At 73.1% G+C, this 47,567-nt stretch carries 37 protein-coding genes; 14 read left to right on the top strand and 23 right to left on the bottom strand.

Annotated elements, in window-relative coordinates; translation table 11 throughout:
- On the top strand, nt 1–1,355 hold a 1,355-nt coding region (locus AB0D45_RS24815; protein ID WP_362462747.1), incomplete at its 5' end, for a DUF5691 domain-containing protein.
- Between the two features lie 163 nt (nt 1,356–1,518).
- Here AB0D45_RS24815 and AB0D45_RS24810 read toward each other — a convergent pair.
- Nucleotides 1,519–1,923: a cobalamin B12-binding domain-containing protein gene (locus AB0D45_RS24810; protein WP_361602608.1), complete on the bottom strand. Its 405-nt coding sequence runs from the start codon at nt 1,921–1,923 to the stop codon at nt 1,519–1,521.
- Nucleotides 1,924–2,133: 210 nt separating this feature from the next.
- Between AB0D45_RS24810 and AB0D45_RS24805 the strand changes: the two genes are divergently transcribed.
- The gene (locus tag AB0D45_RS24805) at nt 2,134–2,979 is read left to right on the top strand and encodes an alpha/beta fold hydrolase (RefSeq protein ID WP_362462744.1); all 846 of its coding nucleotides are present in this window, start codon (nt 2,134–2,136) and stop codon (nt 2,977–2,979) included.
- A 303-nt stretch (nt 2,980–3,282) separates the two neighbouring features.
- Entirely contained in the window at nt 3,283–4,767 is a 1,485-nt protein-coding gene (locus AB0D45_RS24800; RefSeq protein WP_362462741.1) for a M23 family metallopeptidase, read from the top strand.
- 87 nt (nt 4,768–4,854) lie between these two features.
- Here the strand turns inward: AB0D45_RS24800 and pcrA are convergent, their stop codons facing one another.
- Nucleotides 4,855–7,332 carry a DNA helicase PcrA gene (pcrA, locus tag AB0D45_RS24795; RefSeq protein WP_362462738.1) on the bottom strand — a complete coding sequence of 826 codons (2,478 nt, stop codon included), beginning with the start codon at nt 7,330–7,332 and terminating at the stop codon, nt 4,855–4,857.
- Between the two features lie 86 nt (nt 7,333–7,418).
- On the opposite strand from pcrA, the gene AB0D45_RS24790 reads away from it, so the two are divergent.
- Complete coding sequence (locus tag AB0D45_RS24790; protein WP_362462735.1) at nt 7,419–7,775, top strand: hypothetical protein; 357 nt, start codon at nt 7,419–7,421, stop codon at nt 7,773–7,775.
- Between the two features lie 175 nt (nt 7,776–7,950).
- Nucleotides 7,951–8,997, top strand: a complete 1,047-nt coding sequence (locus AB0D45_RS24785) for an NlpC/P60 family protein (RefSeq protein WP_362462732.1) — start codon at nt 7,951–7,953, stop codon at nt 8,995–8,997.
- Between the two features lie 12 nt (nt 8,998–9,009).
- Here the strand turns inward: AB0D45_RS24785 and AB0D45_RS24780 are convergent, their stop codons facing one another.
- The 3 genes from AB0D45_RS24780 to AB0D45_RS24770 all read right to left on the bottom strand — a co-directional run bounded on the left by AB0D45_RS24780 (nt 9,010) and on the right by AB0D45_RS24770 (nt 12,244).
- Complete coding sequence (locus tag AB0D45_RS24780) at nt 9,010–10,122, bottom strand: alpha/beta hydrolase-fold protein (RefSeq protein ID WP_362462729.1); 1,113 nt, start codon at nt 10,120–10,122, stop codon at nt 9,010–9,012.
- A gap of 131 nt (nt 10,123–10,253) precedes the next feature.
- Nucleotides 10,254–10,952 (bottom strand): response regulator transcription factor, encoded by a 699-nt coding sequence (locus tag AB0D45_RS24775; RefSeq protein WP_362462726.1) that lies wholly within the window; start codon nt 10,950–10,952, stop codon nt 10,254–10,256.
- The gene (locus AB0D45_RS24770; RefSeq protein WP_361602632.1) at nt 10,949–12,244 is read right to left on the bottom strand and encodes a PspC domain-containing protein; all 1,296 of its coding nucleotides are present in this window, start codon (nt 12,242–12,244) and stop codon (nt 10,949–10,951) included. Before AB0D45_RS24770 ends, AB0D45_RS24775 begins: the two co-directional genes overlap by 4 nt.
- A gap of 131 nt (nt 12,245–12,375) precedes the next feature.
- Here AB0D45_RS24770 and AB0D45_RS24765 point away from each other — a divergent pair, with 131 nt between their 5' ends.
- A complete protein-coding gene (locus tag AB0D45_RS24765) occupies nt 12,376–13,671 on the top strand; it encodes a PspC domain-containing protein (protein ID WP_361602635.1) in 1,296 nt (431 codons plus the stop codon).
- Nucleotides 13,658–13,882 (top strand): hypothetical protein, encoded by a 225-nt coding sequence (locus AB0D45_RS24760; RefSeq protein ID WP_361602638.1) that lies wholly within the window; start codon nt 13,658–13,660, stop codon nt 13,880–13,882. The genes AB0D45_RS24765 and AB0D45_RS24760 overlap by 14 nt, the downstream gene beginning before the upstream one ends.
- Here the strand turns inward: AB0D45_RS24760 and AB0D45_RS24755 are convergent.
- From AB0D45_RS24755 to guaA, 4 genes are all read right to left on the bottom strand, one after another.
- Nucleotides 13,846–14,334: a DoxX family protein gene (locus tag AB0D45_RS24755; RefSeq protein WP_362462722.1), complete on the bottom strand. Its 489-nt coding sequence runs from the start codon at nt 14,332–14,334 to the stop codon at nt 13,846–13,848. The genes AB0D45_RS24760 and AB0D45_RS24755 overlap by 37 nt on opposite strands.
- Nucleotides 14,335–14,353: 19 nt before the next feature.
- Nucleotides 14,354–15,610: a hypothetical protein gene (locus AB0D45_RS24750; RefSeq protein ID WP_361602644.1), complete on the bottom strand. Its 1,257-nt coding sequence runs from the start codon at nt 15,608–15,610 to the stop codon at nt 14,354–14,356.
- Between the two features lie 94 nt (nt 15,611–15,704).
- Nucleotides 15,705–16,490, bottom strand: a complete 786-nt coding sequence (locus AB0D45_RS24745; protein ID WP_362462719.1) for a class II aldolase/adducin family protein — start codon at nt 16,488–16,490, stop codon at nt 15,705–15,707.
- Nucleotides 16,491–16,620: 130 nt separating this feature from the next.
- A complete protein-coding gene (guaA, locus tag AB0D45_RS24740) occupies nt 16,621–18,219 on the bottom strand; it encodes a glutamine-hydrolyzing GMP synthase (RefSeq protein WP_361602650.1) in 1,599 nt (532 codons plus the stop codon).
- 368 nt (nt 18,220–18,587) lie between these two features.
- Between guaA and AB0D45_RS24735 the strand changes: the two genes are divergently transcribed.
- Nucleotides 18,588–18,851, top strand: coding sequence for a chorismate mutase (locus tag AB0D45_RS24735; protein ID WP_361602653.1), 264 nt, complete (start codon nt 18,588–18,590; stop codon nt 18,849–18,851).
- 270 nt (nt 18,852–19,121) lie between these two features.
- On the opposite strand, the gene AB0D45_RS24730 is transcribed toward AB0D45_RS24735, so the two are convergent.
- The 7 genes from AB0D45_RS24730 to AB0D45_RS24700 form a co-directional block, all read right to left on the bottom strand.
- Nucleotides 19,122–20,747, bottom strand: coding sequence for an LPXTG cell wall anchor domain-containing protein (locus tag AB0D45_RS24730; protein ID WP_362462715.1), 1,626 nt, complete (start codon nt 20,745–20,747; stop codon nt 19,122–19,124).
- Between the two features lie 181 nt (nt 20,748–20,928).
- Nucleotides 20,929–22,749: a GMC family oxidoreductase gene (locus AB0D45_RS24725; RefSeq protein WP_362462712.1), complete on the bottom strand. Its 1,821-nt coding sequence runs from the start codon at nt 22,747–22,749 to the stop codon at nt 20,929–20,931.
- A 13-nt stretch (nt 22,750–22,762) separates the two neighbouring features.
- Complete coding sequence (locus tag AB0D45_RS24720; protein ID WP_362462709.1) at nt 22,763–24,394, bottom strand: succinic semialdehyde dehydrogenase; 1,632 nt, start codon at nt 24,392–24,394, stop codon at nt 22,763–22,765.
- 103 nt (nt 24,395–24,497) lie between these two features.
- Entirely contained in the window at nt 24,498–26,132 is a 1,635-nt protein-coding gene (locus AB0D45_RS24715; protein ID WP_362462706.1) for a serine/threonine-protein kinase, read from the bottom strand.
- A gap of 114 nt (nt 26,133–26,246) precedes the next feature.
- Nucleotides 26,247–28,913, bottom strand: coding sequence for a protein kinase (locus tag AB0D45_RS24710; RefSeq protein WP_362462703.1), 2,667 nt, complete (start codon nt 28,911–28,913; stop codon nt 26,247–26,249).
- An 88-nt stretch (nt 28,914–29,001) separates the two neighbouring features.
- On the bottom strand, nt 29,002–31,350 hold the full coding sequence (locus AB0D45_RS24705; RefSeq protein ID WP_362462700.1) for a protein kinase: 2,349 nt from the start codon (nt 31,348–31,350) through the stop codon (nt 29,002–29,004).
- A gap of 150 nt (nt 31,351–31,500) precedes the next feature.
- Nucleotides 31,501–33,207: a glycerol-3-phosphate dehydrogenase/oxidase gene (locus tag AB0D45_RS24700; RefSeq protein WP_361597833.1), complete on the bottom strand. Its 1,707-nt coding sequence runs from the start codon at nt 33,205–33,207 to the stop codon at nt 31,501–31,503.
- Between the two features lie 256 nt (nt 33,208–33,463).
- Between AB0D45_RS24700 and AB0D45_RS24695 the strand changes: the two genes are divergently transcribed.
- Both AB0D45_RS24695 and AB0D45_RS24690 read left to right on the top strand, forming a co-directional pair.
- On the top strand, nt 33,464–34,693 hold the full coding sequence (locus AB0D45_RS24695; RefSeq protein WP_361597830.1) for a nucleotide sugar dehydrogenase: 1,230 nt from the start codon (nt 33,464–33,466) through the stop codon (nt 34,691–34,693).
- A 180-nt stretch (nt 34,694–34,873) separates the two neighbouring features.
- Nucleotides 34,874–35,344, top strand: coding sequence for a hypothetical protein (locus tag AB0D45_RS24690; RefSeq protein WP_361597827.1), 471 nt, complete (start codon nt 34,874–34,876; stop codon nt 35,342–35,344).
- A 76-nt stretch (nt 35,345–35,420) separates the two neighbouring features.
- On the opposite strand, the gene AB0D45_RS24685 is transcribed toward AB0D45_RS24690, so the two are convergent.
- From AB0D45_RS24685 to AB0D45_RS24670, 4 genes are all read right to left on the bottom strand, one after another.
- Nucleotides 35,421–36,545, bottom strand: coding sequence for a GuaB3 family IMP dehydrogenase-related protein (locus AB0D45_RS24685; RefSeq protein ID WP_361597824.1), 1,125 nt, complete (start codon nt 36,543–36,545; stop codon nt 35,421–35,423).
- 135 nt (nt 36,546–36,680) lie between these two features.
- Nucleotides 36,681–38,180 carry an IMP dehydrogenase gene (gene guaB, locus AB0D45_RS24680; protein WP_361597821.1) on the bottom strand — a complete coding sequence of 500 codons (1,500 nt, stop codon included), beginning with the start codon at nt 38,178–38,180 and terminating at the stop codon, nt 36,681–36,683.
- Nucleotides 38,181–38,359: 179 nt separating this feature from the next.
- On the bottom strand, nt 38,360–38,989 hold the full coding sequence (locus AB0D45_RS24675; RefSeq protein ID WP_361597818.1) for a sigma-70 family RNA polymerase sigma factor: 630 nt from the start codon (nt 38,987–38,989) through the stop codon (nt 38,360–38,362).
- Between the two features lie 346 nt (nt 38,990–39,335).
- A complete protein-coding gene (locus AB0D45_RS24670; RefSeq protein WP_003948568.1) occupies nt 39,336–39,947 on the bottom strand; it encodes a response regulator transcription factor in 612 nt (203 codons plus the stop codon).
- Nucleotides 39,948–40,327: 380 nt separating this feature from the next.
- Here AB0D45_RS24670 and AB0D45_RS24665 point away from each other — a divergent pair, with 380 nt between their 5' ends.
- A complete protein-coding gene (locus tag AB0D45_RS24665; RefSeq protein WP_030864318.1) occupies nt 40,328–40,654 on the top strand; it encodes a WhiB family transcriptional regulator in 327 nt (108 codons plus the stop codon).
- 158 nt (nt 40,655–40,812) lie between these two features.
- On the opposite strand, the gene AB0D45_RS24660 is transcribed toward AB0D45_RS24665, so the two are convergent.
- On the bottom strand, nt 40,813–41,721 hold the full coding sequence (locus tag AB0D45_RS24660; protein WP_361597813.1) for a LysR family transcriptional regulator: 909 nt from the start codon (nt 41,719–41,721) through the stop codon (nt 40,813–40,815).
- A gap of 109 nt (nt 41,722–41,830) precedes the next feature.
- On the opposite strand from AB0D45_RS24660, the gene AB0D45_RS24655 reads away from it, so the two are divergent.
- The gene (locus AB0D45_RS24655; RefSeq protein WP_362462693.1) at nt 41,831–42,604 is read left to right on the top strand and encodes an SDR family oxidoreductase; all 774 of its coding nucleotides are present in this window, start codon (nt 41,831–41,833) and stop codon (nt 42,602–42,604) included.
- 124 nt (nt 42,605–42,728) lie between these two features.
- Nucleotides 42,729–43,418 (top strand): ester cyclase, encoded by a 690-nt coding sequence (locus AB0D45_RS24650; protein ID WP_361597807.1) that lies wholly within the window; start codon nt 42,729–42,731, stop codon nt 43,416–43,418.
- A 119-nt stretch (nt 43,419–43,537) separates the two neighbouring features.
- Here AB0D45_RS24650 and groL read toward each other — a convergent pair whose 3' ends face one another.
- Together groL and groES are read right to left on the bottom strand one after the other, a co-directional pair.
- Nucleotides 43,538–45,166 (bottom strand): chaperonin GroEL, encoded by a 1,629-nt coding sequence (groL, locus tag AB0D45_RS24645; RefSeq protein ID WP_361597804.1) that lies wholly within the window; start codon nt 45,164–45,166, stop codon nt 43,538–43,540.
- 112 nt (nt 45,167–45,278) lie between these two features.
- Nucleotides 45,279–45,587, bottom strand: a complete 309-nt coding sequence (groES, locus tag AB0D45_RS24640; protein WP_030230757.1) for a co-chaperone GroES — start codon at nt 45,585–45,587, stop codon at nt 45,279–45,281.
- Between the two features lie 465 nt (nt 45,588–46,052).
- On the opposite strand from groES, the gene AB0D45_RS24635 reads away from it, so the two are divergent.
- The gene (locus AB0D45_RS24635; RefSeq protein WP_361597801.1) at nt 46,053–47,459 is read left to right on the top strand and encodes an FtsW/RodA/SpoVE family cell cycle protein; all 1,407 of its coding nucleotides are present in this window, start codon (nt 46,053–46,055) and stop codon (nt 47,457–47,459) included.
- The last annotated feature ends 108 nt before the right edge of the window (nt 47,460–47,567 follow it).

Genomic DNA, 47,567 nt, shown 5'->3' with positions numbered 1-47,567 from the left:
GGCGGCGGCTCGCGCAGCTTCTGGCGGGCCGGACCGCGGCGGCCGGCGGCAGTGGGCGGCGCGGGGCCGCCCCGGATCTGACGGAGCTGCTCCCGCAGTGGCTGGCCGCGGCCGCGCGGCACGGGTACCGGGCGCCGTCGGCGCTGGTCCCGGCGCTGCTGGACGCGGCCCGCGCCAGGACCGACCTGCGCCCGCAGGCGCTGGCGCTGGCGGGGGCGCGGGGGCTGTGGCTGGCCCGGCTGAATCCGGAGTGGCGGTTCGCCCTGCGCGGCGCGGCGGGCGGTGCCGGGGAGCTGCCCGACCCGGCGGACGGGGAGGCGGTGGCCCGGCTCTGGGAGGAGGGGCTGTTCGCGGAGCGGGTCGCCCTGCTCGGCGCCGTACGGGCCCACGAGCCGGCGGCGGCGCCCCTGCTGCTGGCCACGACCTGGGCCACGGAGCGGGCTGAGGACCGGCTGATGTTCCTCGACTCGCTGCGGGCGGGGCTGTCCGAGGAGGACGAGCCCTTCCTGGAGGCGGCACTGGGCGACCGCAGCCGCAACGTCCGGGCGACGGCCGCCGAACTGCTGTCCGCGCTGCCCGGCTCGGCCCTGGCCGCGCGGATGGCGGAGCGGGCGCTGGCCTGCGTGGGCCCGGAGGCGGTGATGCCCCCGGCGGAGTGCGACGCGGGGATGCTGCGCGACGGGGTGGTCAAGCGGCCGCCGGCCGGGCGCGGGGAGCGGGCGTGGTGGCTCGGCCAGCTGGTGGAGGCGGCGCCGCTGTCCTGCTGGCGGGAGCGGTTCGGGGGGCTCGGTCCGGCGGAGATCGTGGCGCTGCCGGTGGCCGAGGGCTGGGCGGAGGAGATCCACGCGGCCTGGTGCCGGGCGGCGGTGCGCCAGCGCGACCCGCAGTGGGCGAAGGCCCTCCTGGGGCCGGCGTCCGCCCCGCCCGCGGCCGGTCCCGGCACGGCTTCGCTGGCCGAGCGGGCGAAGCTGCTGGAGACGCTGCCGGAGGAGGAACGGGCCGAATGGGTGGCCCGGTTCGTACGCGCCCACGGGCTCTCGGAGGCGTTCCAGCTGCTCGGCGTGTGCCTGGTGCCCTGGGCGGGGGCGCTGGGCCGGGCGGTGGTGGACGCGCTGGACGCCGCGCGCGAGGCGGGCAGCTACCCGTGGAGCTTCAGCGGGGTGATGGGCCTCGCGGAGCGGTGCCTGGACCCGGCGGAGGCGGACCGGCTGGAGGCCATGACGGCCGTCGCGCAGGACCCGCCGGAGGCCTCGCCGGGAGCCGCCGCCTACTGGGCGGAGGCCTTCCAGCGCCTGGTGGCCACCCTTCGCCTACGCGCGGCCATGCTCGCCGAACTGGCCCCGGCCGCCGCCTGATCCCCGGCTGGGGCGGGCACCGGAAGCGGCGCCGACGGCGGACAGCGCCCCGGCGCACGGGCTCGGCCCGAGCGTGCCCGGGCCCAGGCCCGGTGCGCCCGGCCCGGATGCGCCCGGCCCGGATGCGTCCGGGCCGGTGGCCCGCCGGCCCGGGAGGGAGGCGTCAGGCCTGGCGGACGTTGGCGTTGACCCAGTCCACGATGGAGGTGGTGGTGGCGCCGGGCGTGAAGATCGCGGCAACGCCCTTGGCCTTGAGGGGGGCGATGTCGTCCTCCGGGATGATCCCGCCGCCGAACACCTTGATGTCCTCCGCGTCGCGCTCCTTGAGGAGTTCGAGGACGCGGACGAACAGCGTGTTGTGCGCCCCGGAGAGGATGGAGAGGCCGATGGCGTCCGCGTCCTCCTGGATGGCGGTGTCCACGATCTGCTCGGGGGTCTGGTGGAGGCCGGTGTAGATGACCTCCATACCGGCGTCCCGCAGCGCACGCGCGATCACCTTGGCGCCGCGGTCGTGGCCGTCGAGACCCGGCTTGGCCACCACCACACGGATCGGACCGGTCACACCCATCGCACTGCCTCCCGAGTGAACGAACGTTAAGTACAGCATTGCGCACCGCACCGTTTCACGGTCAACGGGGAGGGGGAAATCACACGTGGGACGCCGTTGATTCATCACCGCCCCGTCGCCCCGCCACCGCGCCGACAGCCGCGCGGCACGGTGGCGGGGCCGCGTCGGCAGCACGGGCCCGCACCCGAGAGGTCCAGGGGGAGGCCGTCCATGGGGCTGACGATCGCACCGCTGCCCGTGCCGCGGACGGGCGCCGCCCTGCGGGCCGCGGTCCTGGAGGTGGCGGTGCTCGCCGGGCACCTCCTCCTCTACCCCACCGGGATCCTGGAGGAACGGCTCGCCGACCAGCCCGCCGGCCAGGCCGCCGCCCGGTCCGCCGGGCAGCCGCCGCCCGTCCTCCTCCTGCACGGCTTCACCGACAACCGCTCGGTCTTCGTCCTGCTGCGCCGCGCCCTCGGCGCCGGCGGCCGGCGGCGGGTGGAGACGTACAACCACTCCCCCTTCACCCGGGACCTGCGGGTGACCGCCCGCCACCTCGCCCGGCGCGTCGAGGAACTGTGCGAGCGCAGCGGCCAGGACCGGGTGGACCTCGTGGGCCACAGCCTCGGCGGGCTGGTCGCGCGGTACTACGTCCAGCGGCTCGGCGGTGACGCGCGGGTGCGGACGCTGGTCACCCTGGGCACCCCGCACGGCGGCACCCGGGTCGCCCCCTTCATGGACGCGCACCCCCTGGTCCGCCAGATGCGCCCGGACTCCGAGGTGATGACCGAGCTGCGCGCGCCCGCGCCCGGCTGCCTGACCCGGTTCGTGGCGTTCTGGAGCGAGTTCGACGCGCTGATGGCGCCCACCGGAACGGCCCGGGTCCAGCACCCCGACCTGGACGCGACGAACGTGCAGGTCACCGGGATCGGCCACCTCGCCCTCCCCGTCCATCCCGCCGTCATCACCGCTGTCCGGCGCGCCCTCGACGGCCCGGTCCGCGCAGCGGACGGCACGCCCCGCACCACGGAGGCCGCCCGCGCCACGGGAACCGAGGGCCACAGCCAGGTCGTCTGACCGGGACCAGGACCAGGACCGGAGCCGCATCAGGAGCCGCATCAGGGGCCGGAACAGGCCCCGTGGCCGGGAAGTCCTACAACACCGGTGGACCCACAGTCGAACGAATTTCGAACTCAAGGCCAAGGCTCGGTCTTTCAGCGACCGAAAGACAGCCGAATGCCCGGTTCCGCTGAGGACGAAACCCCCGGAAGATTGTCGTGACGAGTAACCGCCGGGTACAGTCACGCCACTGCTCTCCTCCGGTGAACCTTGAGTTCCCCGGCCACCCAGGCCCCCACTGCCGAGGCGAAAGAGAAGTTGGTGAACGACCGCCCGACGTCGGGCCAGTACCCCGATTCGGGGTACGACGGCCTTTCCACCACCACTTTCGCTGGTGACCAGACCTATGCGTCCTATGAAACGCAGGGCCAGGGATATCAGTACGTCACCGACTACGCCGCTTCCGGCAGTTACGGAACGTACGACGCGTACGGGGCCTACCAGTCCGCCGCCGACACCGGCGCGTACGACACCACCGCCTGGACCGCGCCGGAGAGTTACCTCTCGAGCGTCCCGGCGCAGAGCGCCCCCGCGGACACCACCGGCCAGTACGACGCGAGCGCCTGGAACGCGGCGGCCGCCGAGTACCAGCCGAACTCCTACGGCTACGACGCCACCGCGACGGAGCAGACCGGCCACTGGACCCTCCCCGGCTACGGGCAGGACACCGGCAGCTACGACGCCACCGCCTGGAACGGGGGCGCGGCCGACGGGGCCACGGCCGCCGGTTACGAAGCCACCACCGTCGTCCCCGCGTACACGGGAACCCCCGACGCCGAAGCCGACGGCTACCCGGACGCCGATCCGTACGCCGACGACGAGACCTCCGTCTTCGAGCCCGTGGCCGTCGACGCCGAGGACGAGCCCGGCTCGCCGGACGGCCTCGTGCACGACCTGCCCACGCAGGCCGTACCCGTCACCCCGGCGGCGACCACCCCCCGCGCCGGGCGCCGGGCCACCGGCAGGGGCAACGCGGCCAAGGGCGGCGGCGGCAGCGCCGCCGGCAGCCGTCGGCGCAGCCCGGCCAAGCGGTCCGCCCTGCTGACGGTGGCCGTGCCGTCCGCCTGCGTGATGGGCGTCGCGGGTGTGGCCGCCGCCTCCGTCGGCGGGCTCACCGGCGCCGACAAGCCGGCCGAGGAAACCACCACGATGGCCGCCCCCGACCCGGCCTCCGTGCGGCCGGTCGAGGCCAACAACAAGCTCGACACGCAGCTCGCGGCGCTCAGCGCCGACGCGGGCGACTTCGCCGACCGCGCGAGCCGCACGCAGGAGCGCCTCGACCTCAAGCAGCGCCAGGAAGAAGAGAAGAAGAAGCGGGCCGAGGAGGCCGCGGCCAAGGAAGCGGCCCGCCCCAAGTTCTCGGTCCCCGTCGCGCAGCGCGGCCTGAGCGCCAGCTTCGGTCAGGCCGGCGGCATGTGGATGTCGGTGCACACCGGCATCGACTTCCCCGTCTCCTACGGCACCCCGGTCATGGCCGCCACCGACGGCACCGTGCGCACCCAGTGGAACAGCGCCTACGGCAACATGGCCATAGTGACCTCCCCGGACGGCACCGAGACCTGGTACTGCCACCTCGGCAGCACCAAGATCCGGTCCGGCAAGGTCAAGGCGGGCGACGTCATCGCGTACTCCGGCAACTCCGGCAACTCCACCGGCCCGCACCTCCACTTCGAGGTACGGCCCGGCGGCGGCTCCGCGGTCGACCCCCTGTCGTGGCTGCGCAGCCACGGCCTGGACCCGACGTAGCCCCCTGAGGGGCCCTGGCCCGGGCCCCCGGCGCAGGACGCCCGAGAGGCGCAGGACCCCCGAGAGGCGCAGGACGCCCGAGAGGCCCTACAGCTTCTGCACCGGCGCGTAGCGCAGCAGCAGCCGCTTCGGCTTGGCGTCCCCGAAGTCCACGGTGGCCTGCGCCTCCGCGCCGGCCCCCTGGACCTCCATGACCGTCCCCAGCCCGAACTGGTCGTGCGTGACCCGGTCCCCGACGGACAGGGCGACGACCGGCTTGTCGGCGGCCCGGCGCGTGGCGAACCCGGACGGGCCCGACTTCGTGCGCGACGACGACAGGAACGCCTCGGGCGAGGTCCCGAAGGCGGCCTTCCCGGAGGACGAGCCGTACCCGGAACCGCGCACCGGCCCCGCCGGCTTCTGCGCGGCGCCCGTGCGCTTCCACTGGAGGTACTCGGCCGGGATCTCCTCGAGGAACCGCGACGGCGGGTTGTACGAGGGCGTCCCCCACGCGCTGCGCATGCTGGAGCGGGTCAGGTACAGCCGCTCGCGGGCCCGGGTGATGCCCACGTAGGCGAGGCGGCGCTCCTCCTCCAGCTCCTTGGTCTGGCCCAGCGCGCGCATGTGCGGGAAGACCCCGTCCTCCATGCCGGTCAGGAAGACCACCGGGAACTCCAGGCCCTTCGCGGTGTGCAGGGTCATCAGCGTGATGACGCCGCTGCCGTCGGTGTCCTCGTCCGGGATCTGGTCGGAGTCGGCGACGAGGGCGACCTGCTCCAGGAACTCGGCCAGCGTCCCCGGGTTGTTCTCCTCGCGGCCCTGCTCGAATTCCAGGGCCACGGCCGCGAGCTCCTGGAGGTTCTCGATCCGGGTCTCGTCCTGCGGGTCCGTGGAGGCCTGGAGTTCGGCGAGGTATCCGGTGCGCTCCAGCACCGCCTCCAGCACCACGGCCGGGCCGGCGCCGGAGTCGGCGATCGTGCGCAGCTCCTCCATCAGCACGTTGAACCGCTTGACGGCGTTGGTCGAGCGCGCGGCCATCCCGAAGGCCTCGTCCACGCGCCGCAGCGCCTGGGGGAAGGTGATCTTCTCGCGCAGCGCGAGGGCGTCGATCATCGCCTCGGCGCGCTCGCCGATCCCCCGCTTGGGGACGTTGAGGATCCGGCGGAGGGGGACGTTGTCCTCGGGGTTGGCCAGGACGCGCAGGTAGGCCAGGACGTCCCGGACCTCCTTGCGCTCGTAGAAGCGGACGCCGCCGACGACCTTGTAGGGCAGCCCGACGCGGATGAAGATCTCCTCGAAGACGCGCGACTGGGCGTTGGTCCGGTAGAAGATCGCGACGTCGCCGGCCTTGGCCTCGCCCGCGTCCGTGAGCCGGTCGATCTCGTCGGCGACGAACTGGGCCTCGTCGTGCTCGGTGTCCGCGACGTAGCCGGTGATCACGGCGCCCGTGCCGGCCTGGGTCCACAGGTTCTTGGCGCGGCGGTTCTCGTTGCGCTCGATGACCGCGTTGGCGGCCGACAGGATCGTCTGGGTGGAGCGGTAGTTCTGCTCCAGCAGGATCGTCGTCGCGTCCTTGTAGTCCTCCTCGAACTGGAGGATGTTGCGGATCGTCGCGCCGCGGAAGGCGTAGATCGACTGGTCGGCGTCACCCACCACGCACAGTTCGGCGGGCGGCAGGTCCGGGTAGCCGGGGCCGACCAGCTCGCGCACCAGCGTGTACTGGGCGTGGTTGGTGTCCTGGTACTCGTCGACCAGGACGTGCCGGAAGCGGCGCCGGTAGTGCTCGGCGACGTCCGGGAAGGCCTGGAGGAGGTGGACGGTGGTCATGATGATGTCGTCGAAGTCGAGCGCGTTGGCCTCGCGCAGCCGCCCCTGGTACATCGCGTACGCCTGGGCCAGCGTCTTCTCGAACCCGTCGGCGGCCTGCGCGGCGAAGGCGTCCTCGTCGATCAGCTCGTTCTTCAGGTTCGAGATCTTGGCGTTGAAGGACTTGGGCGGGAACTTCTTCGGGTCCAGGTCCAGGTCGCGGCAGACGAGCGCCATCAGGCGCTTCGAGTCGGCCGCGTCGTAGATCGAGAACGACGAGGTGAAGCCGAGCCGCTTCGACTCGCGGCGCAGGATGCGGACGCAGGCGCTGTGGAAGGTGGAGACCCACATGGCGTTCGCGCGGGGGCCGACCAGGCTCTCGACGCGTTCCTTCATCTCACCGGCGGCCTTGTTGGTGAAGGTGATCGCCAGGATCTGGCCGGGGTGGACGTTCCGCGCGGACAGCAGGTGGCCGATGCGGTGGGTGAGCACCCGGGTCTTGCCGGAGCCGGCGCCGGCCACGATGAGCAGCGGCGAGCCCGCGTGCACCACGGCCGCGGCCTGCTGCTCGTTGAGCCCGTCCAGGAGCGTCGCCGGGTCGATGACGGGGCGCGGGGCGCCGTCCCGGTAGTACGCGTCCCCGCTCATGGGCACGTCGAAGGCGCCCCCGAAGAGGTCGTCCGCGCCGGGCTCCGGCTCGGCGTGCTCCTCGGGCGGCGGCGGGACCTCGTCGGAGGGGGTGAGGTCGGCCAGGAAGCTGTCGTCAAAGAGGCTGCTCATCGCCTTCCGAGTCTAGGGGGCGGGACCGACAGCCGGTCCCGCCCCCGGAAAATCCGCGGGAAACCGGTGCCCGTACGCTCGTCGGCATGACCGTTCTCACCCACATCTTCGTCGGCCTGCACATCATCGGCATCGCCTCGCTCCTGGGCGGTTTCCTGACCCAGATGAAGGCGATGGGCGCGGGCACGGCGCGTTTCGTGCCCGCGATGCTGCACGGCGCGCTGACCATGCTCGTCACCGGTGTGCTGCTGGTGGGCTTCAGGGAGATGGGCGACGGCGCGCCCCTGAACCACGTCAAGATAGGCGTGAAGCTGGCGGTCCTGTTCGTGGTCCTGGCGCTCGTCTACGTCAAGCGCGACGAGGAGCACGTCGAGAAGGGCGTCTTCGCGACGGTCGGCGGGCTGACCGTGGCCAACATCTTCATCGCCGTCCTCTGGCACTGAACCGTCGCGTCGTCCGGCAATGATTCCTCGCCTCCTCCGGCACCGACCGGTCAGCCGAGACCAACCCCGGTCGGACACGGCCAGTTCCGATCATCTCGTCATCTGACCGTTACCTTCCGGTCTAGCGTCCTCCCCGCAAAGACCTACGGGACGAGCGGAAGGACGTGAGGCCCCCGTGGCCAGTCATCGAAAGCCCAGGCAGCGCCCGCTCTCCGGCGGCACCGTACGCACCGCCGCCACCCTCGCCCTCGCGGGCGCTGCCACCGCCACCGCCTTCGAAGGCACCTCGCACGCCGAGCCGCAGCTCACCCCCGCCCAGGTCAAGACGGAGGTCGACCGGCTCTACGGGGAGGCCGAGGCGGCGACCGAGCGCTACAACGGGGCGAAGGCCGAATCGGACGAGGCCGAGCGGGCGCTGACCGGCCTGCGCGAGGAGGCCGCCCGCAAGCAGGACCGGCTGAACACGGCCCGCAGCGCGCTCGGCGCGCTCGCCGCCTCCCAGTACCGCAGCGGCGGCCTGGGCCCGGCCCTCCAGCTGGCCATGGCCTCCGACCCGCAGGACTACCTGGACCGGGCCGGCATGCTCACCCGGGCCGGGGACCGCACCGCCGCCGAGGTGGCCTCCGTCAAGCGCGGGCTCGACGAGGTCGGGCAGCTGCGCGACCAGGCCGCCGGCCGGCTCGCGGACCTGCGCGCCCGCCGGCAGGAGCTGGCCGGGCACAAGGCCGTCATCGAGGGCAAGCTCACCACCGCCCGGCAGCTGCTCGCCCGGCTCACCGCCGAGGAGCGGGCGGCGTACGAGGCCCGGCCGGGCGCCGCCGGCGCCGCCGCCCCCGCGGCCGCCCACGGCACCCCGCCTCCCCCCGCCGACGGCTCCCGCGCCGCCCGCGCGGTGGCCTTCGCTTACGGGGCGATCGGCAAGCCGTACGTCTGGGGCGCGACGGGACCGGGCGCGTACGACTGCTCGGGCCTGACCCAGGCGGCGTGGCGCGCGGCCGGGGTGTCCCTGCCCCGCACCACCTACACCCAGATCAACGCGGGCCGGCGGGTCTCCCGGGACCAGCTCGCCCCCGGGGACCTGGTCTTCTTCTACTCCGGGGTCACCCACGTCGGCATGTACGTCGGCAACGGCCAGATGGTCCACGCCCCGCGCCCCGGCTCCACGGTCCGGCTGGCGCCCGTCGACTCCATGCCCTGGGCCGGCGCGTCCCGTCCCGCGTAGGGCCGCGCCCCGCTACGGCGTCTTGACCTGCCGGCTCAGCCACCCGAACGTCTGCGGCAGCTGCTTGGACCACGCGTCGAGGTTGTGGCCGCCGGTGACCTTCTCCGCGTGCACGGTGGTCGGGCTCTTCGCGAGCCCCTGGAGGTCCGTGCCCGACAGGTACCCGTCCTGCTCGGCGCCCGACATCCACAGCGCGACCGCCGGCGGCGCGGGCTGGGCCTGGAGCAGCGCCTTCAGGTTGTGGGTGCGGCGCAGCTCCGGGTCCTGGGCGACCAGCGAGCTGGGCTCCTGGCCGGGGTCGTTGTAGCCGGACAGGGAGACGGCCGCGCCGTAGCGGTCGGGGTGCAGGATCGCCAGCTTGGCGGCGCAGTACGCGCCGGCCGAGTACCCGGCCACGCCCCAGGTGCGGGGGTCGTCGGAGGCGCGGAAGTTGTCGGTGACCATCTTGCGGACGTCGACGCTGAACCAGCTGTCGGCGTTGACCTTGCCGGGGATGTTCGCGCAGCCGGTGTCGCCGTTGCCCAGGAGCATCGCGCGCGGGGAGACCAGGATGAAGGGCTGCACCTTGCCCTCCCTCATCAGGGGCTCCAGCACCTCGTGCGCCTTGAGCCCCTGGAACCAGGACTTGCCCGTGCCGGGGATGCCCGGGATCAGCTCGACCACCGGGAACTTCCTGTCCTTGTGGGCGGGGTCGTCGTACTGCGGCGGCAGCCACACCATGACGTCGCCCTTGACCCCGGAGATCTTGCCGTCGAGCTCGGTCTTCTTCACCCGCCCGCCGAGTCCCTCGACGGGCACGAACTCCTGGCGGACCTTCGGCTCCTGCCTGACCTGCTCGGCCTTCTTGCCGCCGAGCCCGTCCGGGCCGAGGTCGGGGGCGGCCTGCACGTACTTCCCTGTGCCCATCAGGTCGCCCCAGGAGACGTAGAAGTTCATCTCCCGGTTGAGCGCGAGGAAGACCAGGGCGACGGCGGTGGCCTGGGCGAACACCACCATCAGCCCGCGGGTGGCGACGCGTGCGGCGGCCGGGCCGCGCACCTTGCTCCACACGGCCAGCGGCAGGACGACGGCGGTCACGGTCAGGACGACCGCCGTCGCGAAGAGGGGGGTCCCGGTCAGGCTCATCACGCCACCCAAGAGTCGGGTGCGCCACCCTCCGGTTGCCCTGCCGACCTGCGGCGTGGATCACACCGGTCCGGGCCGGAGAGCACCGGACCGGGCCGGAGAGCACGCGACCGGTCCGGGCCGGGATCCCGTCAGACCAGCCGGCGGGCCGTCGCCCAGCGGGTCAGCTCGTGGCGGTTGGAGAGCTGGAGCTTCCTGAGCACCGCCGAGACGTGCGACTCGACCGTCTTGACCGAGATGAACAGCTGCTTGGCGATCTCCTTGTACGCGTACCCGCGCGCGATCAGCCGCAGCACCTCGCGCTCGCGCTGGGTGAGCCGGTCCAGGTCCTCGTCCACCGGCGGGGCGTCCGTCGAGGCGAACGCGTCCAGGACGAAGCCGGCCAGGCGGGGGGAGAACACCGCGTCCCCGTCCTGGACCCGGAAGACCGAGTCCACCAGGTCGGCGCCGGTGATGGTCTTGGTGACGTAGCCGCGGGCACCGCCGCGGATGACCCCGATGACGTCCTCGGCGGCGTCCGACACCGACAGCGCCAGGAAGCGCACCGGGTTCTCGGCGGCCGCCATCAGCGGGGCACAGCGCCGCAGCACCTCGACGCCGCCGCCGCCGGGCAGGTGCACGTCGAGGAGGACCACCTCGGGCCGGGTGGCGGTGATGACGGTGACGGCCTGGTCCACGTCGGCGGCCTCGCCGACGACCTCGACCCCGGTCCGGACGGTGTCGCCGATCTCGGCCTGGACGCCGGTGCGGAACATCCGGTGGTCGTCGACGAGCACCACCCGCGCCCTCCTGGTCTCGCCGCCGGTGGTCGCGTTGTTGTCCTCGGTCATGCTGCCTTCGCCGCCCTCTCCATCTCCAGCTCGACTACCGTGCCGCCGTCGGGCGCCGACCGCAGCACCGCGGTCCCCCCGTTGCGCTGCATCCGGCCGATGATCGATTCTCGTACGCCCATGCGGTCGTCCGGTACCGCTTCCATGTCGAAGCCCGGTCCGCGGTCCCGTACGGACACGAACACGGTCTGGCCCTCGACCTCGGCGTACACCTGGACGGCGCCGCCCTCGCCACCGTACTTGGCGGCGTTGACCATGGCTTCGCGCGCGGCCTGGACCTGGGCGCCCAGCCGCTCGTCGAGCGGGCAGTCGCCGACGACGACCACCTCGATCGGGACGCCGTGGTGGTCCTCGACGTCGGCGGCGGTCTTCTTCACGGCCTCGGCGAGCGTGGCCGGCTCCTCGGCCTCGTCCTTGCCGGTGCCCTCCGGCTTGTAGAGCCAGTTGCGCAGCTCCCGCTCCTGGGCCCGCGCGAGGCGGCGCACCTCCCCCGCGTCCTCGGCGTTGCGCTGGATCAGGGTGAGGGTGTGCAGCACCGAGTCGTGGACGTGCGCGGCGACCTCGGCGCGCTCCTGGGCGCGGATGCGCATCAGGCGCTCCTCGGAGAGGTCCTGGGTCATGCGGATCAGCCAGGGCCCGGCCAGCAGGGCTATGCCGACGAGGACGGCGAGGACGGCGGTGAGCAGGTTGCCGAGCTGGGCCGCGGAGCCGCGTACGACGATGAACACGGTCAGGCCCACCCCGACCAGCAGCACCCCGGCGAGGGCGCGGGCGGCCTGGAGGAGGCGCCGCTGGCGTCCGGCGGCTGCGCTCCAGTGGGCGCGCCGTGCGTTGTCGGCCTGGCGCCACACGAGGACGACGCCGGCGCCGACCAGCAGCGTGGGCCAGACGTAGCGGCCGCTCGCGCCGCCGACGCGCAGCTGGGAGACGAAGATGCCCACCCCGACGGCGAGCGCGATCAGCCCGGAGACCGCTCCCTTGTCGGGTTTGCGCAGCCGGCGGGTGCCGTCGCCGAGGGTCTCGAAGAAGGAGTGGTGCCCGGTCTTGCCGCCCTGGCCGAGCGGTACGAACACCCAGAACGCCGCGTAGAGCAGTACGCCGAGCCCGTCCCCGAACATGAACATGCCGAGGAAGGCGAGCCGGACCCAGAGCACGGGCAGCCCGAGGTGCCCGGCGAGACCGCGCGCGACACCGCCGAGCATCCGGCCGTCGGCGCTGCGGTAGAGCTTGCGCTGCGGGACGTCTTCCGGTTCGGCTGGGTGCGGGACGCGTGGGGCGGCGGCTACGGGCATGTCACCAAGGGTCACACGCACGGGCGCGGCCGGGCATCAGGGCGTCCCCCCAGTTCGGTAGGGGGGATATCAGGGTTGCGCCAGGGTCGGGCCCGGTGCCGGCGGCCCGCGCCGCCCGTCACCATGGACGCATGACCGACGTTCACGACGCCCCGCCCGAGGATCCGGGGGCACCCCCGCCGGCGGAGCGGCCGCTCCTGCGCCGCAGCAGGCGCGACAAGGTCCTCGCGGGCGTCTGCGGCGGCCTCGGCCGCTACTTCGACCTGGACCCGGTGGTGTTCCGGATCGTGCTCGGGGTGCTCGCCGTCACCGGCGGCGTCGGCCTGATCTTCTACGGTTTCGCGTGGCTGCTGCTCCCCCTGGAGGGCGAGGAGGACAGCGAGGGCAAGCGGCTGCTGACCGGCCGGGTCGAGGGCGCCACCCTGGCCGCCGTGTTCAGCGCCCTGGTGGGCTGCGCGCTGTTCCTGTCGATGGTGGACAACGGGGTGATGGGGGCCTTCTCCGTCCTGGTCGTCCTGGCGCTCGGCGGGGCCTCCCACTGGGCCCGGCGCCACCGCGGCACCGCCGTCCCGGAGGCGCAGGCGCCCGCCGCGCACCGGCCGGCGCCGCCCGAGACGCTGGCGCCGCCGGTGCCCGGCAGCCCCTCCTGGTGGCGGGACCCGCTGGTCAAGGACGGCACCACCGGCCCGGTCGGCTCCTCCGGCTACCTGTGGGGCCCGGACGACGGCGACCCCGGCCCGGCGGGGCCGGACACCGCTCCGGCGCAGCCCCGGGCCGGCGCGCCCGCGCGGGCGGGCGGGGGCATCGGCGGCCGGGTGTTCGTGCTGGCCCTGCTGGCGGGAGCGGCCGGCACCGCCTCCGTGTGGGAGGGCAGCACGCTCGGGCACGCCCTCCAGGTGGGCCTGGCGTCCGCGCTCGCCGTCTTCGGGCTGGGTCTGGCGGTCAGCTCCGTCAAGGGCCGCACCGGCTTCGGCACGGTCCTGCTCGGCCTGATCACCGCCGGGCTGCTCGCGGGGGCGGTCGCCCTGCCGCGCGAGATCGGCACCGACTGGCGGGACGTGGCCTGGCGCCCGGCGGCGGTGGCCGACGTCCGGCCCGCGTACCGGGCGGGGACGGGGCTGGCGACCTTGGACCTGAGCCGCCTGGACGTGCCCAGGGGCGCCACCGTGTCCGTACGGGCCTCCATCGAGGCGGGCCGGCTGAAGGTGGTCCTCCCCCGCGAGGTCACCGCGAAGACCGACCTGTCCGTCCGGCTCGGCGACATCCAGCTGCCCGGTGACGGCGGCCCGGACATACGCGTCAGGAGCGAAGGGGAGACCCGCCGGGTGACCCTGCCCCCCGCCGCCGGCACCGAGGCCGGCGGGACGATCGAGCTGCGCCTGGACGCGGGCGTGGGACAGCTGGAGGTGGCCCGTGCCTCGTCATGAGTTCCAGCCGGGACGGCTGCTGGCGGGGCTGGTCCTGACCGCCGCGGGCGTGCTCTACCTGCTCGACGCGGCCGGCGAGACGGACGTGCCGTGGTTCCTGGTGGTGCCGCTCGCTCTGGGCGGGCTGACGCTGGCCGCCCTGGTCGGGGTGGTCACGTACGCCGTGCGCCGGGATCAGCGCGACCGGACCCTCGAGTCGAACGACCAGTAGGGCGCCCCCGCGAGGACCAGCGGGGTCCAGGCCATCAGGTAGGCCAGGTCGTTGCCGTAGTAGTACGGGGTCACCGCCCAGGAGACGGTGAGCCACAGGCTGAGCGAGATCAGCAGTCCGCCGGCGGCGGCGACCCGGGTCAGCACCCCGGCGAGCACGCCGAGGCCCACGAGGAGTTCCCCGATGGCGATGGCGGCGCCGAAGCCGACGGGGGCCTTCAGGGCCAGGTCCACCAGGGCCGGGACCGCGGAGGTGTCGCGCACCCCGCGCATCAGCTCGCCGATGGAGCCGCTGCCGGTCTCGGCGAGGAAGCCGGCGGCCGTCAGTTTGTCGACGCCTGCGTAGACGAAGGTCACGCCGAGGAAGATCCTCAGCGGGAGGAGCGCGTAGCGGGTGGCCCGCTCCTTGAGCGGGGTGGTCCGCTGCCCGGATGGGGCGTCAGTTCGGGTCACGCCCCCATGTCTACCCGCTTCACTCGGCCACGTCGACGACGCAGCGGTTGGATTCCACTCCCGCGGCCGTGACGACCTGGATGTCCACGCGGCCCGGTTCCACTTCCGCGGGCACGGGGACGGTGAGCACCGAGTCGGAGGGGTTGGTGAACCCGCCGGCCACCGGGACCAGCGGCACGTGCACGTGGACCGCCCCGATCCGCACCACCAGCCGGGCGAGCATCTCCGGCGTCTGCGCCCCGGGCGGCACGAAGCCGACGCCCCGGATCTCGATGTCGTCGCCGGGCCGGACGGCCGCGTCCAGGTCCCCCGGCTCGCGCCTGCGGACCACCGACAGCACGAGCGGGCGGCTCCCCTCCGCGTACTTCGCCGCGAGGTACACGGCCGCCGACAGCGCCACCAGCATGGCCAGCGCCCACGGGAGCTGGGGCAGCCGGTCGGGGAACCGGGCCAGCGACACCGCCGCGTAGGCGAGCACCACGGTGGAGACGAGCACGTACTGCGCGTCGGGGAAACTGCCGCGGCCGTCGTCGTCCGTCAGCAGGTCCACCCCGCGCGGCCGGTCCGCCGGCAGCTTCTGCAGCCGCTGCCGCATGATCCGTACGGAGACCACCCGGCGCACCAGCACCGCCACCGCCGAGGTCAGCGCGACCACCGCCAGCAGCGGCAGCGCCCGGCCCAGCGCGAACCCCTGGTACAGGGCCTGGCGCTCGGGGCCGGGCGAGGAGGCGGCCAGCCGCAGCGCGGGCAGCAGCGCCGCGAACGCGGTCAGCACCAGCCAGGCGCTCGGCACCGCCTTCGAGGTGGACAGCCGGTTGTCCTCCCCCACGATCGGGGCCAGCAGGCCGCCGCGCACCGACTGGGCCCGGGCGGCGGCCGTGAGCAGCCCGGCCAGCACCAGCGCGGCCAGCAGCCCGGCGGTGCGGGCGGTGGACCAGCCGGTGCCGACCGCGGTGCCGACCTGCACCAGCAGCAGGACCCCGGCGGCGATCCACAGGGCGAGCACGGCCCGCCGCGAGAACAGGTACAGCCAGGAGTTGCCGGCCTCCCGGCCCCGGTCGGCGACCGTGCGGGCGGACAGGGCCAGCTCGTCGGACACCCACTGGCGGGAGGCGCCGAGGGAGTGGGCGACCGCGGCCGGCACCCCCTGCCCGGCGGCGAACTCGTCCCGTCTCTCGAGGAAGGCGGCGACCGCTCTGCGGTGCCCCTCCCGTGCGCAGTCGTCGCAGGCGCAGACGGCGGTATGGGAACTCCGGGACATCTCTTGGACAGCCACGTGCGTGCCGCCTCTCTGAACTACGGTGCGATGCCAGCGAATTGTGCACCACTGCGGCAGTGCTCCGGATTGCGCACGATGTCAGAGCAGGTGATTAACGGTTCATGATGTTGACGCCACCGTCCGCGACCGTCTGCCACAGCGGCTGGTAGCTCACCCACGCGGCGAGATCACCGCCGAACCGCTCGCGCGTGGCCACGGCTGCGCGGTGGCCGACGGTCACCGGCTTCCCGGCCGTCCGGGCGATCAGCTGCACCTGCGCGGCCCGCTCCGCGGCGATGAACCACCAGACGGCCGCGTCGACCGAGCCGCCGACCGTCAGCAGTCCCTGGTTGCGCAGGATCAGCGCCTTGTACGGGCCGACGGCGCGGGCGATCCGGGCGGGGTCCGCCGCGCCGTCCCCGGGGTACTCGTCCAGCAGCGCGTGGTCCTCGTAGAAGGCGCAGGCCTCCTGCGTGACCGGGGCCAACAGCTCGCCGAGGCAGGCCAGCGCCCTGCCGTACGGGGCCTGCGTACGGACCACCGCGACCGCCTCGGGCCGGGCCCGGTGCACGGCGGCGTGCACCGCGAAGGCCAGCTCGTTGACCCGCCGCGCGCCCTCCAGCACCCGCCCGTCGCCGTCGGCCAGCAGCAGGTCCCCCGGGCGCAGCCCCGCGAAGGCCCGGCCGAAGGGGTTCACCCAGTAGCAGTCCTCGTACTCGGGATCCCGTGCGGTGACGTGCCCCGAGACCCCGTCCTCGTACCCGAGGCGCCCCAGCAGCCGCAGCGCCCCGGCGAGCCGCTCCTTGCGGTACGCGCGCTCCTCGGCCGGGTCGGCGTGGACGGGCGGCATCTCGAAGGCCAGCCGGTCCACCGGCACGGGTACGGGCTGATCCGGCATGCGCCCTCCTCAGGCTCCTGCGGCGTGCGCGGCGCAAGGTACCGGCGCGGCCGTCAAGTGGCCAGGGGAAAGGCGGAAGCCGCCGCCCCCACGGAGGGGGGCGGCGGCTTCCGTCAGGCAGCGGTGGGGACTACTCCCACTCGATGGTGCCCGGGGGCTTGCTCGTGCAGTCCAGCACCACGCGGTTCACGTCCGGCACCTCGTTGGTGATCCGGGTGGAGATCCGCGCGAGCACCTCGTACGGCATGCGCGTCCAGTCCGCGGTCATCGCGTCCTCCGAGGAGACGGGGCGCAGCACGATGGGGTGGCCGTAGGTGCGGCCGTCGCCCTGCACGCCCACGCTGCGGACGTCCGCGAGCAGCACGACCGGGCACTGCCAGATCTCCCGGTCGAGGCCAGCGGCGGTGAGCTCGTGGCGGGCGATGGCGTCGGCCTCGCGCAGCAGGTCCAGCCGCTCCTTGGTGACCTCGCCGACGATGCGGATGCCCAGGCCGGGGCCGGGGAAGGGCTGGCGCTGGACGATCTCCTCGGGCAGGCCGAGCTCCTGGCCGACCATCCGGACCTCGTCCTTGAACAGCTGGCGCAGCGGCTCGATCAGCTCGAACTCGATGTCCTCGGGCAGGCCGCCCACGTTGTGGTGGGACTTGATGTTGGCGGTGCCGGTGCCGCCGCCGGACTCGACGACGTCCGGGTACAGGGTGCCCTGGACCAGGAACGCCACGTCCGGGCCGCCCTCGGCCTCGGCGATGATCTCCGCCTGGGCCTGCTCGAAGACGCGGATGAACTCGCGGCCGATGATCTTGCGCTTGGTCTCCGGGTCGGAGACGCCGGCCAGCGCGTTCAGGAAGCGCTCCTGGGCGTCGACGACCTTCAGCTGGACGCCGGTGGCCGCGACGAAGTCCTTCTCGACCTGCTCGGTCTCGCCCTTGCGCATCAGGCCGTGGTCGACGTACACGCAGGTCAGCTGGGAGCCGATGGCCTTCTGGACGAGGGCCGCGGCGACCGCGGAGTCCACGCCGCCGGACAGGCCGCAGATGGCGCGCTTGTCGCCGACCTGCTCGCGGATGGCCGCGATCTGCTCCTCGACGATGTTGCCGGTGGTCCAGGTGGGCTTCAGGCCCGCGCCCCGGTAGAGGAAGTGCTCCAGCACCTGCTGGCCGTGCGTGGAGTGCATCACCTCGGGGTGGTACTGCACGCCGAACAGGCGCTTCTCGTCGTTCTCGAAGGCCGCGACGGGGACGACGTTGGTCGACGCGGTGACCGTGAAGCCCTCGGGGGCGGCGGAGCAGGCGTCGCCGTGGGACATCCACACCGACTGGTTCTCGGGGGTGCCCTCGAAGAGGGTCGAGCCGCTCTTGGAGACGGCGAGCGGGGTACGGCCGTACTCGCGCGCACCGGTGTTGTCGACGGTGCCGCCGAGGGTCGTCGCCATCAGCTGGAAGCCGTAGCACATGCCGAAGACGGGGACGCCGGCTCCGAAGAGGCCGTCGGCGTCGTCCAGGCGCGGGGCACCCTCCTCGTACACGGAGGACGGTCCGCCGGAGAGGATGATCGCCTTGGGGTCCTTGGCGAGCATCTCGGCCACGGGCATCGTGCTGGGCACGATCTCGCTGTAGACCCGCGCTTCGCGGACACGACGGGCGATGAGCTGGGCGTACTGGGCGCCGAAGTCGACGACGAGAACCGTGTCCGGGGCGCTGTCGTGGGCGGCGGAGGGTGCTTCTGGCACGGGACGGCCTTCCGGCGGAAAGAGGTGGCTGTTTTGTCGATTCTACCGGTGGCGCCGACCGCCGGTTTGTCGCACCATCCGAGGCCCACGTCACGGCCGGGGCGCCTGGGCGTGACGGGACCGCGTCACCGCCGGGGCGTCTCAGCATCCGGGCCCGGTTGGCCCGAGCGCGGGCCGGGGGCCATAATCCACACCATGCGCAAGCAGCTGAGCTTCCTCTTTACCTATGGCACCGGCCGGTCCGGTCGCCATGGGTCCGTGTGATGCTCGCTTGAGCCGCTGACTTCCCAGAGCGCCCCGGTCCGCACGGACCGGGGCGCTCCGCGTTTCCGCTCCTGCGGGCCACCACCGACCACAGGAGAAACGCCATGACCACGATGACCACCACCCCCGAGCAGCTGATCGCCGGCTCCCGCGAGCGCATCGACGCCCTGGACGACCGGATCATCGGGCTGATCCAGGAGCGGATGGCCGTCTCGGCCGTCATCCAGGAGGCCCGGATCGGGGCGGGCGGCAGGCGGGTGCACCTCTCGCGCGAGATGGAGGTGCTCTCGCACTGGAGCGACGCCCTCGGCAAGCCCGGGACCGCCCTGGCGATGACCCTGCTGGAGCTGTGCCGGGGCCGGGTCTGACCCCGCGGGCGCCCGTTCACCCGTCCGGAGCGTGACCGGCCCGGGAGGCCTTCGTTGGTGAGGTTGTCCGTGCCAGCCAGGCGCGGGACGCAGCACCACGCGTGGCTCCACGGGAGCGATGAGGCGCGACGCCCGACGGCGCGCGTCGTGGGACCTCGCTCCCTGCGTGTGACCGGACGGCAGGGGACAGCAGCCCGGTCACCCCATGAGGACGGCCGGCCCGGGGGACGCCCCGGGCCGGCCGTTCGTCTTTCGCCTGCCTTCACGCGGTCACGCGTGCGCGCCGCCGCCCGCCCGGCGGCGGAAGGACAGGTACAGCGCGGCGCCGACGGCGAGCAGGCCGGCGCCCGCGACGCCGATCAGGCCGGCCGTGCTGCCGGTGGAGGCCAGCGGCCCGCCGCTGCGGCCGGCGGCGGCCGAGGCGTTGTTGCCGTTGCCCGTGGTGGAGCCGGTGCTGCTCCCCGCGGTGGGCGAGGCGCTCGTGGAGGCGCTCGGCGAGGCGCTCCCGGAGGGGGAGGGGCTCGGCGACTTGGTCGGGGTGACCGTCGGGTTCGCCGTGAAGGGGGCCTGGTTGTTGGCCAGCACCGGGTCGAAGGCGTGCCTCTCGGGGTCGCCCTTCGCGCCGAGGCGGCCGACGGTGATGGCGCCCTTGGCGTCCTTGACGGCCTTCTCGATCTTCAGCTCGAAGGGGAACTCCAGCTTCTCGTTCTCCAGCACGGTCGTCCCGCCGGCGCAGCGGTACTGCTCCGGCTGCACGGCGCGGCAGGCCGCCGGAGCCGTGAGGACCTTCATGCCCTCGGGGAGGGCCACGTCGACCACGGCCGCGGGGTCGTTGCCGGTGCCGGTGACCCAGGCGGGACCGTTGTTGCGTGCGGTGACGACGGCCTTGACCGTTGTACCGGCGGCGCCCTTGACGGTGAGGGGCTCGGCCGCGAAGTCGGCCTTGTTCGGCACGGAGAGCTCGATGACGCGCTTGTTGTCGGCGAGGTTCAGGTCCGGCCCGTGCAGGGAGGCGGCGGCGGGCGCTGCCTTCTTGCGGGCGACGAGCTTGCGGCCCGAGGCGGTGGCGCCGCCCGCGACGGAGCCCTTGGCGTTGGCGTCCGTCGCCTGCTGCGGGGTGGGCGCCGGGTAGATGCCGTAGCCGAACCGCTCGGTCAGGGCGTTCGCACCGGCCTTCAGGTGCAGCGGGCTGTCCCCGGCCAGTTCGTAGGCGGCCTTGGCCTCGAAGTCCCCTTCGACGGTGCAGACGGCGGTGGTCGAGGTGCGGGTGGTGCGGTAGGTGCAGTTGTCGTACCGCTCCGGGAACTCCATGCCGTGGGTGGCCTCCAGTTCCAGGACCACCCCCTTCGCCGGCAGCGTGCCCTCGTTGCTGAAGGCGAGGGGCAGGGCCTGGCTCTCGCCCGGCTTCGGGTCCTTCTTGAGGTCCAGCTTCCGCATGACCAGGTCGGGGCCGCCCACCGAGAGGGTGGTCGAGGCGGGGGTGATCGTGGCCCCGGCGGCCGTGCCGGTCACGGTGAGCACCCCGGAGACGCCGTCCTTGGCGTCCTTCACGGCGACGGCCTCCAGGTCGACACCGGAGTGCGGGCCCTTGTCCTTGCAGACGAGGGTGGTGCCCTTGTCCTCACACTTCTTGCCCCCCGCCGCCTCCTTCACGGACGCGACGCCGGCGAGCTTGGTGAGGTCGACGGTGAGGACGGACTCGCCGCCGAAGGTGTCGGCGTCGAGGAGTCCGTAGTGCAGGGCGACCGGCTGCGGGGAGCCCTGCCGCAGGGCGAGGGCGGCGGGGCCGTTCAGGCGGAGGACTGGATCCGCGGATTCGGCGGCCATCGCGGTGGGGGTGGTCAGCCCCACGGCCACCAGGCCGCACGCGGCCAGCAGGGAGATGCGCTGTCTCATGCCCCCCTTGACCCCCGGACCGCCTTCGCGGTTGCGCACTCGACCGTGTGACCGACACCACAGCCTCCGGCAAAGGATTCCGGTACAACCTTTTTCGGCGACCGCCTGTCCACTCATGTACCGCGGTGAGTACCGCGCTCGGAGGGGGAGCGCGGTACTCGCCGTCGTCGTTCTCGCGGCGTCAGCGCTCCGGTTCCGGTTGCCTGGACGGCACTTCGGGGACCGCGAGGAAGGGCAGCCGCAGCGCGCCGAAGGCCTCCTTGGGCACCGCCGGACGGATCGGCTCCACCGCCTCCAGCCGCTCGTACGCCGCTCCCTGCGCGGGCCGCCGGTCCGGCTCGCCCTTGTTGGGCCAGTACGACATCGCCCGCTCCGCCTGTGCCGTGATGGTCAGCGACGGGTTGACCCCGAGGTTGGCGGAGACCGCCGAGCCGTCGACCACCGAGATGCCGGGGTGTCCGTACAGCCGGTGGTACGGGTCCACCACGCCCTCCTCGGGCGAGGCGCCGATCGGGCAGCCGCCGAGGAAGTGCGCGGTCAGCGGGGTGCCCATCAGCTCGCCGACGTTGCTGCCCGGGAAGCCGTTGATCTCCTCGGCGAGCAGGGTCGCGGCGCGGGTGGCCTCCTCGATCTGCACCGGGTTGGGTGCGCCGTGGCCCTGGCGGGCGGTGAGCAGCCCCTTGCCGAGCCCGCCGGGCTTGCGGTAGGTCGTCAGGGAGTTGTCCAGGGACTGCATGACGAGCCCGATGATGGTCCGCTCCGACCAGCGCCGGTTCGACAGGGAGCGCAGCAGCTGCACCGGGTGCGTGGCGCTGCGGGCGAACCAGGCCCGGACCCGGTGCCGGGCGTGGGGCACCTGGAGGACGGTGAGGAACCCCATGGCGTTGGAGCCCCTGCCGTAGCGGACGGGCTCGATGTGGGTGTCGGCGTCGGGGTGCACGGACGAGGTGATGGCCACGCCGCGGGTGAAGTCCGCCCGGGCTCCGGCGCCGTGCCGCTTGCGGTAGCGGCGGTCGTCGGTCTGGGCGCCGACGAGGCCCTCGGAGTTGGTCCGGGTCAGCTCGCCGAGCCGGCCGGAGATCCGGGGCAGTTCGCCGAGGTCCTTCATGGTGTGCAGCAGGGTCTGGGTGCCGTAGGTGCCCGCCGCGACCACCACGTACCGGGCGCGCAGCACCGTGGCGCGGCCCTTGGGGCCCTTGTGCCCCTTGGGGGCGGTGCGGCGCCGGTCGGTGGGGACGGTGCGGACCCGGTAGCCGCCGTCGGGGTGCTCGGCGAGCGCGGTGACGGTGGTCATGGGGTGGATGACGGCGCCGGCCCGTTCGGCGAGGTGCAGGTAGTTCTCGTTGAGGGTGTTCTTCGCGCCGTGCCGGCAGCCCGTCATGCACTCGCCGCATTCGGTGCAGGCCTTGCGGGTGGGTCCGGCGCCGCCGAAGTAGGGGTCGGCGACCTCCTGGCCGGGCCGGGCCTTCGGCCGGCCGTCGGCGTCCGCGCCGTCGCCGAAGAAGACGCCGACGGGGGCCATGTGGAAGGAGTCGCCGACGCCCATCTTCTCGGCGACGGCCTTCAGGTGGACGTCGGAGGGGGTGAGCGTCGGGTTGAGCCGTACGCCGAGCATCCGCTTGGCCTGGTCGTAGTACGGGGCGAGTTCCGCCCGCCAGTCGGTGATGGAGGCCCACTGCCGGTCCTCGAAGAAGGCGGCGGGCGGCACGTACAGGGTGTTGGCGTAGTTGAGCGAGCCGCCGCCGACCCCGGCGCCCGCGAGCACCATCACGTTGCCGAGCAGGTGGATGCGCTGGATCCCGTACAGCCCGAGGGCGGGCGCCCACAGGTAGTTGCGCAGGTCCCAGCTGGTGCGGGGCAGCTCCTCACGGGTGAAGCGGCGCCCTGCCTCCAGGACGCCGACCCGGTAGCCCTTCTCGGTGAGGCGCAGTGCCGAGACGGACCCTCCGAAACCCGATCCGATGACGATGACGTCGTAGTCGTACTGGTCGTCGTGCGGCACGGATGCCCACCCTTCAGCGCAGTCGGAGGGCCTTGAGGACCTTGAGGCTGGTGGTCATGAAGCGGGCGTACTGCTCGTCGTCCATGCCGAGCGAGGGCGCCATCGGGAGCAGCCGCTGGTGCGCGACGGTCTGGGCCTCCGTGTACTTGAGGATGCCCTCGGAGCCGTGCCGCCGGCCGAGCCCGGAGTCCTTCATGCCGCCCATGGGCGCCCGGGCGCTGCCGTAGGCCGGGGCGTAGCCCTCGTTGATGTTCACGGTGCCGGTGCGCAGCCGGGCGGCGACGGCGTGGCCGCGGCGGGCGTCCTTGGTCCAGACGCTGGAGTTGAGGCCGTAGGGGGTGGCGTTGGCCCGGGCCACGGCCTCGTCCTCGTCGGTGAAGCGGTAGACGGAGACGACCGGGCCGAAGGTCTCCTCGGCGCAGACCGACATGGGGGCCTCGACCCCGTCGAGGATGGTGGGCTCGTAGAAGAGCGGGCCGATGTCGGGGCGGGCCACCCCGCCGGCGACGAGGGTGGCGCCCTTGGCGACGGCTTCGTCCACGTGCCGCTGTACGGTCTCCAGCTGGCGCGTCCCGACGAGCGAGCCCATGTCGGCCCCGTAGGCGAGGGAGCTGCCGAGGCGCATGGCCTTGGTGCGGGCGGCGAACCGCTCCAGGAAGGCGTCGGCTATGGACGCGTGGACGTAGAGGCGCTCGATGGAGATGCACAGCTGTCCGGCGGAGGAGAAGCAGGCGCGGACGGCGCCGGCGGCGGCCTTCTCGACGTCGGCGTCGTGCAGGACGAGCATGGCGTTCTTGCCGCCGAGTTCGAGGGAGACGCCGACCAGGCGGGCGGCGGCGCCCTGGGCGACCTCGCGGCCGGTCCGGGTGGAGCCGGTGAAGGAGACGTAGTCGGCGTGCCGGACGACCTCGGGGCCGACGACCGGGCCCTCGCCGAGGACGACCTGGAAGACCTCGGCGGGCAGTCCGGCCTCGATGAGCAGGTCGCGGGCCCACAGGGCGGTGAGGGCGGTCTCGGTGTCGGGCTTCATGACGACGGCGTTGCCCGAGACGAAGGCGGGCAGGGCGTCGCCGACGGAGAGCTCCAGGGGGTAGTTCCAGGGGGCTATCTGGCCGACGACCCCGCGCGGCTGGCGCAGCTCGGTGACCTTGGTGAGGGTCGGCACGGCGCCCGTGTGGCCCTTGGGGCGCAGGTACGAGGGCGCCTTGCGGCCGTAGTGGCGGGCGGCGATCGCGACGGCCTGGACCTCCTCGTGGGCGTGCAGGCGGGCCTTGCCGGTCTCCAGCTGGATGAGGTCGAGGACCTCGGCCTGGCGGTCGAGGACCAGGTCGTGGAAGCGCAGCAGTACGGCGGCGCGCTCGCGCACGGGCAGCGCGGCCCAGGCGGGCTGGGCGGCGCGGGCCCTGGCGAAGGCGTCGGCCACGTCCTCGGGGGTGGCCTCGGGCAGGACCGCCAGCTCGTCCCCGGTGAAGGGGGTGTGGTTGGCGGTCCGGCCGGAGCCGATCACTCCGCGGGTGAGCCGGGTGACCAGGTCGGGGGTCACCACGTCGGCGGCGGTACGGGCGCCTGCCGGGGCCGGGGCGACCGGGTTGGTGGGCTGCGGTGCGGTGCGGAGGGTGGCGGCGGGGGCCTGCGAGTCCGTCATGGCGGTGAGCGTATTGGGCGGGCGGGCCTTTGGGTACCCGTGGGTAACCGGATTTTGCCAGATCTGCCAGTGATCGCTGGCAGGATGGCCGGGGAGCGGGGGCTCAGCCCTTCTTCCCGGCCGGCTCCCAGCCGCTGAGCACGGTGTCGAACTGCTGGCGGGTCGTGGCCCAGTCCGCGGCCGGTCCCGTCATGTAGATCGCGTACTCGGTGCCGTCCGGGGCGTAGTACATCTGCTCGATGGCCCGGCGCGGCCCGGCGTGGACCCCCTTCTCCGTCCACGTGAAGTCCCACAGCACGGCGTTGGTGGTGTCCCGGAAGTTGTTCGGGTTGAGCTTCTGCCGCTTGTAGTCCGTCCGCTTCGCCACCTGCTTCTCCAGGTCGAGCAGGTGCGCGTACGGGTCCGGGAAGTCCGGGGTGGGGTCGACGGCGATCCGGATGTAGTGCTTGCCGTTGTCCGCCGTGTAGTCGATCTGGTTGCCGTCCGTCTGGCGCGTCCAGCCGTTCGGCACGAAGAGCGTGAAGCCCTCCTTGTCCGTGACCTTGTTCCAGCCGGGCGGCGGGGTGGGGGCGGCGTCCTTGCGGCCCTCCTGGCCGCCGGTGGCGCTCGTGTTCTTGTCGGAGCCGCCGCCCTTGTCCGCGTCCCCGTCCCCGTCCCCGGTGAACTTCAGCAGCCCGAAGACGGCGCCGCCGCCCAGCAGCGCCGCCACCAGGGCGACGGCGGCGACCTTCCGCACCCGGCCCGGCGGGCGCCCGGCGGAGGCCGCGGGCCGCTCGGGCAGGGCGGCGGTGGCGGCCGGGGCGGAGGCGGGCGCGGGGTCCGGCGCCGGGTCCGCGGCCGCCCGGGCCGGGGCCCGCTCCTCGTCGCTCACCGCGCGCGTGGGCACGTACGCCTGGGCCGCCCTCGGCTCGCGGCCCTCCATCGCCTCCAGCAGCATCCGCTCGGCCTCCGCCGCCGAGGGCCGCTCGGCCGGGTCCTTGCGCAGCAGCGCGGTGATGACCGGGCCCAGGGCGCCGGACTGGCGCGGCACGGGCGGCTCGTCGTTCACCACGGCCTGGAGGCTGGAGATGGGCGAGGTACGGCGGAAGGGCGAGCGTGCCTCGACGGCGGTGTAGAGGGTGGCGCCCAGCGACCAGAGGTCGGAGGACGGGTCGGGGGCGCCGCCGGTGACGCGCTCCGGGGCGAGGTAGTCGATGGAGCCGACGAGTTCACCCGTACGCGTGATCGACGAGTCGCCCTCGATCGCGGCGATCCCGAAGTCGGTCAGCAGCACCCGGCCGTCCTTCGCCAGCAGCACGTTGCCCGGCTTCACGTCCCGGTGCAGTACGCCGACCGCGTGCGCGGCGCGCAGCGCGCCCAGCACGTGCAGCCCGATCCGGGCCGCCTCGCGGGGCTCGATCCGGCCGGCGGCCTTGGCGGCCTCGGCGAGGGAGGGGCCGTCGATGTGCTCCATGACGATCCACGGCCGGTCGTCGTGCTCCAGCACGTCGTGGACGGTGACCACCGCCGGATGCTGGATCCGGGCCGCGGCCCGCGCCTCCTTCTGCGTACGGGCGTGCAGGACCTCCCGGTCGGCCTGGGCCACGTACAGCCCCGCCGTCAGTTCCTTGACCGCGACCGTCCTGTGCAGCAGCTCGTCATGCGCGCGCCACACCTTCCCCATGCCGCCGCTGCCGATGGGCTCCACGAGCCGGTAACGGCCCGCCAGCACCGCACCCGCGCCTGTCTGCTGTTCCACGAATTCCCGCCGCTCTGTGCACTCGACGTCAGATTACGGAGCCCGCGGGTGCTGCCGGAACCGGGCGGGCCCCATAAGACAGCACTGTGACGCAATCGCCGTACTGATCGACCGTCAGCCGCCCGCCCGGTAACTCGCCGTCGTCTTCTCGAAGACGTCGGTGACCTCGTCCTGGTTGTCCTCCGGGCCGGTGACCATGACGACGTGGTAGGCGCCGCCGAGCGCGACGACGAAGTTGCGGGCGAACAGGGACCGGCCGGCCGCGTCGATCCAGGTGTAGCGGCCCGTCACCCGCAACTGCTGCCCCACCCGGGTGGATTTGACGTCCCCGCCCGACGCCCAGGTGGAGTTGCGGTACGGGGCCAGCTCGGGCTCCTTGTCCTTCTGGTACCCCAGCGGGTCCGGGCTGCCGCCCTCGACCCGGTCCCGGCCCGGGACGACGATCAGGGTGAACTGGCCGCGGGTGTAGCGGACCTGGCCGGCCTCGTTGAGGGACTGGCGCTCCCAGCCGGCCGGTACGGCGATGCTGAAGTGCGCCGGGTCCTGCTGGACGGTGTAGCCCTCCGGCGCGGGTGCGTCGCCCTGCGGGGCGGGCGTGGACTCCGGGCTCGCGGCCGGAGTGCGGCCGGGCGTCTGCGCCGGCCGCGGCGCGGGGCCCTGCGGGGAGCTGCGCGGCCCGGGGGACGTGGCCGCGGGGCCCTGGGAGGCGGCGGGCTGCTGCCCGGAGTCGCCCGCGCGCGGCAGGAAGAGCATCGCGTACGCCACCCCGCCCGCGAGCAGGGCCAGGACGCCGACCAGCAGGCCCCGGCCCAGCGAGCGCGGCTTGCGGGGGCCGGCGGGGTTGCGGTGGCGTCCGTGCAGATCGCCGCGGCGGCGTACGACGGGCAGCCGGGCCGGGTCCGGCTCCGGCAGCGGGAGCCCCGCGAAGTCCCCGTCGGGCTCGGGGGCGGAGCGGATCAGCGAGCGCAGCCAGCCGCGGAGCTCCTCGAAGTCGGGCCGCTCGGTCGGGTCCTGGCGCAGCAGGGACTCCACCACGGGGCGCAGCGGGCCGCACTCCTCGGCGAAGGCGGGCGGCTCGGCGCAGACCATCTCGACGAGTTCCGCGACGCTGTCCTCGGGGTACGGGGCGTGGCCCTGGACGGAGCGGTACAGCAGCGCCCCGAGGGCCCAGAGGTCGGTGGCGGGCCCCACGGGCGCGGCCAGCTGCCAGTTGCCGTGGACGGGGCCGGCCTGCTCGGGCGCCCAGCGCTCGGTGAGGGGGCCGACGACGGCCATCCGGGTCTGGCGGGCCCGCTCGGCGTCCAGACCGGTACGGGGGCCGCCCCAGGCCCCGCCGGTGGGCCGGGGCCGGGCTTCGGGGGCCGCGGGGGCTGCCGGCACCGCGGGCGGGCGGGCCGGCCGCGGGGCGGGGGCCCGTACGGGCTCGGGCGCGGCGGGGGGCTCCGCCTGGCGGTAGCCCTGCGGGAGGGCGAGCTGCGCGGGTAGTGCGGGGCGGGCCGGCTCGGCCGGCAGCTCGGGCTGCGGCGGCCGCTCCGGCGCGGGATCCGGCTCCGGCACGGGCTCCGGCTCGGCCCGGCGGCGCGGGGTCGCCCCGTGCCAGGGCGTGGCGGCGGTGTCCGGTCCCCCGTACGGGTACGCGTACTCCTGGGGCAGGTTGGCGCCGGTCGGCGGCAGCACCGGCACGACCACGGGGCCGCGCTCGCCGCGCTGCCGCGCCACCTCGGCGGTCGCGGCCCGGCGGCCGGCCCGGTAGGCGGCGATGGTCCCGGCGCGGGCGGCGGCCTCGGCGGCGGCCCGGTCCGGGGCGGGCGGGGCGGGCTGGACCGGCTGGACCGGCTCCGGCGTGATGTGGTCCGTGTAGCGCGGGCCGGTGTCGTAACCCGGCGCCACCAGCGGCGCGTACCGGGGCCCCTCGTCCGGGATCCCGGCCGGGGGATGCCCCGGTCCCGGCCCGCCGGCCGCGTACGGTGCGCCCCGACCGGTCCCGGGGTGCGAGGACTCCCCGCCCACCTCCGCCCCGGCATACCCGGCGTCGCCCGCCTCCATTCCGGCATACCCGAAGGCGTCATCCGCCTCCGCCCCGGCATACCCCGAGGCGTCATCCGCATCCGCCCCGCCGTACCCGGCGCCGTACCGACCCGCGTCGTCCGCCTCCGCCCCGGCGTACCCGGCGTCGTACCGACCCGCGTCGTCCGCCTCGGTTCCGCCCGGCCAGGGCACGGGCACCGGGTCGTACCCGCACAGCGCCTCCTCGGCGGCGCCCGCCGCCAGGCCCGTCAGGACGACCCGGCCGTCCTCGCATATCAGCACGGTCCGGGCGGTGATGTTGCGGTGCGTCCAGCCGTGCGCGTGCAGCACCCGCAGCGCGGTCAGCACGTCGGAGGCCACCTCCGCCGCCCGGTAGGGGCTCAGCGGTCCGTCGGCGATGAGCGCGGCCAGCGGCCTGGCGGGGACGAGTTCGCTCACTATCCACAGCGAGCCGTCCTCCGCGAAGACGTCGAAGACCTGGTCGAGGCGGGGATGGTCCGGCACGGAGGCGGCCGCCTGCGCGGCGGCGATCGCCCGCCGCACGGCGGGGAGTTCCCCCGTGGCGCCGGCCCGCGCGCGGGTCCCGTCGAGCAGCTCCGCGTCCACGACCTCGGGTAACGGCACCTGCCGGACGAGGACTTCCTGCCCGCTGCGCGTGTCGAAGGCGCGGGTCTCTATCAGCTCGTACTCGTCGGACGGCGGAATCGGCAGACGGTAGCGGTCGGACAGGATCCGGCCGGCGTAGTCCTCCACATCGCCTCCCCCGAGTGCGGTCCCCCATGGCCCCCGCTGGACACGATACGTCGCCGGGGCCGCCCGCGTCCTGGGCTTGCGAGGGCCGTCAGCCCAACTGCTGGAAGGTCTCGAAGGCGGTGTTGCGCAGCTGCGTGCACTCGGGGCCGTCCCACTGGTCGGCGGCGCAGCTGATCATGATGGCGTAGCCGTGCGAGGCGTCCGTCTTGAAGCCCCGGTCGAGGACGCGGACCCGGACGCCCTGCTGCTCGCGCTCGAACTCCCAGTCCGCGACGGTCGGGTACCCGCGGTAGTCCACGGTGTCCAGGCGGATCTGGCGGTAGCCCTTGCTGCTTCCGGCCACGGCCGGGGCGAGCTTGGCCCAGGCCAGCCGGGCGTCACTGCCCGGGCTGTTCGTGTAGTCGACCTGGATCCGCGGGAAGCCGCCGTCGCGGGTGTATATGGCGCCGGAGCCGGCGCCGGCGGTGTCGGTCTGGTGGAAGCCCTCGGGCATCGCCATCGAGAAGTGGTACCGCAGGTCGGTCACCGTGGCGAACCCGGCCGGGAGCCCGGCGCCCGGGCCGCCGGGGCTGGCCCCCTGGCCCTGACCCTGACCCTGGCCCTGGCCCGTGTCGCCGCCGCCCGGGGTTCCGCTGGGCGCGGGAGTACCCGGGGTGCCGCTCGGGGTCGCACCTGGCGAGGAACCGGCCGAGGCGGCCGGCGCGTTGCCCGAGGCGCCGGGCGAGGGAGTGCCGGACGCGACCGGGACCGGTCCGCCCTTGCCCTCGTCCTTGCGGCCACCGCCCTTGTCGTCGCCGTGGGCCATGTACGCGATGAGCGAGCCGACCAGCGCGAGCACCACGACCACGCCGGCCACGGCCAGCGCGATGGTGCGGCGCGACACCACGTCGGTGATCGAGGCCGGGGCCTGCGCGGGCCGGGCCGGCGGTGCCTCGGCCGCGGCGGCGGCGGCCGCCTCGGCGGCAGCCGCCTTGCGGGTCGCCTTCAGCGCGGCGCGGGTCCGCTCGCGCTGCTCGCGCTCACGGCGCTCGCGTTCCTTCCTGGCCGCCTTCTCGGCCGTCGCGTCGGCCTTGGTGAGGGAGATCGGGCGGGTCTCCTCGACCGTCGCGACCGGCTCGGGCTCCGGTTCGGCCGCGACCGGCTCGGGGGCGTTGACCACGGCGGTGAGCATCGACCGCGCCTGGTCGTCGCCCAGACGGTGGGCCGGGTCCTTGACCAGCAGCCCGTAGATGACCTCGGTCAGCGGGCCGGCGTTCTTCGGCGGGTCCACGGGCTCCGTCATCACCGCGGTGAGGGTCGCCAGCGCGTTGCCCTTGTCGTACGGGGGCACGCCTTCGACGGCCGCGTACAGCAGACCGCCGAGGGACCACATGTCGGCGGGCGGGCCGGGCTTGTAGCCGCGGGCGCGCTCGGGGGAGATGTAGGAGGGGGCGCCGACGAGCATGCCGGTGGAGGTGATGGACGGGTCGCCCTCCACCTGCGCGATGCCGAAGTCGGTGAGGACGACGCGGCCGGATGCGGCGATCAGCACGTTGGACGGCTTCACGTCGCGGTGGAGGATCCCCTGCCGGTGGGCGGCGCGGAGCACGTCGAGCACGGCGAGCCCGACCTCGGCGGCGCGGTGCGGGGTCAGCGGGCCGTTCTCCCGGACGAACTCGGCGAGCGAGGGGCCCTCGATGAGCTCCATGACGATCCAGGGCCGGGCGTCCTCGTCGACGACGTCGAAGACGGTGACGGCCCCTTCGCTGCGGATGCGCGCGATGGCCTTGGCCTCGCGCAGGGTCCGGGTGATGAGGCGGCGCTTCTCGTCCTCGTCGACGCCGTTGCCGAACCGGAGTTCCTTGACGGCGACCGTCCGCCCGAGGACCTCGTCCTCGGCGCGCCACACGGTGCCCATGCCGCCCTTGCCGAGCACGGCTCCGAGCCGGTACCGGCCGGCCAGCAGCCGCCCCTCGCGCCGCGCGTCCTCGGCCGCTTCCTCGGCGTCGTCCTCGTCCCCGACGCCGACCCCGTCGGCCGCGGCCTTCTCGGGCGCGGCCTTCGCGGGCGCGGCTTCGGCTCCCGGCTTCGCGTCCTCGACGCCCTTGCCGGTCTCGGCCTTCGCCCCGGACACCTCGGCGGGCGCGGCGTCCTCGGACCGCGCGCCCGCCGGCTCCGCGTCCTCGGGTTCCGCTTCGGCGCTCGCGCCCTTCGCCGCGTCAGGACGCCGCCCGCCGGCGGGAGCAGCACCGCCCGACCTCGGCCGGGGCACGGCGGCCGGCTCGGCCTCCGCCGTCCCGGCGCCGGCCGCGGGCTTCGCGTCCTCAGGCGCTCCGGGCCGCTCGCCCGCCGGTGCAGTCCCGGCCCCGCCGTCCGGTTGGGCCGCAGGCGCACCGGCGCCGTCCGGCTTCGCCGCGCGCGCCCCGGCAGACGACTCGGTGTGCTCCGGCTTCGACATGCGTCCCCTCTGCGATCGTGCAGCCTGCCCCGGCTGCCTCGGCAGCCGCCGGAGGGCACGGTAATCCACCCCGGCAGAAACCTCATTGTTGCTCACTCCGCATCGGACGGGAGCCCCGGGTCCGACGGTTCCCCCTTCCGCATCGCGGAGTTACAACGGCACGATGTCCGGCGCCCCCAGCCGGGCCGCGTCCGCCGTCTGGTCGTCGGGCTGACGCTGTGACTCCCGCTCGGCCTGCACCCTCTTCTCGTAGTGCTCGATCTCCTTCTCGATCTGCTGCTTGTCCCAGCCCAGCACCGGAGCCATCAATTCCGCGCACTCCCGCGCCGATCGGGTCCCCCGGTCGAAGGTCTCGATGGAGATCCGGGTCCGCCGCGTCAGCACGTCGTCCAGGTGCCGGGCGCCCTCGTGCGAGGCGGCGTAGGCGATCTCCGCCCTCAGGTAGTCGTCCGCCCCGGTCACCGGCTCCCCCAGCCCCGGGTCGGCCGCGATCAGGTCGAGCAGTTCCTCCGTCAGGGATCCGTAGCGGTTCAACAGGTGCTCCACCCGCACCACATGGAGTCCCGTCCGGGCGGCGATGCGGGCGCGGCCGTTCCACAGGGCGCGGTAGCCCTCCGCCCCCACCAGCGGCACGTCCTCCGTCACGCACGCCGCGACCCGCTGGTCCAGCCCGTGCACCGCCTCGTCCACCGCGTCCTTCGCCATGACCCGGTACGTCGTGTACTTGCCGCCCGCCACCACCACCAGGCCCGGCACCGGGTGGGCCACCGTGTGCTCGCGCGAGAGCTTGCTCGTCGCGTCCGACTCGCCGGCCAGCAGCGGCCGCAGGCCCGCGTACACGCCCTGGACGTCGTCCCGCGTCAGCGGCACCGCCAGGACCGAGTTCACGTGCTCCAGCAGGTAGTCGATGTCCGCGCTCGACGCCGCCGGGTGGGCCTTGTCCAGGTCCCAGTCGGTGTCCGTGGTGCCCACGATCCAGTGCCGGCCCCACGGGATCACGAACAGCACCGACTTCTCGGTCCGCAGGATCAGCCCCGTGTTCGAGTGGATCCGGTCCTTCGGGACGACCAGGTGGATCCCCTTCGACGCCCGCACGTGGAACTGCCCGCGTTCCCCGATCAGCGCCTGGGTGTCGTCCGTCCACACGCCGGTGGCGTTCACGACCTGCTTCGCGCGGATCTCGTACTCGCCGCCGCCCTCGACGTCGCGCACCTTCGCCCCGACCACCCGCTCGCCCTCGCGCAGGAAGCCGACCACCCTCGCCCGGTTGGCGCAGTGCGCCCCGTACGCCGCGGCCGTCCGCACGAGCGTGGTGACGTAGCGCGCGTCGTCCATCTGGGCGTCGTAGTACTGCAGGGCGCCCACGAGCGCGTCCTTGCGCAGGGCCGGCGCGATGCGCAGGGCCCGTTTGCGCGAGAGGTGGCGGTGGGTGGGCAGGCCCCGCCCGTGCCCGCTGGAGACGGACATCGCGTCGTAGAGGGCCACGCCGGAACCGGCGTAGAACCGCTCCCAGCCCTTGTGCTGGAGCGGGTACAGGAACGGCACCGGTTTCACCAGGTGCGGGGCGAGCCGCTCCAGCAGCAGCCCGCGCTCCTTGAGCGCCTCCCGTACGAGGGCGAAGTCGAGCATCTCCAGGTAGCGCAGGCCGCCGTGGATCAGCTTGCTGGACCGGCTCGACGTCCCGGACGCCCAGTCACGGGCCTCCACCAGCCCGGTGGACAGGCCCCTGGTCACCGCGTCGAGCGCGGTGCCCGCACCGACCACCCCCGCGCCGACGACCAGCACGTCCAGTTCCCGCTCGGCCATCCGGGCGAGCGCCTGCGCGCGCTGCTCCGGTCCCAGTGTCGCTGTCCTCACGGCTGCCTCCCGTTGGTGCGGGCCGTACCCGCTCGGTGCGCGGGTGATCCCGCTCACATCCCCCGCTTCACGATTCTGACCGGCCGCACCGGCATCAGCCACCGCCTGTGGACAACACAACGGCGACCACCACCCCACAATGCGGCATATCGGTCATACATACACCTAGTCTGACATTGCGCCAGCTCCAGTCGTCCACCGGACGTGCGCGCACCGCCCCCTCATGCATGCCAGGGAAGGGAAGGGACGGCCCCCCATGCCCGCAGATCTCGCCGTCATCGGACTCGGCCACCTCGGCCTCCCCCTCGCCCAGGCGGCCGTCGCCGCCGGAATCGAGACCGTCGGCTACGACAGCGGCCCCGCCACGGACAGCACCCTCACCGCCGCCGAGATCCGCCGCATGTCGGCGGCCGGCTTCCGGGTCACCACCAACCCCGCCGAACTCGGCCGGGTCCGCACCGCCGTCATCTGCGCCCCCACCCGGCTCGGCGCCGACCGCGCGCTCGACCTCGGCGCCGTCGGCGAGGCGGGCCGCACCCTCGCCGCCCGGCTGCGCCCGCACACCACCGTCATCCTGGAGTCCGCCGCCCATCCGGGCGTCACGGAGGACTACCTGCGGCCCGTCCTCGAAGAGGGCTCGGGCCTGCGGGCCGGCCGGGACTTCCACCTGGCCTACTCCCCCAGCCGCCTGGACCCGGGCAACCGGACGCACACCATCTCCAACACCCCCCGGGTGATCGGCGGCCTCACCCCCGCCTGCACCGAGTCCGCGCACGCCTTCTACGCCCGGCTCACCGACAAGGTCGTCCGCGCCCGCGGGCTGCGCGAGGCCGAGACCGTACAGCTCCTCGAAACCAACTACCGGCACGTCAACATCGCCCTGATGAACGAGATGGCCGTCCTCTGCCACGACCTCGGCGTCGACCTGTGGGACGTCATCCGCTGCGCCGAGACCAAGCCGTACGGGTTCCAGGCCTTCCGCCCCGGCCCCGGCGTCGGCGGCCACGGCGTCCCCCTCGACCCCAACTACCTCCCCCACACCACCCGCACCCCCGGCCACCCGCTGCGCATGGTCGGCCTGGCGCAGGAGATCAACAACCGGATGCCGCAGTACGTCATCCAGCGCTCCGCCACCCTGTTGAACGAACACGGCAAGTCCGCGCGCGGGGCCCGCGTCCTCCTCCTGGGCGTCACCTACAAGCCCGACCTCGCCGACCAGGAGGGCTCACCGGCAGGCGAGATCGCCAGCCGGCTCCTCGACCTCGGGGCCCAGATCAGCTACCACGACCCGTACATCGCGAGCTGGCGGGTCCGCGACCAGCCGGTACCGCGCGCCGAATCGCTCTACGAGGCCGCCGCGAACGCCGACCTCACGATCCTGCTCCAGCACCACCGCACGTACGACATGCAGGGCCTGGCGGTGAAGGCGCAGCTCCTGCTGGACACCCGCGGCGCCAGCCCGGCGGGCGCGGCCCACCGCCTCTGACCCGGACGCGCCGCGCCAGGCACGGCCCGGTCGCGGTCCCCCCACATTCCGCCCCTCCCGGTCCCCCGACCGAAATCCCCGCTTCGGATGTCGTCGCACCCTGCTAGCCTGCGGCGTCACTTATCTCGCACTTATGGCCTGAGGCCACACGTGTGTACTGATCCCTGGGGGGGATTTCCCATGAGCCAGAGCTTCCAGCCGCCCGCGCCCTCGTCGTACACCCCGACCCCGGCTCCGGCGCCCGCCCGCGGCAACGTCGGCCTCGGCATCGTGGCGGCCGTCGTGGCCGCACTGGCCGCGGCGGCGGCGTACGGCGGGATCATGAACGCCATCGACCGCGAGATCGGCTACGCCGCCGCGGGCGTCGGCCTGCTCGTGGGCCTGGCCGCCGGCAAGGCCGGCGGCCGCAACCCGGCCCTGCCCCCGGTCGCCGCCCTGCTCTCGCTCGGCGCCGTCTACCTCGGCCAGCTGTTCTTCGTCGCGCTCGCGATGGCCAAGTTCGGCAACGTCGGCGTGTTCGACGTGCTCGACAAGGTCGGCGTGGCGGGCCTGAACGACGTCCGGCAGGAGGGCCTGGGCGGCATGTCCTACCTCTTCCTCGCCATCGGCGCCTTCGTCGCCTTCGGTGCCGCGAAGAAGGCGAGCGACTGAGCGGACACCCGCCCACGCCGGAGGGCCGGTACCCCGCTCGGGGTGCCGGCCCTCCGGCGTACGTGCGCCGGACCGGTCAGCGGCTGTGCTCCGCGTCCGCGACCGTGACCTCGACCCGCTGGAACTCCTTGAGCTCGCTGTAGCCGGTGGTGGCCATCGAGCGGCGCAGCGCGCCGAAGAGGTTCATCGAGCCGTCCGGGCTGTGCGACGGGCCGGTGAGGATCTCCTCGGTCGTGCCGACCGTGCCGAGGTCGACCTTCTTGCCGCGCGGCACGTCCTCGTGGACGGCCTCCATGCCCCAGTGGTTGCCCTTGCCCGGCGCGTCGGTGGCGCGGGCCAGCGGGGAGCCCATCATCACGGCGTCCGCGCCGCAGGCCACGGCCTTCGGGATGTCGCCCGACCAGCCCACGCCGCCGTCGGCGATGACGTGCACGTAACGGCCGCCGGACTCGTCCATGTAGTCGCGGCGCGCCGCGGCCACGTCGGCGACGGCGGTGGCCATCGGGACCTGGATGCCGAGCACGTTGCGCGTGGTGTGCGCGGCGCCGCCGCCGAAGCCGACGAGGACGCCCGCCGCGCCGGTGCGCATCAGGTGCAGGGCCGCCGTGTAGGTGGCGCAGCCGCCGACGATGACCGGGACGTCGAGCTCGTAGATGAACTGCTTGAGGTTCAGCGGCTCGGCGGCACCGGAGACGTGCTCCGCCGACACGGTGGTGCCGCGGATCACGAAGATGTCGACGCCCGCCTCGACGACGGCCTTGGAGAACTGCGCGGTGCGCTGCGGGGAGAGCGCGGCGGCGGTCACGACGCCGGAGTCGCGCACCTCCTTGATCCGCTGCCCGATCAGGTCGGCCTGGATCGGCGCCTCGTAGATCTCCTGGAGGCGGCGGGTGGCGGTCGCCTCGTCCAGCTCCGCGATCTCGTCGAGCAGCGGCTGCGGGTCCTCGTAGCGGGTCCACAGGCCTTCGAGGTTCAGCACGCCGAGGCCGCCGAGCTCGCCGATGCGGATCGCGGTCTGCGGGGAGACCACCGAGTCCATGGGGGCGGCCAGGAAGGGGAGCTCGAAGCGGTACGCGTCGATCTGCCAGGCGATCGAGACCTCCTTCGGGTCCCGCGTACGCCGGCTGGGGACGATGGCGATGTCGTCGAAGGCGTACGCCCGGCGGCCGCGCTTGCCGCGCCCGATCTCGATCTCAGTCACGTGTGGTGGCCTTTCCTCTGGGTCTGCCCGTCCAGTATCCCCGAACGGCGGGGACCCGCGTTCCGGTGACCGCTGTACGGACGCACGGCGAAGGGGCGGGCCCGCCGAACGCGGGTCCGCCCCTCCGGGAGCCGGTCAGCCCTTGCGGGAGTAGTTCGGTGCTTCCACGGTCATCTGGATGTCGTGCGGGTGGCTCTCCTTGAGGCCCGCCGAGGTGATCCGCACGAAGCGGCCCCGGTCCTGGAGCTCGGGGACGGTGCGGCCGCCGACGTAGAACATCGACTGGCGCAGGCCGCCGACCAGCTGGTGGACCACCGCGGAGAGCGGGCCGCGGTAGGGGACCTGGCCCTCGATGCCCTCGGGGATCAGCTTGTCGTCGCCGCCGACCCCTTCCTGGAAGTAGCGGTCCTTGGAGAAGGACTTGCGGTCGCCGCGGGTCTGCATCGCGCCGAGCGAGCCCATGCCGCGGTAGGACTTGAACTGCTTGCCGTTGATGAAGAGCAGCTCGCCCGGGGACTCCTCGCAGCCCGCGAGCAGCGAGCCGAGCATCACCGTGTCGGCGCCCGCGACCAGGGCCTTGGCGATGTCGCCGGAGTACTGGAGGCCGCCGTCGCCGATGACGGGGACGCCCGCGGCCTTGGCGGCCAGGGAGGCCTCGTAGATGGCGGTGACCTGCGGGACGCCGATGCCGGCGACGACGCGGGTGGTGCAGATGGAGCCGGGGCCGACGCCGACCTTGATGCCGTCGCAGCCGGCGTCGATGAGGGCCTGGGCGCCGTCGCGGGTGGCGACGTTGCCGCCGATGACGTCCACGCCGGAGTTCGACTTGATCTTGGCGACCATGTCGCCGACCAGGCGGGAGTGGCCGTGGGCGGTGTCGACGACGATGAAGTCGGCGCCCGCCTCGATCAGGGCCTGGGCGCGCTCGTACGCGTCGCCGGCGACACCGACGGCGGCGCCGACGAGCAGCCGGCCTTCCTTGTCCTTGGCGGCGTTCGGGTACTGCTCGGCCTTGACGAAGTCCTTGACCGTGATGAGGCCCTTGAGGATGCCCGCGTCGTCGACCAGCGGCAGCTTCTCGATCTTGTGGCGGCGCAGCAGCTCCATGGCGTCCACGCCGGAGATGCCGACCTTGCCGGTGACCAGCGGCATCGGGGTCATGACCTCGCGCACCTGGCGGCTGCGGTCCGGCTCGAAGGCCATGTCGCGGTTGGTGACGATGCCGAGCAGCTTGCCCGCCGGGTCGGTGACCGGGACGCCGGAGATGCGGAACTTCCCGCAGAGCTCGTTGGCCTCGCGCAGCGTCGCGTCCGGGTGCACCGTGATCGGGTCGGTGACCATGCCGGACTCGGAGCGCTTGACCAGGTCGACCTGGTTGGCCTGGTCGGCGATGGAGAGGTTGCGGTGCAGTACGCCGACGCCGCCCTGGCGGGCCATCGCGATGGCCATGCGGGCCTCGGTGACCTTGTCCATGGCGGCGGACAGCAGCGGAACGTTCACCCGGACGTTGCGCGAGATGAGGGAAGAGGTGTCGATCTCATCGGGGGCCATGTCCGACGCGCCCGGCAGCAGCAGCACGTCGTCGTAGGTCAGTCCGAGCGTGGCGAATTTGTCGGGCACTCCGTCGGCGGTCATGACACCTTCCCAAATGGTCTTGCTCAGCGCGGATGTCCATGCTAACGGGATCCCGAGGCGTCTCATTCCACGACCAAGGTCAACCGGAAGATTCGTCGGTTCCTACGACAGAAAGGGAGCGAAACGGAACACGCACCTCCGAGCGCGGCGATCACCTCTTGGCGATCACCGCTCGGGAATCACTGCTCGGCGAGCGCGCGCAGCCGGCTGAGCGCGCGGTGCTGGGCCACCCGCACCGCGCCCGGGGACATCCCGAGCATCTGACCGGTCTCCTCCGCGGTCAGCCCGACGGCCACCCGCAGGACGAGCAGCTCGCGCTGGTTCTCCGGCAGGTTCGCCAGGAGCTTCTTGGCCCAGGCGGCGTCGCTGCTGAGCAGCGCGCGCTCCTCCGGGCCCAGCGAGTCGTCCGGCCGCTCCGGCATCTCGTCGGAGGGCACGGCCGTGCTGCCGGGGTGCCGCATGGCGGCGCGTTGCAGGTCGGCGACCTTGTGCGCGGCGATGGCGAAGACGAAGGCCTCGAAGGGCCGGCCGGTGTCCCGGTAGCGGGGCAGTGCCATCAGCACCGCCACGCAGACCTCCTGCGCGAGGTCCTCCACGAAGTGACGGGCGTCACCCGGCAGCCGCGACAGCCGGGTGCGGCAGTAGCGCAGGGCGAGCGGGTGCACGAAGGCCAGGAGGTCGTGCGTGGCCTGCTCGTCCCCCTCGACCGCACGGCGTACGAGCGCGCCGACGGCCCCGGCGTTGCCGCCCTTGGCGGCGCCGGTGGGGCCTGTGGCCGCAGGTGACCCCGGGGCCTCGTCGTCGCGCATCAATCCATGGTGCCTTGGCGCGGAAGCGTTCGCGGCACCGCGGTCCGTGTTGTGCATCGAAGCGTTATGAGCGGGTGCGCCGGAACTCGTCATCTGCGCCCTCCCCTCCGCTCGGCCCGAATCGTCGTCCCGGAGGACTCGACCTCTCCAAGAATGCGGCACACCATCAAGGATGCGGCATCGCGCCCGAAGCGACACGTCCCCCGGATTGTGCCCCGCCAATCCCCGGCGGAACACCGGGTGCGGCGGGACCGTCCCTCCGGCGGCGCGGGCGGACGCCCGCCGCCCCCGCCCGCCGGCGGCGGACGGGACCGGCCGCGCCGGCCGCCGGCCGCCGGTGCCGCGGTCAGCGGACGAGACCCCAGCGGAAGCCGAGTGCCACCGCGTGCGCCCGGTCGGAGGCGCCGAGCTTCTTGAACAGCCTGCGGGCGTGCGTCTTGACCGTGTCCTCGGAGAGGAAGAGCTCGCGCCCGATCTCCGCGTTGGACCGGCCGTGGCTCATGCCCTCCAGGACCTGGATCTCGCGCGCGGTCAGGGTGGGGGCGGCCCCCATCTCGGCCGAGCGCAGGCGCCGGGGCGCCAACCGCCAGGTGGGGTCGGCGAGCGCCTGGGTGACCGTGGCCCGGAGCTCGGCGCGCGAGGCGTCCTTGTGCAGGTAGCCGCGGGCGCCGGCGGCGACCGCGAGGGCCACGCCGTCCAGGTCCTCGGCGACCGTGAGCATGATGATGCGGGCACCGGGGTCGGCGGACAGGAGCCGGCGGACCGTCTCGACACCGCCCAGGCCGGGCATCCGTACATCCATCAGAATCAGGTCGGAGCGGTCGGCACCCCAGCGGCGGAGGACTTCCTCGCCGTTGGCAGCCGTCGTCACACGCTCGACGCCGGGCACGGTGGCAACCGCGCGACGGAGCGCCTCTCGGGCAAGCGGGGAGTCGTCGCAGACGAGGACGGAAGTCATGACCGCCCTCCGCAGCTGCTGATGCGCGTCACCTTGAGCCTCCAGGCTGGGTACGTATCGTCACCTGTGCGGTCGACGCCCTCGGACACCTGTCCGGGAACTTCTCGTTTCAACCGCACTCGCTCTCTCAACGATGGTCACTCGAAAGAGTTACGGGTCGGACGGACACCTTCGGCACTCTACGTGAGGAAGCGATCACCGTGCCGGAGCCACCAGCCATCTGTCCTCCATCTGGAGGTATGCCCTATTTGGCGGCTTTCCTTCCGTTTGCCATGTGTCTGAGGCTAGATTCCCAATGAGTCATATTTACATCTACTACGACAGTAGGTGTGGAGACATGGACCGTATCCGCCTCAGTACCGGCACCAAGAGGACTACCCATGGCAGATTTCTCCCGCCTCCCCGGACCGAACGCCGACCTGTGGGACTGGCAGCTGCTGGCCGCCTGCCGCGGAGTCGACAGCTCCCTCTTCTTCCACCCGGAAGGCGAGCGGGGCGCGGCCAGGAGTGCGCGCGAGGCCTCGGCTAAAGAGGTCTGCATGCGCTGCCCGGTGCGTTCGGAATGCGCGGCGCACGCACTCGCCGTCCGCGAGCCCTACGGGGTCTGGGGAGGGCTCACCGAGGACGAACGCGAGGAGCTGATGGGCCGCGCACGCCACCGCCTGATCCCCGCCTCCAGCACGATCGGCCCCCTCCCTCCGCACTGACGGCCGGCCGGACGCCCGACGCACACACCCTCGAAGCGGACACCCCCGACGAACATCCATCCGAAGAATCGTTGCCTCGTATCCGCGCGCGCTTCCGGGCGTGTCGCGACCGACTCCGGTCCGGGCCGTCACCCGTCCGGCCGTACACCCCCGTACGGTCAGCGCGCGGCGGCCCGCACCAGCTCGCCCAGGGTCGCCGCCACGGCCGGTACGCGCGCCAGGTCCGGCAGGGTCAGCGCCACGATCTCCCGCTCCACGACCGGCTCCACGGCCAGGATGCTCACGCCCTTCGCCCGTACGGACTCCACCGCCAGCTCCGGCAGCACCGCCACCCCCAGCCCCGCGCCGACCAGTCCCACCACGGCCGGGTAGTCGTCGGTGGCGAAGTCGATCCGCGGGGTGAACCCCGCCCCCTCGCACACCTCCACCAGGTGGCGGCGGCAGCGCGGGCAGCCCGCGATCCACGGCTCCCCGGCCAGCTCCGCCATGCCCACCCGCCCGGCGCCGGCCAGCGCGTGGCCCTCGGGAACCAGCCCGACGAGCCGGTCGGTCAGCAGCGGCGTGACGACCAGGTCCTCCCACTCGGCCGCGCTGCCCGCCGCCGGTCCGTCCCCTCCGTACCGGAAGGCCAGCGCCACGTCGCAGTCGCCCTCGCGCAGCATCTCCACCGACCGCGGCGGCTCCGCCTCGACGAGGGAGATACGGGTCCCCGGGTGCTCGGCGCGCATCGCCGCGAGCGCCGTCGGCACCAGCGTGGAGCTGCCGCTCGGGAAGGAGACGAGCCTGACCCGCCCCGCGCGCAGCCCGGCGATGGCCGCGACCTCCTCCTCGGCGGCCGTCAGCCCGGCCAGGATCCCGGCGGCGTGCCGCACCAGCGCCTCGCCCGCCTGGGTCAGCCGCATCTCGCGGCCGGTGCGCACGAGCAGCGGGGTGCCGGCTGACTGTTCCAGCGCCTTCATCTGCTGGGAGACGGCGGGCTGGGTGCAGCCGAGCTCGCGGGCGGCGGCGGAGAAGGAACCGGTCCCGGCGACAGCGCGCAGGATCCGCAGGTGGCGTGCCTCAATCACCCTTCGAGCATAAGGCCGGCTTTGATCCTGGCGCCAATATCCCGCCGCCGCTTTGGGCAAGGACGACCGGGGACGGACGGGGGCCGACGCGGGCGGCTATTTTGCGCACATGACGACTGCGCTGATCACTGGATCCACGGCGGGCATCGGTGCCGCCTTCGCCCGGCGGCTCGCCTCCCAGGGCCACAACCTCGTACTGGTGGCCCGCGACACCGAGCGGCTGGCCGAGCAGGCCACCGAACTGCACGACCGGCACGGCATCGAGGCCGAGGTACTGGCCGCGGACCTGTCCACCGAGGAGGGCATCGCATCCGTCGAGACCCGTCTCGGGGACCGTACGCACCCGGTCGACCTGCTCGTCAACAACGCGGGCTTCGGCAACAAGGGCCGCTACCTCGAGGTCTCGATGGCCGACGAGCTGACCATGCTGAAGGTGCACATCGAGGCGGTGCTGCGGCTGACCTCGGCGGCGACGGAGTCGATGCGCTCGCGCGGCCGCGGCGGGGTCATCAACGTGGCCTCGGTGGCCGCCTTCGTACCGCGCGGCACCTACGGCGCCAGCAAGGCCTGGGTCGTGCAGTTCACCCAGGGCGCGGCGCGGGACCTCGGCGGGACCGGGGTGCGCCTGATGGCCCTGTGCCCCGGCTTCGTGCGGACCGAGTTCCACCAGCGGGCCGGCATGGGCACGGACAACATCCCGGGCTGGCTGTGGCTGGACGCGGACAAGCTGGTGGCCGCCGCGCTGGCCGACCTGGCGCGCGGCAGGACCGTGTCGATCCCGGACCCGCGCTACAAGGCGCTGATGGGCGTGGTGAAGCTGACGCCGCGCGGACTGCTGGGCGGCGTCTCCTCGCGGACGGGCCGCAAGTACGGGCCCCAGTGAGCGCGGAGCCCGTCGGCTGATCTGGCGACCTGCCGGGCGATCTGCCGGTGACCCGCCGGTAGACCGGCCGAATGGGGGAATTATTCCTAAAATGGACATGTCCCATCCAGCCCGGGAGACGGCCATGACATTCGTACAGATCATCGATTACAAGACGCGCCGGCAGGACGACCTCAACAGGCTGCTGGACCAGTACGTCTCGCAGAGCCAGGGCAAGCGCACCGTCACCCACAGCGTCGTGGGCAAGGACCGCGAAGCCGACGACCACTACGTGGACATGGTCGAATTCCCCTCGTACGAAGACGCCATGAAGAACTCTCAGCTCCCGGAAACGGACAGGATGTTCCAGGAGATGATGTCCCTCTGCGAGGGGATGCCCACCTTCACCAACCTGGACGTCGTCCGTGACGAGCACCTCAACACGCGGCTGGCGAACCGCATGTTCGAGGAGATGGCGATGAAGGGCGACATGTCGGTCGCCGACGAGATCTTCGCGCCGGACTACCGCGACCACGACATCGGGAACCCCCAGGACAAGACCGGTCCCGAAGGGATGCGCGAGGACGTGGAGATGTGGCGGGGCGGCTTCGACTTCACCTTCACCCGCAACGCGCAGATGGCCCAGGACGACTACGTCACCACGCTGTGGACCTGGGAGGGCACGCACAAGGGCGAGTTCATGGGCATCGCCCCGACCGGCAAGAGCTGCACGATGACCGGTACGACCGTCTTCCGTTGCGAGGACGGAATGATCAAGGAAGGCTGGTGGCACTACGACGCCATGGGCCTCATGAAGCAGCTGGGCGCCATGTAGCCGCAACGCCGCACGCCGCACACGCAAAGGCCCTGGTCACCACCGCTCGGCAGTGGTGACCAGGGCCTTTTCACGCGTCAGGCGCGAAGGGCGGCGCGTCAGGCGTCAGCCCGCTGGCCTCAGTGGCTGTGGCCGTGACCGTGGCCGTGACCGGCCTCGGCCTCTTCCTCGGCCGGCTTCTCGACGACCAGGGTCTCGGTCGTGAGCAGCAGGGAGGCGATGGACGCGGCGTTCTCCAGCGCGGAGCGGGTGACCTTGACCGGGTCGATGACGCCGGCCTTGACCAGGTCGCCGTACTCGCCGGTGGCGGCGTTGAAGCCCTGGCCCTTGTCGAGCTCGGCGACCTTCGAGGTGATGACGTAGCCCTCGAGGCCGGCGTTCTCGGCGATCCAGCGCAGCGGCTCGACCGCGGCGCGGCGGACGACCGCGACACCCGTGCCCTCGTCGCCGGCCAGGCCGAGGTTGCCCTCGAGGACCTTGACGGCGTGGACGAGCGCGGAGCCACCGCCGGAGACGATGCCCTCCTCGACCGCGGCGCGGGTCGCCGAGATGGCGTCCTCGAGGCGGTGCTTCTTCTCCTTCAGCTCCACCTCGGTGGCGGCGCCGACCTTGATGACGCAGACGCCGCCGGCGAGCTTCGCCAGGCGCTCCTGCAGCTTCTCGCGGTCCCAGTCGGAGTCCGTGGACTCGATCTCGGCCTTGATCTGGTTGACGCGGCCCGCGACGTCAGCGGCGTTGCCGCCGCCGTCGACGATGGTCGTGTCGTCCTTGGAGATGGTCACGCGGCGGGCGGAGCCCAGCACGTCCAGACCGGCCTGGTCGAGCTTGAGGCCGACCTCCTCGGCGATGACGGTGGCACCGGTGAGGGTCGCCATGTCCTGGAGCATCGCCTTGCGGCGGTCACCGAAGCCGGGGGCCTTGACCGCGACCGCGTTGAAGGTGCCGCGGATCTTGTTGACGACGAGGGTGGAGAGGGCCTCGCCCTCGACGTCCTCGGCGATGATCAGCAGCGGCTTGGAGCCACCCGCCTGGATGACCTTCTCCAGCAGCGGCAGGAGGTCCTGGATGGAGGAGATCTTGCCCTGGTTGATCAGGATGTACGGGTCGTCGAGGACGGCCTCCATACGCTCCTGGTCGGTGACCATGTAGGGGGAGAGGTAGCCCTTGTCGAAGGCCATGCCCTCGGTGAACTCGAGCTCCAGGCCGAAGGCGTTGGACTCCTCGACGGTGATGACACCGTCCTTGCCGACCTTGTCCATCGCCTCGGCGATGAGCTCGCCGACCTGGGCGTCCTGCGCGGAGAGCGCGGCCACGGCGGCGATGTCGGACTTGTCCTCGATCGGGCGGGCGGTCGCGAGGAGCTCCTCGGACACGGCCTTGACCGCGGCGTCGATGCCCTTCTTCAGGGCGGCCGGGGAGGCGCCGGCGGCGACGTTGCGCAGACCCTCGCGGACCAGCGCCTGGGCCAGCACGGTCGCGGTGGTGGTGCCGTCACCCGCGATGTCGTTGGTCTTGGTCGCCACCTCCTTCACCAGCTGCGCGCCCAGGTTCTCGTACGGGTCGTCCAGCTCGACCTCGCGGGCGATGGTGACACCGTCGTTGGTGATGGTGGGGGCGCCGAACTTCTTGTCGATGACGACGTTGCGGCCCTTGGGGCCGATCGTCACCTTGACCGTGTCGGCAAGCTTGTTGACGCCGCGCTCGAGGGCGCGACGGGCGTCCTCGTCGAACTTCAGGATCTTCGCCATGGGAGCGGTTCAGCCCTCTCGAAAAATCGGGTTTAACGAACCGCGCCCCTCGCCGCCCGGCAAATCAGCGGGGTGACCAGGGGCGCAGCTCAAGCAAACTTCGTGAAGCGAATTACTTCTCGACGATCGCGAGCACGTCGCGAGCCGAGAGGACGAGGTACTCCTCGCCGCTGTACTTCACTTCGGTGCCGCCGTACTTGCTGTACAGCACGATGTCGCCGACGCTGACGTCCAGCGGGAGACGCTGGCCGTCCTCGAAGCGGCCCGGGCCCACCGCGAGGACGACGCCCTCCTGGGGCTTCTCCTTCGCGGTGTCCGGGATGACCAGGCCGGAGGCCGTGGTCTGCTCGGCGTCGAGCGGCTGGACCACAATGCGGTCCTCAAGCGGCTTGATGGCAACCTTGGAGCTGGCGGTCGTCACGATCCGACCTCCCCCTTCGGAGATCCGGGGTTAACTGTCTGAGGTGGCGACCAGGTCGATCCGTCGTCGCGGGTGCCGGACCTGCCTGTCGCTGTGTTGGCACTCACCAGGGGCGAGTGCCAGGTGCGAGACTATTCCGGCGATTAGCACTCGGTCAAGCGGAGTGCCAACACGGACCGTCGGTTCCACGTATTCCGGCCGCCGAACCCCCCGTTCGGCTGAACACCGACCCTTCGGGCCCGTCCGCCGGGCAAGGAACCACAGGGGGGGTGTGAACGTCTTAGACGATATGAAGATAAAGCGCCTCAATGCCGAGCAGAACGGCCCCAGGTCGACCGCTGCGACGACCCCGGCCGCTCCGGGCGGCGCACCGTCTTCTCCTCCCCCTCCCCCCGCGCGTTCATCCGCCCCGCCGCCGCCCCCTCCGCAGCCGGAGGCGGGCGCCCTCGCCGGCGGCGGCGTCCCGTGCGCGGCCTGAGGCCCCTGACGGTGGCGGGCGCCCGCCGCCGCACCGAAGCGCTGCTGCTGCTCCTGGTCATCGGCATCGCCGTGTTCGGCCACGTCAGCGCCGGGCTCGCCATGAACGGCGAGCTGCCGCAGCACCTCACCAGCTTCGTCATCAGCATGACGCTGCTGTCCCTGGTGGGACACCTGGGCATCCGCCGGTTCGCGGCGTACGCGGATCCGCTGGTCTTCCCGCTCGCCATGCTGCTGACGGGACTCGGGCTGGTGCTGATCCACCGGCTCGACCAGGGCTACATCGAGCGCTGGGACTCGACGGCCAACGCGCCCGACCAACTGCTGTGGACGGTGGTCGGGGTCGCCGCCTGCCTCCTCGTGGTGGCGCTGCTGCGGGACCACCGGCTGCTCCAGCGCTTCATCTACATCACCATGGCCGTCGCGCTGGTGCTGCTGATCGCCCCGGCGTTCTTCGGCGCGGACACGTACGGCGCGAAGCGCTGGATCATCCTGTTCGGCTTCTCGCTCCAGCCCGGCGAGTTCGTGAAGATCATGATCGCCGTCTTCTTCGCCGGCTACCTGGTCGTCCACCGGGACTCGCTGGCCCTGACGGGCCGCAGGTTCCTGGGCGTGCGGCTGCCCCCCATGCGTCAGCTCGGACCGATCATCACGGTGTGGATCCTGTCGCTGCTCGTCCTGGTCTTCGAGCGCGACCTCGGCACGTCGCTGATCTTCTTCGGCGTCTTCGTGGTGATGCTGTACGTCGCCACCGAGCGCACCAGCTGGATCGTGTGCGGCCTGCTCATGGCGGCGGCGGGAGCCTTCGTGGTGGGTTCGACCGAACCCCACGTCAAGGCGCGCGTCGCGGCCTGGCTGAACCCGCTGGCGATCTACTCGCCGAACCCGCCGCCGGGCCTGAACTCGGAGCAGTCCGCGCAGGCGCTGTTCAGCTTCGGCACCGGCGGCGTCTCGGGCACGGGCCTCGGCCTGGGCCACCCGGAGCTGATCAAGTTCGCGGGCCGCAGCGACTTCATCCTGACGACGGTCGGCGAGGAGCTCGGCCTGGCGGGGGTCATGGCCGTCCTGCTCGTCTACGCCCTGCTGGTCCAGCGGGGCCTGCGCATGGCGCTGGCCGCGCGGGACCCCTTCGGCAAGCTGCTGGCGGTGGGCCTGGCGGCGGCACTGGCGCTCCAGGTGTTCGTGGTCGCCGGCGGCGTCACGGGCCTGATCCCCCTGACCGGCAAGGCGCTCCCCTTCCTGGCGAAGGGCGGCTCCTCCCTCCTGGCCAACTGGATCATGATCGCCCTGCTCCTGCGCATCAGCGACAGCGCGGAACGCCAACGCGAGGCCGATGCCCTCGGCCCGGCGGAGACCACGATCACCCCGGTGGTCGCGGGGGTGGGGAGGGCCTAGGGGGTGTCCGCACAGTAGCGCCGGCCGCCCGAAGGGCGGGCCCTGCGGCGTCTGGTGCCGTGCATCGCAAGGCGGAGGGCCGCCCGCGTACTGGACGTACTCGGGCGG

The sequence above is a fragment of the Streptomyces sp. NPDC048352 genome, from assembly GCF_040651895.1.
Lineage (GTDB): Bacteria > Actinomycetota > Actinomycetes > Streptomycetales > Streptomycetaceae > Streptomyces.
Note: the sequence above shows the minus strand (reverse complement) of the source record. Positions and strands in the feature narration are given on the sequence as shown.

Bases quoted from the DNA above. Each gene is read 5' to 3' on its own strand.
- AB0D45_RS24775 (WP_362462726.1), bottom strand. From the start codon at position 10,952: ATGACCGAGGACAACAACGCGACCACCGGCGGCGAGACCAGGAGGGCG.
- AB0D45_RS24690 (WP_361597827.1), top strand. From the start codon at position 34,874: ATGAGCCAGAGCTTCCAGCCGCCCGCGCCCTCGTCGTACACCCCGACC.
- guaB (WP_361597821.1), bottom strand. From the start codon at position 38,180: ATGACCGCCGACGGAGTGCCCGACAAATTCGCCACGCTCGGACTGACC.
- AB0D45_RS24765 (WP_361602635.1), top strand. From the start codon at position 12,376: ATGACCGACGTTCACGACGCCCCGCCCGAGGATCCGGGGGCACCCCCG.
- AB0D45_RS24770 (WP_361602632.1), bottom strand. From the start codon at position 12,244: ATGCCCGTAGCCGCCGCCCCACGCGTCCCGCACCCAGCCGAACCGGAA.
- AB0D45_RS24650 (WP_361597807.1), top strand. From the start codon at position 42,729: ATGACATTCGTACAGATCATCGATTACAAGACGCGCCGGCAGGACGAC.
- AB0D45_RS24695 (WP_361597830.1), top strand. From the start codon at position 33,464: ATGCCCGCAGATCTCGCCGTCATCGGACTCGGCCACCTCGGCCTCCCC.
- AB0D45_RS24745 (WP_362462719.1), bottom strand. From the start codon at position 16,490: ATGCCGGATCAGCCCGTACCCGTGCCGGTGGACCGGCTGGCCTTCGAG.
- AB0D45_RS24735 (WP_361602653.1), top strand. From the start codon at position 18,588: ATGACCACGATGACCACCACCCCCGAGCAGCTGATCGCCGGCTCCCGC.
- AB0D45_RS24655 (WP_362462693.1), top strand. From the start codon at position 41,831: ATGACGACTGCGCTGATCACTGGATCCACGGCGGGCATCGGTGCCGCC.
- AB0D45_RS24810 (WP_361602608.1), bottom strand. From the start codon at position 1,923: ATGGGTGTGACCGGTCCGATCCGTGTGGTGGTGGCCAAGCCGGGTCTC.
- AB0D45_RS24675 (WP_361597818.1), bottom strand. From the start codon at position 38,989: ATGCGCGACGACGAGGCCCCGGGGTCACCTGCGGCCACAGGCCCCACC.
- AB0D45_RS24705 (WP_362462700.1), bottom strand. From the start codon at position 31,350: ATGTCGAAGCCGGAGCACACCGAGTCGTCTGCCGGGGCGCGCGCGGCG.
- AB0D45_RS24780 (WP_362462729.1), bottom strand. From the start codon at position 10,122: ATGAGCCTGACCGGGACCCCCCTCTTCGCGACGGCGGTCGTCCTGACC.
- AB0D45_RS24665 (WP_030864318.1), top strand. From the start codon at position 40,328: ATGGCAGATTTCTCCCGCCTCCCCGGACCGAACGCCGACCTGTGGGAC.
- AB0D45_RS24805 (WP_362462744.1), top strand. From the start codon at position 2,134: ATGGGGCTGACGATCGCACCGCTGCCCGTGCCGCGGACGGGCGCCGCC.
- AB0D45_RS24790 (WP_362462735.1), top strand. From the start codon at position 7,419: ATGACCGTTCTCACCCACATCTTCGTCGGCCTGCACATCATCGGCATC.
- AB0D45_RS24720 (WP_362462709.1), bottom strand. From the start codon at position 24,394: ATGACGGACTCGCAGGCCCCCGCCGCCACCCTCCGCACCGCACCGCAG.
- groL (WP_361597804.1), bottom strand. From the start codon at position 45,166: ATGGCGAAGATCCTGAAGTTCGACGAGGACGCCCGTCGCGCCCTCGAG.
- pcrA (WP_362462738.1), bottom strand. From the start codon at position 7,332: ATGAGCAGCCTCTTTGACGACAGCTTCCTGGCCGACCTCACCCCCTCC.
- AB0D45_RS24730 (WP_362462715.1), bottom strand. From the start codon at position 20,747: ATGAGACAGCGCATCTCCCTGCTGGCCGCGTGCGGCCTGGTGGCCGTG.
- AB0D45_RS24670 (WP_003948568.1), bottom strand. From the start codon at position 39,947: ATGACTTCCGTCCTCGTCTGCGACGACTCCCCGCTTGCCCGAGAGGCG.